Source organism: Cryobacterium sp. TMS1-13-1, from assembly GCF_004403125.1.
Taxonomy (GTDB): domain Bacteria; phylum Actinomycetota; class Actinomycetes; order Actinomycetales; family Microbacteriaceae; genus Cryobacterium; species Cryobacterium levicorallinum.
On record NZ_SOGX01000022.1, the window covers coordinates 1 to 56,995 of the forward strand.

Below are 56,995 nucleotides of genomic sequence, written 5' to 3' on the forward strand. Positions count from 1 at the left end.
GGCACCGCGGCGAACACCTCGGACAGGTCGAGGTCGGCCGGAATGGTCGGGCCGTCAATCAGCTCTGGGCGGTCAGCCGCCAGGCTCACTGGTGCCGGGCTCACTGGTGCCGGGCTGACTGGTGCCGGGCTGACCGGTTCCAGATCGACCAGTTCCGGGCCGACGGGGTCGGTGACCTCATACGGGGCGAATTCTCCGAGCCCCTCGGCAATTTCAAAGCGCCAATCAGCCTGACACTGCGCCCAGAACACCTCGAACTCGGCACGCTCTTCGGGTGTGGACGGCAAGTAGCCGTGAGCCGCGAAGAACGGATCGACACGGCCCGGCTGGGGAGTGTCGCCGCTCTGGCTCATAGAAGAAGTGTACCAAAACCCGAGGCCCAAGTCGAGAGATTCTCAGATATGTTTGGATTTATGTGCGAATATGCATTCGGGCAGACCNAATATGCATTCGGGCAGACCGTGCGTTCTCGAGACCGGCTCAGGCCAGTCCATGGCGGTCTCGGCAAGCTCAACCAACGGAAGCGGGAGGGTCTCGCAGGTAGCCAGCACCCCGACTTCGTGCAGCTAGCGTCCAGCGAGGGCAGTGGACGGTGAGTGCACCCCTATTCGACCCGTCCGGGGTATTGCCATTAGGTCAGGACCACACGCACCCTTCGGGCTCAAACAAGTTGGGGGGACACCGTGGCCAATCGCAATGTGACCTAGTCCGACATGACGGATGCCGCTGGTCGACTCAGTTCCGGCAAGGAAGACCTCATCACCAAGCTGACCGAGCTGCAGACGCTCGTGAACAATCTGGTCGGTTCCGGCTTCGTGACGGACTCGGCTTTGGGTGCTTTCCAGACCGCGTATGACTCGTTCACGCAGGGCATGACCCGTCGCGGTCAACGGCCGCGACGGCATGAGTCAGTTCCTCACCGCCGCCGCCGACGCACTCGGCAACGCGGACACCGAGCTCGGCAACGCTATCCGCGGCTAGCGCCCGGTCAAGCGATCTGTGGCCTCCCCCGCTCAAATTTTACACCCCCATTGTGGGGGTGTACCATGTCCCCTTGTGGGTGTCGGGATCGGGCGCCGTGGTTAAGCTTGAACCTTAGACCAGCACAAGGTTGCACGACAGAAACAACGCAGGTCGGGGGGAGCAATGGGCAGGCGACTTCCCTCTGTTCCGCCCGTTTTGTCGGGCTACAGCTACGTGCGCCCGCTCGGCACCGGCGGATTCGCCGACGTCTTTCTGTTCGAACAGAACATGCCGCGCCGCTCCGTGGCCGTCAAAGTGCTGCTGCGGGACATCGTCGACGATGACGTATTGCGCTCATTCAATGCCGAAGCCGATGTCATGGCCAGGCTCAGCTCGCATCCGTCTATTCTCACCGTCTACAACGCAAGCATCTCGGCCGACGGCCGCCCCTATCTCGTGATGGAATTCTGCCCCGGCTCATACTCCTCGCGTGAGCGCGCTGCGCCGCTGCCCCTGGCGACGGTGCTGGGCGTCGCGGTCAAAATCGCCTGCGCCCTCGAAACCGCACACCGCTCCAAGGTGCTGCACCGAGACATCAAACCGTCTAACATTCTCACCACGACCTTCGGCGGTCCGGTGCTCGGTGACTTCGGTATCGCCGCCTCCCTGGCCGGCGGCGGCCCGGGCGAACTGTTCGCCATGTCGCTGCCGTGGAGCGCTCCAGAGGTTGTCGACGAACGCACGACCGGTACCGTCGCCACCGAAGTCTGGTCGTTCGGCGCCACGCTCTACTCGCTGCTGGCCGATCGGGCCCCGTTCGACCTGCCCACCGGATCCGCCGGATCGCGCGCACAGTTAAAACAACGCATCAGCCGGGCCAAATACACGAGCATCGGGCGAGCGGATGTTCCCCCCGCTCTCGAAACCATCCTCGCCCGCATGATGAGTCGCGACCCGGCCAGCCGCCAGGCGAGCCTGCTCGAGTGCGCCCACGATTTGCAGCGGGTGCAGCGCGACCTGGGGCTGCCGATCACCGCGCTCGAAGTGGCGGACGAAGCGTGGGCATCCGCTGGCGTGCCCGTCGATTTCAATAACCTGGAGGCGCGTGGCCCGGTCGTCTCCGACGTGGTCATCGCGTCGCTGCGCCCCGGCCGGGGCACCCGTCGCCCGGCCTCACAAACGCGGGAGGGCACGCTGACCGACGTCGACGGCCCCCGCCGAACGCGCCTGCGCCCGGTGGCCCTCGCCCTGCTTCTGGTCGGGGCGGTCGTCGTCGGTGGTGGCGCGACGTTCGGCGCCCTGTTTCTCGTTGGGCTGATCTAGTGGCCGGGCCACGCACCCGCCGCCGATTCCCGGTGATATCGAAGAAGCGTCGCGGCATTATTCGCATTATGGCGGTGGCCGCGATCGGTGCGTTGCTGGCCACGGTGGCCATCGTCGTCGACGGTTTCGACGTGAAGCAGACTCCGGTGCACGCGAGCTCGATCTGGGCGCTGCAGAGCGGCGACGGCAACCGGTACGCCCGCATCAACACCGACCTGCTCGAACTGGACACCGTGAAAACCGTGCCGGCGCCGAGCGAATTGGTGCAGACCGACGCGACCGTGCTGCTCTACGCGCAGAACAACGAAAAAGTCGTCGACGTGAGCCTCGCCGCGCCGATCGACCTCGGCGACGACACCGCCGACTACGACGTGACCCCGGCCGGTACCCGCACCGTCGTCTCATCGGGGGCCTGGGTCGGCTACCTCACGAGCACCGGAGCGGTGTTCGCCGGCGCGGTCGGCGCGGCCGAGTCCCCGCGCCCGGTCAACCCCTACGCCGACGACGAGATTATCGAGGGCGAAACCGACCGCTCCTACGTCTCCGACGCCGTCGCGATCACCCCCGACGGCGTGCTCTACAGCTACTCCAGCGCGGCAAGCAGCGTGCTGCGCTATTCCATAGTGGACGACGAAATTCTGGGTGATGACACCGTCACCGACGGTCCGACCGAGCCAGGCACCCAACTGAGCGTCGTCGGCGATACCTGGGCGCTGCTCAGCGTGGCCGGCGACGAACTCTGGCTGGCCGGCCAGGACGAACCGGTCGAGACGAATCTGAGCGAGCTGGCCGTGCTGCAGCGCCCGAGCAGCACCGACGACCTGCGCGGTTCCGACGGCGTGCTCGTGGCCGACCAGACCGGCCTGGTTTCCTTTGCGCTGGCTGACGGTGCCCGCACCGAACTGGTCGGCGATTTTGAGACTGTGCTCGGGGCCCCGGCCGTACCGACCCCTTTTAACGGCGAGCGCTACGCGGCCTGGCTGCCGTCCTCCGGCGCCGGCGGCACTCTGTTCAGCGAAAGCGCCGGCGAAACGACGCTCAGCTACGGCACGGCCACACCGAACGGGGACGCAGCCCCCGCGTTTCGGTCCAACGACTCCCTCATGATTCTCAACGACTCCCGGAGCGGATGGGTGTGGACCGTTCCGGGCGGCGCCCTGGTCGAGAGTTCCCAGGACTGGACCCTCGCCGCCGCTGAAGAACCGCAGCGCCAAGACGACGTGGAGGAAGCCTCAGAGGTGGTCGAGCCCAAGGCTCCCGTGGCGGTTGCCGATGCCTTCGGGGTACGCAGCGACCAACTCGCCCTGCTTCCCGTGCTGCTCAACGACCACGACGCCAACGACGACGTGCTCAGCGTGCTGCCGGCCTCGGTGACCGGGCTTGACCCCAATTTCGGTACGGTCAGCGTCACCGACTCGAACCAGGCCATCGCAGTGCAGGTCGCCGCCGGCGCTCGCGGCTCGGCCACGTTCAGCTACGCCGTCACCGACGGTTCCCGCGCAGACGGACTCAACTCGCCGACCACGACGGTCACCCTGACCGTGCACGGCGACGACATGAATGCCGCGCCGGTATGGTGCGGCACCGAGGGCTGCCTGCAAGACTGGCCGAGCCCCGAGGTGCAACCCGGCGGTACGGTCACCGTTCCGGTGCTGCCCGGCTGGGTCGATCCCGACGGGGATCCGATTTTCGTCGCATCCGTTGTGAACACGACCGACGTCGGCTCGGTCAGCGTGACGCCGGCCGGGGTGCTCGTCTACAAGCACCCCAACGCGGCCGACCAGACCGCGCAATCGGCAACCATTCTGGTGAGCGTCTCCGACATTCACGGCGCCACGGCCGAGAAGGTGCTCACGATCGCGGTCACGCCGACCCCGCAGCTCACGGCCCTACCGTTCGCACTGCTCGCCTCGGTGAACGAACGCCTCACGGTCAGCCCGGCCGAGTACGTCTCCGGCGCAGCCGGCCTGTACCGCATCAATTCGGCGACCACCCCGACCAGCTCCGAGGGATCCACGGTCGGCGTCACCGCCAACGGAACCTCCTTCGACTTCGTCGCCACCATGCCAGGCAACTACACGGTCAGCCTCACCATCGCCGACGACGCCAGCGAAGTCGTCTCTTTCGTGCGCATTTCGGTGGTGTCAGCGGATGCGCAGGCACTCACCACCTCCCCGGTGACCGTTTTCGTGCGGCCAAAGGCGGACACGAGCGTTGACGTCTTCAACGCCGTCTCCAACCCGGCCGGGCGGGTGCTGCTGCTCGGCGAAGCCATCCCCGACACCGTGTTCGGGGCGTCGCTCAGCGTCGACGTGGTCGGCCAGAACGTGTTGCGCGTGCGTGGCTCGACCGCCGACGAACGGCCGGGCAAGCTCGGCACCGTGCGCTACACCGTCTCTGACGGCACCGAAAACCCGCTGTACACCGTGCGCGGCGAGGCCACCGTCTACCTGCTTCCGGCGTCAGTGCCGCAGGCGCCGATCGCCAGGAACGACAGCGTGTCGGTGCGGGTCGGCGCGCAGATCGACATTCCCGTGCTCGCCAACGACGTCGCGCCCGACGGCAATATCGTGATGCTTGATCCCGAGTCGGTGCAGAACCGCAGCGAACAAGGCCTCGCTTTCGCGGCCGGCGCCGCGCTGCGCTACCTCGCGCCGGACCAGCCGGGAAGCTATGAACTCGGCTACAGCGTCTATGTCGCCGGCGCCCCCGAATTGATCGACTCGGCCGTCGTCTCGATCGAGGTGCTCGCCGAGGGCGACAACACCGCCCCACAGCCGCACACCCTCTACGGCCGGGTGCTGTCGGGGGAGAGCATCGAGATTCCGTTCGACAGCTTCGGCATCGACCCGGACGGCGACACCGTCGTGCTCGACCGGGTACTGACCCAACCGGCGCGCGGAACCGCCGGGGTCAACGCCACCGGCAACGCCATTGTCTATTCGAGCCCGCTCGACTACCACGGCGCCATCGAATTCCAATACCGGGTGCGCGATGCCAGCGGCGCCACCGGCATCGCCCTAGTACGCATCGGTGTGCTCGACCAGCGCTCCAACCCGAGCCCGATCACCTTCAGTGACTACGTCGAGGTGCAGGTCGGTGCCGACAACCTGGTGTCTGTGCACCCCGCCGCCAACGACATCGAACCCGGCGGCGGACGCCTCACCCTGACCGGCGTCACGCCGGACGCCACGGCCGGCTCGCTCGAATACGACGCCCTGCAGCAGCGCATCGAGCAGGTCAGTGACAACCAGGTGGTCTTCACCGCCGGCGACGACCCCGGACTGCTCACCTTCGTCTACTCCGTCGCCAACGCGAACGAAGACGTCGGCCAGGGCCTCATCGTTGTGAAGGTGGTGCGCGCCTCCGTTCCTGACTTTCCCATCGTCATCGACACGACCGTCGCTCTCGACGACCGCGACTCGTTCCCGACAGGCATCGACGTCGTGACCGGCAAAGTCTCCTGGAACTCCGGCGACGTCGGGGGCCTGACCCTCGCACTGTGGGGCGACCACCCCGGCCTCACGGTCTCCGGCTGGAAGATCAGCGGCGAGGTCCCCGACGAGGGACTCCTCGCCCCGTTCTCCCTCACCGGGCTGAACTTTCAGGGTGTCGAAGTCACCACCTACGGGTTCCTGCGCATTCCTTCAGCGGATGCCATCATCCTCGCGCTCAAAAAGGGCAACGTGGAGCAGAACGTGCGCGAAGACGCCTCCGTCACCTTCGACCTGGCCAGCCTGGTGTCGATTCCGGCCGGGACCGAGCTGCAACTGGAGCGCGCCGGCATCCGTTCGTCTGGGGAACGCGTGAACGCGAGCTGCACTTTCGAGGGCGGAAGGAGCGTCACCTACACGGCCGGATCCGATGCCCCCTGGAGCGACTCGTGCACCGTGCCGGTGCGCATCGACGGCCAGGAGGATTACACCCAGCTGGTCGTGCCGATCGTCGTTGAACCGCTTGACCCGCAGCCGACCCTGCGCCCAGCGGCACTGACCCAAAGCCCGGGCGCCGACGACATTCGTTACGACCTCAGCCACATGGTCGACTGGCAGGGTAAGGGAGCGGTACCGGCGCTGACCTTCGCGACCGAGATCGTCTCCGACCAGTTCACCGTGACGCAGGACGGTGCCATTCTCACGATCTCCGTCGCGGACAACGCCGTGGCCGGCCGTGAGGCGGCCGTGACGGTGAGCCTCGCCAGCCACCGCGACGCCGAGCCGGCCCTGCTCGCGCTCAAAGTCGGCCCGGCGCCGAGCGAGTTGCCCAAGGGCGGTACGGTGGCGATGACCTGTTCGCAGTCCTCCGGCTCGAGCTGCTCGATCGCCGTCGTCGGCGTGGCCGGCGAGGTCAACCTGTACCGCAACACGCCGCTTGTACTGGTGTCGGTCGCGGCGCCGAGCACCTGCGTCGGCGTCTCCTTCGCGGTGGAGAACACCCGCAGCGTGCGGGCCTCCTGGTCTGGTGATACCGCCGGCGGGGTCTGCGAGGCCAGTTTTGTGGTGCGGGATGCCCAGGGCAAGCTCAGCGCCGGCAGCCGCAACGGGTCGATCACGGTCGACCTGCAGGGTTACCCCAAGGCGCCGAACGCGGTCACCCAGATCGCCTACGGCGACGAGTCGATCACCCTTTCCGTCAGCCCCGGCGGCGCGAACTCCACCTACCCGAAGCTCACGGGATTCACCCTGTACCGCAATGGGGCTTCGGTCGGTCGCTGTGATGTTTCGGGCGACTGCGGTGTGATTCGAACGACCGAAAACGGTCTGAAGGACCGCTACGAGGCCAAGGCCGTGAACGCCGTCGGCGAATCTCGCAGTGCGGTCAGCGTCACGGCCTGGTCCTATGACACCCCCGGCATGGGAACGCTCACGGCTGAGCCAGTCTTCGACGAAGATGTGACGAGCGCCGGCACCGGCGCTGTGACCGTGACCATCGAAAACAATGACCGGTCCACCAATCGGTACAGCATCAACGGGGTCGAACAACGAGTCGCTTCGCCCGGTCACGGAACGACCGAGCTCACCCTCGCGCTCGAGGTCGGCGACCAGAACATCACCGTGACCCCGCTGAGCCGGGACGAGCAGCCCGCCGGAAGCGGCCCGACCGAGGAGACGACGTCGCAGACGGTGCTCGTGGCCGGATCGCCCGCCATCACCAGTGCCGGTGTGCTGAGCTCGCAGAACCGGTCGATCACCGTGGCCCAGGCGCGCTTCGAGAAGAACTTCAGCACCCTGCCGGAAGAATTTCTCTACGTCGCCTCACTCACCGAGGGCGCGACTTGCCGACTCACCGCGACCGGCCTGACCTCGGCCGGCGCCGCAGCCACCTCGAAAGACCGCGAAATCGACGGTCTGACCAAACACACGGAATATTTCGTGACGGTCTGCTACTCCAACGGCTACGGGGTCGCCACGGCCGCTGCCGATTCGATCACCACCTGGGAGCCGCCGCCCGCCCCGGGCAACGGGGAATACACCTACGGCCTGGCGGCGCCGGTTGACGGCCAATACCTCATCACCGCTCCCACATCGTCGACGACCGTGCCGACCGATTTCGTGGTCGACTTCGAGAACTTCGACGTCGTCAGGGGCTCGACGGTGTTCGGCGCCGACCCGCGTATTCGCGTGCGGTACTGCACCGAGGCCGATTCCACCCTGTGCAGCGATTGGTCGACGGTGGAAGCAGCCGACGCCGCGCGCGCCTGGCAGGTCAGGTTCGCGGTGAACGGCCTCGACAACAGTGGCTGCGTCATCGGCGGCACGCTCTCCGTCGCGGTCGACGCAACGGACAGCGGCCTCGCCGAGGGCGTGGTCACCGCTGCGCAGTACGACGTCATCAACCCCAACGGTGGCCGAATGTGGGTGGGCGGCGACCAGAATGTGCCCCTGGATGCCGCCCAGACCAGAAACGTGAACTGGACCCTGAGCTGGACCGCCCCCGAAACCTCGGGCCTGGAAAACGTCTCAGGTACCACGACGATCACCGCCGTCGCGTGCACCGCGGCGACCACCACAACACCGTGACAGCAATAAACCGTGACACTGAAAGAGCTACCCATGACAATCACCCCGGAGCAGTCCGAATGGTTCGCCGCGACCTTCACGATGATGGTCGACAACGTTGAACGCGTCGTCCTCGGCAAGCGCCACGTGATCGAACTCGCCTTCACCGCGATGGTCAGCGAGGGCCACCTGCTGCTCGAAGACTACCCAGGCACCGGCAAGACCTCGCTGGCCCGCGCCATGTCACAGACCGTGCAGGGCGTCTCGACCCGAATTCAGTTCACGCCAGACCTGCTGCCCGGCGACGTGACCGGCATCACCGTGTACGACCAGAAGACCGGCGAGTTCGAGTTTCACAGCGGCCCGATCTTCGCCAATGTCGTGCTCGCCGACGAGATCAACCGGGCCAGCCCGAAAACCCAGTCGGCGCTGCTCGAAGCGATGGAGGAGGGCAACGTCACCATCGACGGTGTCACCCGCTCCACCGGTGTGCCGTTTCTCGTCATCGCCACCCAGAACCCGATCGAGCACGCCGGCACCTACCGGCTGCCCGAAGCCCAGCTCGACCGCTTCATGATGAAGGCCTCGCTCGGCTACCCCGACCTCGCCGCGACCATTCGTATTCTCGAGGGCACCGCCGATGTGCGGCACGACCTCGCGCCGGTGATCACCCCGCAGGCGCTCGTGAGCATGAGCGACATCGCCCGCGGCGTCTTCGTGAACCCTCTTATCTACGACTACATCGGTCGCCTGGTCGAGGCGACCCGCAATGCTCGCCAGGTGCGTATGGGCGTCAGCGTGCGTGGCGCCCGTGCCCTTACCAAGGCCGCGAAGACCTGGGCCGTCGCGCACGGCCGCAGCTTCGTAACCCCCGACGACGTGAAGGCGCTCGCCGAGCAGGTGCTCGCCCACCGGATGGTGCTCGACCCTGAGGCCGAGTTCGACGGCGTCACCGCGAGCGCCGTTATCGGCCAGATTCTGCTCGACGTGCTGCCGCCCAGTCGGAGCGACCTGGCGTGAGCTTTCACACTGAATCGCGGCGCTCCCAGACATCAAATCTGGCGCGCACCAGCACCCAGACCCGGTCTGCAACGCACACCCGGTATGCCACGACGCGCACGAATAGGTCAACGACGTTGACCCTTGTGGGCGCCGTCGTGCTCTGGATGCGGGCCGCGCGGGCTGTGCGAATCGGTGTGCGGGCATCCGTCGACTGGGTCGGCGAAACGGTCACGCCGGCCGGCTGGGTCGTGGTCACGGCCGCGATCGTGCTGCTGCCGCTCGGCCTGGCGTTCGGCTGGACCGAATTGATCGTGATCGGCTGGGTGGCGGTCGCCCTCATCCTCATTTCACTGCCGTTTCTGGCCGGTGGCCGCGCCTACAGCGTCGATTTCACGCTGCCGGTCGATCGGGTCGTGGCCGGTTCCGAAGTGCTCGGCACCCTCACCGTCACCAATATCTCCAAGCGGCTCGAACTGCCCGGTCGCGTCGACGTTCCGATCGGCCGGGGGCTAGCGGATGTCTACGTGCCGCTGCTGCGCGCCGGTCAGGTGCACGAGGAACACGTTCGCGTGCCCGCGTACCGCCGCGGCATCATCGATGTGGGCCCGGTCACGACCGTGCGCAGCGACCCGCTCGGCGTGCTCGGCCGCGAAGTGGCCTGGGCCGACGTGAATCGCCTGTTCGTGCACCCGGTGACCGTGTCGATTCCGAGCACGAGCGCCGGATTCGTGCGCGACCTCGAGGGCAACCCGACGAGTGACATCGTCGACTCCGATATCTCGTTTCACGCCATTCGGGAGTACGCGCCGGGCGACGGGCAGCGACACATCCACTGGAAGTCAACCGCCAAGACCGGCAATCTCATGGTGCGCCAGTTCGAGGAGAGCCGGCGTTCGCGCCTAGCTATCGTGCTGAGCCTGAACCAGGCGGAATACGCTTCCGAGGACGAGTTCGAGATGGCGGTCAGCGCCACCGGTTCGCTCGGCGTGCGCGCGATTCGCGACGGTCGGGACCTGGCCGTCGTGGCGAGCGAGGAGATTCCCGATATCGTGCGCAGCAGCATCCGTTCGGTGCGGAGTTTGAGCGTCGTATCGACCCGCACCCTGCTCGACGACCTCACCGCGATTGAGACCAGCGCGCAGGCCATGAACGTTGAAGACGTCTGTCTGCTCGCGGCCCAGGTGGTGCCCGATATGTCGATCGCGTTCGTGGTGTGCGGCGGGGCCATGACCGCCCGGCGGCTGCAGGCGCTCACCCTCAAATTCGACGGCAACGTGCGGGTCGTTGCCGTTCTGTGCGACCCGAAAGCTCAGCCGAGCTTTCGCGACCTGGCCGGCACGAGCGTGCTGACCATCGGCGTGCTCGACGACTTTCGTTCCCTGCTGAGCCGGCGGGCCGCATGAGTGCGCCCGGTTCCATGCCCCCGCGTCGGCCGCGCCGCGCACCCAGCCAGCGACGGTCCCTCGTGATCAATGCCCTGTTCGTGGTGCTGATGCTGCTGGTCGCCGTCTGGGCGGCCTGGCCGATCTATCAGGACAACAGCTACCTGGTGATGGCGGCCGGAGCGATTGCGGCGGGCATACTGCTGGCCTGGCTTGCTCGCGCCCGCGGCTGGTCCTGGTTCAGCCTGCTGCTGGCCACCCTCGGCGTCTACCTGCTGCTGGGCGTTCCGCTCGCGGTGCCATCGGCCTTATCGAGCGCGTCGAACGTGCTCGGCGGCCTGCTCGACCTGGTCGCCGCCACGGTGTTCAGCTGGAAGGAACTCGTCACCATTTCGCTGCCGGTCGGGTCATACCAGACCCTGCTGGTTCCGGCCTTCGTGCTGTTTCTCGGCGGCACGACAGCGGCGCTGACGCTCGCCTGGCGCGGCGGCCGACGCTCCGCCCTCGCCGTTCCCCTGATCTTCGCCGTGCAACTATTCGGGCTGGTGTTTGGGCCCGGCGCCGAGAGCGCGCCGCTTTCGGTCGCCGGGTTCACCGTTCCGGCACCGCGGGAGAGCCTGATCGGCCTGGCCGCACTGCTGCTCGGCTTCGGCTTTCTGGCCTGGCGCACCCACCTGGCCCGCAGCGAAGCCCTCAATTTGGCGGCCCGCACGACCGGGGTGCGCCGCACTCCTGGCGGCCTCGGCGGGCGGGTGCGCCGCGGCGCCCTCGCCTTCGGCGTGCTCGCACTCGCCGTCGTAGTGTCGCTCGGCGGGCTGTCGGCGGTGGCGTCGACTCCGGCCCGCGAGGTGCTGCGCAGCAGCATCGACCCCGCCGTCGAGCTGCGCGAGTACGTCAGCCCGCTGAGCCAGTACCGCAGTTTCTTCAGCGCCGAGCGGTATGACGAGGAGCTATTCACGGTGACTTCTGCTGAGGGCGACCCGGCGAGCCGGGTGCGCCTGGCCGTGCTCAGTCACTATGACGGCGAGGTCTTTCGGGTCGTCGACCCTATATCGGGCGTGAGCGACCAGGACACCGCGTTTGCCCGGGTGCCCCACAGCCGCGGCTCGGCCAGCGGCGGCCGGGCGACCGCGTTTGCGATCAGCGGGTATCAGGGCGTGTGGATGCCGGGGACCGACGCGCTGTCGAGCATCCGCTTTGCCGGCGAACGCGCGGCGGAACTGAACGACGGGTTCTTTTACAACGCGGGGACGGCATCCGGTATTCAACTGAATGCCCTCGAAAACGGCGACCGCTACACGATCATTGCCCCGAGCGAAGCGGATGCGACGGATCTGGCCGGTCTCGCCCGCCCGGCGGCTGCGTCCAGACTGATCGATGAGTCGCTGATTCCGGCGAGCCTCGCCGATTGGGTCACCGCGCAGGAGGTCAGCAGTGACGGTGCCGGACTGGCCGAACTCGTCAGCCGGCTGCGGGAGCGAGGCTATCTCAGCCACGCACTGACCACTCCAACGGCGCAGTCCTGGACCGCTGACCTCGGTGCTTACCAGTTTTCGCCGAGCCTGTCCGGCCACTCGGTCGCGCGCATCGACGCCCTGTTCACCGCCCTGCTGGAGAAGCAGAACAACACCACCTCGACCGAGAACTCCCAGCTGGTCGCCGCCGTCGGCGATGACGAACAGTTCGCCGTGGCGACCGCGCTGCTGGCCCAGCACCTCGGGTTTGAATCCCGTGTGGTGCTGGGATTCAGCCTCGCGGCGTCCGACGCGGTAACTGGCGCACCCGGGGCCTGCGTCGAGGGTGTCTGCTCGGGCCAGAACCTTGCGGCCTGGGTCGAAGTGGCCGGAGTCGACGGCGGTTGGATCACCGTGGACGCGACCCCGCAGTTTCAGAACCCGCTCTCACCAATCGACGATGCCACCCGCGACCCGCAGTACAACACCACGGTGCTGCCCGAGGGAGCTACCGAACAGCGGGCCCCCGAGGCCAACCCCACCAGCGGCGAAGACCAGCAGGAAGAAGAACCGGTCACCGGCACCGACCTGGCCTGGCTGTTCGCGGCCCTGAAGATCGGCGGCATCAGCCTCGCCGCCCTGCTCGTGGTGAGCACACCGTTCCTGGTCATTCTGGGCGCCAAGCTCAAGCGACGCCGGGACCGGGCGCGGGCGCCGGACGTGTCAGCACGGTTCGCCGGCGGCTGGGACGAATACGTCGACGCCGCCGTCGACCGCGGCCTCGCCGACCAGGGCAGCATGACCCGGGTCGAGATCGCCTGGCACTACCAGTCGGCCGGCGGCAAGATGCTCGCGGCGCTGGCCGACCAGGCCGTGTTCGGCGAAGTGCCCCCGGTTGCCAGCGACAGTGACGCTTTCTGGGCGCTCGTCACCGCTGAGCGCGCCGGGCTGGCCGCGAGCGGCACCAGGCGCGACCGCTGGCGTGCCGCCCTCTCGCTGCGCTCCTTCTCTCGACTGGCGGATGCCGGCCGATCGCGCAGTTTTCAACACCACAGATTTCGACACCACAGCCACGGCACAGTTCGACTAGACGTCACCACAGTGCGCCCTAACCGGCGCTCCAGCAGCAGAATGGGGGAGCGACCGCGCACCAGCGGCCGCAAATCGTAAATGGATGAATCATCTGGAGCGGTCATCGCCGTCGTCGTGGTGCCCGTGCTACTCGGCCTCGGCCTGTATATGTTTTCGTCGATCGCCCTCGGCAAGGTCTTCGTCAAGCTCGGCGAACAGGCCTGGAAGGCGTGGGTGCCGATCGTCAACACCATCACCCTGTTTGAGCTCGGTCGGTATTCGACCCTGTGGGTCGTGGGATTGTTCATCCCGGTCGTCGATATCGGTGCCCTGATCGTCTTCATCCTGGCGGTCAACAACGTCAACCGACGGCTCGGCCACGGCGGCGGATTCACCCTGCTCTACCTGGTCGCCTTCCCCATCTGGGCCGGCGTGCTCGGATTCGGCAAGTCCGTCAACAGCGGCTGGCTGCCGGTACCGGCCGCAACCGGGTACGTGCCGTTCACCCCGGTGCCGCCGCTGACGGGCCCGGCCGCGCCTGTCTCGTCGCCGGTTCCTGCGGTGTCGCCCGCATCTCCGGTTCCCGCAGTGCCCGCAGCGCGCGCAGCGCGCGCGGTGTCCCCGGCGTCCGCGCCGCCCGCGGCCCCGGATCCCGTTCGTCAGGCCGCGGCACCGTCGCATGCGGCTGCAGTGCCCGCGCCGCTCGCTGCACCGATGCCGCCCGCGCCTGTGTCGCCGCCGCTGTCGGCCGCACTGCCCACGCCCCCGGTACCCGTCGTGCCCGCGGCCGTGACCCCGCCGCGCGCCCCATTTACTTCGCCGACTTCGCCGACCACGCCCGCGCCGCCGGTCGTGCGTGGCCTGCCCACTGGGCCGCCACCGTTCTACGTGAGGTCGCCGTCGACGCTCCCGGCCGAGCCCCCGGTCGTCACGGCCCCGCCTGCCCCGCTGGCTCCGCCGGTCGCGTATGCACCACTTGTTGCGCCGCCGGTCGCCCCCGCCGCGCCCGCGCAACCGGCCGAAACGGATGCCCCGCGCCTCGCCGCCCCGCCGGCCCACGCGGTCGCGACGACGAACGCGTGGGCCCGGCCGGCACCGGTCGTGCCCATACCGGTCGTCCCGGCACCAGTAGCTCCGCTGGCCTCAATCCCGGCCCCAAGCCCGGCCGCGAGCGCCACTGACCGCACCGAGACCGAGACCGAGACCGAGACCGCGGAGGACGACGACTTCGACGAGACCATGATCGTCGTGCGCCGCATGAAGCCATGGACGCTGGAAACCGAGCACGGCCTGAAAGTCTCGCTCACCAAACCGGTGGTGCTGCTCGGACGCAACCCTACGCGTGGCAGCGCACATCCGGATGCGCAATTGGTTTTGCTGCAGGACCCCGGCAAGACCGTGTCGAAGACCCACGCCCGCCTCGATTTCGTTGACGGGGCCTGGGGCATTCGCGACCTGCAGTCGACCAACGGCATCGTGCTCATCGATGGCGCCGGCGACGAGAGCGAGCTCGATGCGGGCGCGGGCGCGTCGTTGACCGAGCGGTTTTTGCTGGGGGAGCTCGCGGCCCGCATCTACCTGGAGGCCTGAACATGACCCACCTCCAGCCAACCAGCGCCCAGGTCTCATTGCAGTGCGGCTTTCGCTCCGATGTCGGTCGCAAGCGTCAGCAGAACGAAGACTCGCTGCTGGCCGCATCCCCGGTGTTCATCGTCGCCGACGGCATGGGCGGCCTCGAAGCTGGCCATCGGGCCAGTTCCGCCGTCATCGACGAATTCCAGGGCTGCGTCGCGCGCCCCGGGCTGCTGGCCGAGGACGTCGGAGCAGCCGTTGAGCGCGCCCACGCGGCGGTGCGCGCGGTGTCGGACGCGACCGGGCGCGGCGCCGGCAGCACCCTCACCGGCCTCGTCCTGATCGACCACGACGATGCCCCGCAATGGCTCATCGTGAACGTCGGCGACTCCCGGGTCTACCGGTTGTACGGCGGCGAACTCAGCCAGCTCACCGTCGACCATTCCCTCGCGCAGGAACTCATCGACGAGGGGACACTACTGCAAGCGGATGTCGCCACCTTCGCCCGCAAGAATGTGATCACCCGGGCCGTGGGCGCCGACAATAGCCCGACCGACTACTGGCTGCGCCCGGTGGTGACCGGCGAACGGCTGCTGGTCTGCTCCGACGGACTCCACGGCGAGCTCTCCGAGGAGAGCATCAAGGCCGGGCTCACGCTCGGCGGCAGCACCCAGCAGACCGCGGACCTGCTGCTCGCCGGCGCTCTCGAGCACGGCGGGCGCGACAACGTCTCGGTGATCGTCATTGACGTCGTCGCCGGCGGGGTCAGCTCCTGGCACGGTGTCGCGATCGAGGAAGACCACGCCGAGACCATCGACACTCAAACCGAGGACACCCGCCCGGTTCAACGAGTGGCCCGCAATGCCGCCCGCTGATCCACGCGATGGGGCCGACACCGACACCGGTGACGATGACACGGTAATCGTGCAGCGCGCGGACAACCACGACACCGTGATCGTGCAACGCACGGACAACGACGACACGCGCATCGTGCAACGCGCCGAAGACGAACACACCCGCATCGTGGCACGCGCCCGGCACTCCCGACCCGAGGTCGTGGACCCAGCCGTCGATTCGGCCGTCGCCCCGGAGGACGACGACGAAGCAACCGTGCGCTCACCCCGTGGCAGCGCGGCGAGCGACACTCTCCTGAGCAGTCGACGGGCGACCCCGCCGGCGCACATCCCGGTCGTCGACGATCTGCAGCGTCGCTACCAGCCGCCGCAGGTGCAGAGCGGCGCGAGCGTGCGCTACCAAGCCCGACCGGTCCCAATAATCGTCGCGCCAGCCCAATCCACACCCGTGTCGCAGCCGATCGCGCCCGATCCGGACCGGATCGCCCTCGCCCAGGCGGCGGCCGAGATCCGTCAGCGAGCCGCGGCGGGCATCCGTCGTCGACGTCGGATCACTCTGGTCGTGATAATTGCGAGCACCCTGCTCGTTCTGGTCGCGGCCGTCGCGTTCACCGTCTTCGCCCTCGCCACCTGGTGACTTCAGCTGGCCCCAAGCCCCGCAAGATGAACTAGCAGAAGACCGTTGCCGGTTCGCGTCGTGAGTCCGTCTACTTACGGGTAGCGCATTCTCACTGCAATACTTCGTTCAGAGGCACCGTCGCCTCTTGGGCGAATTGTGGGAAGCGATCATCAGGCCGACGAATAATCTGGATGCGATGCGTTGCGTTGCGTTGTGTTGCGTCTCGTCTCCGCTCGGGCTGTGATTGTGGGCCACTCGCTCACGTTGACCGGCATCGCTGCAGCACCCCGAGTCCTCGAGATCCCGATTCATAGTCTTGGTCTCTACGTTTTTTGCCATCAGTGGCTACCTCATCGCAACTAGTTGGCACAGAAATCCCGCGCTGGTGCCGTTCCTGATCAATCGATTCCTGCGCATATTTCCCGCGCTGAAAAGGCACGTTGCTGAGCTCACCGTTGACGCTGCATCGAGTGTTGACGCGGTTAGCCCAGTGAGCGCCTGGCGTCTAGGATCTGTCTGATCTGGAGCGGCACCGTGTCATCCTGCAGCGACGTTGTATCGCCCAGTTCGCGTCCGTCCATGAGATCGCCGAGCAGGCGACGCATGATCTTGCCCGATCGAGTCTTCGGCAGGTCGGGTACCACCACGATCTCCCTCGGCTTAGCGATCGCTCCGACCTGAACGGTGACCTGGGAGCGGAGCGCCGGCAAGAGTTCCGCTTCGAGGGCACGCCAGATTCGGGGATCGGCGGCCTCCGCCGCGGAGAGCGACCGAGCGGGGATCACGAAGGCGGCGATGGCCTGCCCGGTGGTCTCGTCATGAACGCCAACAACCCCGGCCTCGCCGACGGCGGGATGCGCGACAAGTGCCGACTCGATCTCGATGGTCGACAGCCGGTGTCCGGACACGTTGATGACGTCGTCGATGCGTCCGAGCAGCCACAGGTAGCCATCGGCGTCGATCTTCGCGCTGTCGCCGGCAAGAAAGTAGCCTTGCTCGGCGTACTTCTTCCAATACGCGTCGCGGTACCGTTCGGGGTTGCCCCACACAGTGCGGGCCATAGCCGGCCACGTGCCGTCGACCACGAGGGATCCGCTCGACCCGGGCTCGGTATCCGTGCCCTGATCGTCGACCACGCGCACGGTGAGTCCCGGCAGCGCGTGGGTAGCTGACCCCGGCTTCAGGGCCGTGACCCCGGGTAGCGGGGCCACGATTGCCGCTCCGGTCTCGGACTGCCACCAGGTGTCGACGATGGGGGCCGTGCCGGCGCCGATATTCTCTCGAAACCACAGCCAGGCGTGCGGATTTATCGCCTCGCCAACCGAGCCGAGGAGGCGGATGCTGGAGAGGTCAAAGGTGGCGGGCACGCCGTCTGGGAACCAGGTCATGAGGGTGCGCACGAGGGTCGGAGCGGTGTAATAGGTTGTCACGGCGTAGCGTTCGATGATCTCGAAATGGCGCCCAGGGTGCGGAATGTTTGGGGTTCCCTCGTAAATGACGGAGGTCGCGCCGTTGGAGAACGGGCCGTAGAGCACGTAGGTGTGGGCCGTGACCCACGCGAGGTCGGCCGTGCACCAGTACACGTCGGAGTCTTTTGCATCGAAGATTGCCCAGTGGCTCCACGACGCTTGGGTGAGATAGCCTCCCGACGTGTGCACGAGCCCCTTGGGGGTGCCCGTGGTGCCCGAGGTGTAGATAATGAAGAGGGGCGTTTCGGCGTCGAAGAACTCGGCGTCGTGGGTGTTTTCGGCGGTGTCGACGACGTCGTGCCACCAGACATCCCGGCCGGCGGTCCAGGGCACGTTGGGGGTCAGGTCTCCGGTGCGCCGCACGACGAGCACGTGTTCGACCGCGTCGATGCCCGCAACAGCGACATCCGCCTGCTCTTTCACCGCTACGGCGGCCCCGCGGCGAAACTGGCCGTCGGAGGTGACGAGCAGTTTGGCCCCGGTGTCCTCGAGGCGAAATCGCAGCGCCGCGGCCGAGAAGCCCCCGAACACCAGGGAATGCACCGCGCCGAGCCGGGCAATGGCGAGGGTGATGACAATGGTCTCCGGTATGACCGGGAGGTAGACGACCACGCGGTCGCCCGCCACGATTCCCAAAGCGATGAGGGCGTTCGCGGCCTGCGCAACCCTGCGCTGGAGATCTGCATAGGTGATCACCTCACGGTCGCCGCGCTCTCCCTCGAAGTTGATGGCGACCCGATCGCCGTGCCCGGCATCGACGTGGCGGTCGACGCAATTGACTGCCACGTTCAACCGACCGCCGAGAAACCACTGGGCACGGGGGATCGAAAGCAACGGATGCCCGTCCGATTCGAGCGCGCCGCTGGCGTCGGCGAGGGCCGGCTCCCATGTGTGTGCGGTGTGCCAGCGTTCCGCCCAGTCGAGGCGGTCGGCCTGCCGCTCCCAGAATGCGACGGGGTCAGTCGCGGCGGTGGGCCATGCGCCGGAGCCCACGTTGGCGGAGTCGACGAGGCCAGCAGGCGGATAGTAGAGGCTGTCGTTGGCTGCAGCGGTCTCGAGGGGAAGGGTCATCGCTTTGACGCTACCGCGCCGCGCCGCGCGGCGCACACGGGCCGGTAAGGCGGCGTAATGTAGGCGCTCCTCACGCTCCCGGTACGCTCCGCAGCGCCGAGTGCTCGTCGAGGCTGTGCCAAGTGCGGTTGTGGTACACCAGCGGGTCGGATCCGCCTTGATCGGTGGCGACCGTCGCTTCGAGGGCGTGCACGGCAATGATCGTGGAACTGCCCGCAGCCATCCGGTTGATGATGCGCCCACGAATCCAGGCGTGTGCGCTGGGGAAATACGGTTCACCGGTCGCGAGCCTGGCCCAAATTTCAGTATCGGCGAAACGGTTGACGCCGCTGGTGGCGCAGAGCTTTGCAATGTTCAATTGCTCAGCTCCGAGGAGATGCACGACGACAGTGTCGGCGCGGCGGATGGTCGGAGCGCTGGACGCATGATCCGAGAGGGAGAACACCAGCAGCGGTGGCTCGGCACTCACCGAGAACACCGAGGTGGCGGTCAGGCCGACCGGGCCGTCGCCGGCATCGGCGGTGATCACAGCGACGCCGGCGGCGTGATTGCGAAACGCCAGCTTGAACTCGTCCGGATGCAGCCCACCGAGATGTTTCGCACCCTGGTTACCGTCGGTCGGCCACGGCCCGGCGAGTGCGGCCTGTTCTTGAGTTCTCATCGGGTTCCGTTCGCAAAATAATCAAAGACAGAATCAAGGGTCCCCCGTCGGGAGCTTTGAGCGTGAATGTCTGTCGTAGTGTGACGCCATGTTGCGTCATAAGCCGCAGTTCGGGTCTCAACCGTCACGATAGAGAGATGCCCAGACAGATTCGATTCAACGCCTTTGACATGAACTGTGTCGCCCACCAGTCCTCTGGAATGTGGCGGCACCCGGATGACCAGTCCTGGCGGTACAAAGACCTGCACTACTGGACCGAGCTCGCAAAACTATTGGAGCGCGGAAGATTCGACGGAATCTTCATCGCTGACGTTCTGGGCACCTACGACGTGTACGGCGGCTCGAATGAGGCCGCGATCCGGCATGGTGCGCAGGTTCCCGTGAATGACCCCGTGCTGCTGATCTCGGCGATGGCATTAGTGACAGATCATCTGGGGTTCGGGGTGACCGCTGGTACGGCGTACGAGCATCCGTATCCGTTTGCACGACGGATGTCGACCCTTGACCACCTGACCAATGGGCGGGTTGGCTGGAACGTGGTCACCGGATACCTACCATCCGCCGCACGAAACATGGGCCAAGAAGACCAGCTCGAGCACGACGCGCGTTATGACCACGCGGACGAGTACCTCGAGGTGTTGTACAAGTTGTGGGAAGGGTCATGGGAGGACGACGCCGTCATCCGCGACCGCGAATCCGGGGTGTTCACCGACCCGAGCAAGGTTCACGAGATCGGCCACCACGGCAAGCACTTCACGGTCCCGGGTATCCACCTCTCTGAGCCGTCGCTGCAGCGCACACCGGTGATCTACCAGGCGGGGGCATCCTCCCGCGGCATCGACTTCGCTGCCGGTAATGCAGAGGCGATCTTCGTTGCGTCATCGACCAAGGCTGGGCTGAAGGCCACGGTCACGAAAATTCGGGATGCCCTCGAAAAAGCAGGCCGCAGCCGCTATTCCGCGCGCATCTACACCCTCCTCACGATCATCACCGACGAGACGTCGGAGAAGGCGACGGACAAGTACCAGGACTACCTCTCGTATGCCAGCGAGGAGGGCGCGCTCGTCTTCATGTCCGGCTGGATGGGCATCGACCTCTCGCAGTACGACCTCGACGAGCCCATCGGTAATGTCAAGAGCAACGCGATTCAGTCCGTAGTGGCCAACTATCAGGAGGCGAATGCAGACGGCAGCGAATGGAAGGTACGCGATATAGCCAGACTGGCGGCTATCGGCGGCCTCGGCCCGTTCATCGTCGGTTCAGGCGCGGAGATTGCCGACACCCTGCAGGAGTGGGTGGAGGAGACGGATGTGGACGGTTTTAACCTGGCCTATGCCATCACCCCCGGAACGTTTGAGGATGTCGTCACCTATGTGATCCCCGAGCTGCAGGCTCGGGGTGCCTACCCGAAGGAGTACGTCGAGGGCACGCTGCGCAATAAGTTGCACGGACGGGGCGGCCGTCTTCCCGACGAGCACAAGGGGGCGAACTACCGGGTGCGATCCGCTTAGGTCGCGGCCAGTCGGTTAGCGGCTCTCGAGTGATCAGAGAGCCGCTGGGCGGCGTCGCACGGTGAAATTACGAGGGCAGTGTCGGCTCTCAGCGGGCCGTCTTTCGTGCCGAGATCACGCCGGTGTTGAAGCCGAGGAGATAGAGGCCGCCGTTGAAGCGGGCGTGCTCAATCTTGAGGCAGCGGTCCATGATTACCGTCAGACCCTGGCTCTGCGCGTAGGTCGCCGCATCCTGGTTCCAAATGCCAAGCTGCATCCAGACGGTCGGAGCGCCGATGGCGACGGCGTCATCGACAACCGAGGAGATTTCGCTTTCCCGGCGGAACACGTCGACGATGTCGGGCACCTCGGGCAGTGCGGCAAGGGAGGGGTAGGTCTTGTGGCCGAGAATCTCGTCGGCGTTCGGGTTGACGAAATACACCCGGTAGCTGCTGGACTGCAGCAAGTAGGTTCCCACGAAGTAGCTTGCCCGCGCCGCGTTGGGCGATGCGCCCACGATGGCGACCGACGTGGCACTCTGCAGAATCTTGAGGCGTTCCTTGGCGCTGGGACCGATCCAGGTTCGCGGGGACTTCACTCGGTTCGCGCCGGCCACGCTCACCGGCAGTTCGCAGGCGGGGCCGTTGGCCAATGGGGAGGATACTGCTTCCGTGCTCATCACTTGCCTCCGGTTGCCAGGCTCAGCGCCTGGTCGAGGTCGTAAATAATGTCGTCTGGATCTTCGATCCCCACGCTAATGCGGACAAGGCCCGGCAACACCTTCGCGTCAACAAGCTGCTGCTCGGTGAGCTGCGCGTGAGTGGTGGACGCCGGATGAATAACCAGTGTCTTCGCGTCGCCGACGTTGGCGAGGTGGCTGGCCAGGGTCACTGACTCGATGAAAGTGCGCCCGGCATCCCTGCCGCCCCTGACGCCGAAGCTGAAGATCGAGCTCGGTCCCTTCGGCAGGTATTTCTTGGCGCGGTCAAAGTGCGTGTGCGAGGGGAGCCCGGCCCAATTGACGAATTCAATTCGGGGATCGGCTTCGAGCCACTCCGCGACGATCCTGGCATTGGCGACGTGCGCTTCCATCCGAAAGGCCAGGGTTTCGACGCCTTGGGCGAGGAGGAACGCGGAGTGTGGGGCCAGGACAGGTCCGATATCCCGCAGCTGCTCGGCACGCAGGCGGGTGAGAAAGGCATACTCGCCGAAGTTGCCCGACCAGTTGAGGTCGCCGTACGCCGGCACTGGAATATCGAACAGGGGGAACTTGCCGCTGTTCCAGTCGAACCGACCGGACTCCACCACGACACCACCCAGAGTGGTCCCGTGGCCGCCAAGAAATTTCGTCGCCGAGTGGATGACCACGTCTGCTCCCCATTCCATTGGCCGGTTCAGGTAGGGGGTGGCAAAGGTCGAGTCGATGATGAGCGGAATACCCGCGGCGTGGGCGACGTCGGCCAGACCCTCGAGGTCGGCGATCTCGCCGGACGGGTTGGAGATGGACTCGGCGAAGATCAGTCTGGTCTTGTCAGTAATCGCTGCGGCATAGTCGGCCGCATCCGTGCCCGGCACAAAAGTGGTCTCAACTCCGAACCGACGCAGCGTGATGTCGAGCTGCGTGAGGGAACCGCCATAGAGGCTCGCAGCTGCGACGATGTGGTCGCCGGAACCCACGAGCGAAGCGAAGGTAATGTACTGCGCCGACAGGCCGCTCGAGGTGGCGACAGCGCCCAGCCCACCCTCAAGGCTTGCCACACGCTCCTCGAATGCGGCGACCGTCGGGTTGGCGAGGCGGGAGTAGATATTGCCGTACTTTTGTAAGGCGAACCGGGCCGCAGCATCAGCGGTGTCATCGAACACGAAGGCTGTGGTCTGGTAGATGGGAATGGCTCTGGCGCCGGTCACCGCATCCGGAACATTTCCTGCGTGGATGGAACGGGTGCGAAAACCCCACTCCCTGTCTGTGCGGTCGTGGTTTGCCATTCCTTTACGCTACCGGAACGTGCTCCCCGGCAACTTTGTGTGGACATGCACGGTAACAATGGGAGCAATCTGCGGTAGCTCCAGTTGCCGGCGGATACTGTAAGGAAGGAGGCGTTGCCGACCGCACGCTTCGAAACTACTTGGAGATGATGACCAGTGACTATCAACGACCTGCGCACGGTGCAAGCTCCTCTGAAGCAGCAGTACCGCGACGACCCCGACGCCGCTCTGGTGACGCTTCGGGCGAACGGTGAACTGGGCGCGGGTATCAGTTGTTCGGTGCAGACCGGGCAGGCCCTGGTGGAGGCTGGTTTGCACCCCGCCACCGGAGGCGACGGTCTCTCCGTGTGCTCAGGCGATATGCTCCTCCAGGCACTCGTTGCCTGCGCGGGGGTGACTCTGGCCGCAGTCGCTTCCTCGCTTGGCATCGACGTCACCGGTGTGGTGCACGCCGAGGGAGACCTCGATTTTCGCGGCACGCTCGCCGTCGACAAGCAGACGGCGGTCGGCTTTCAGGACATCAGGATGCGGTTCGAATTAACATCCGATGCGGACGAGGAGCAGATCGCCACCCTTATCCGTTTGACGGAACGCTATTGCGTCGTCTTCCAGACACTGGCCGTTCCGCCAAAATTAGCGGTATCGCACAGCGTCCACTCTTAGCCTCGATCCACCGATCGGTGGATCGAGGCTAAGCAGTACAGCAGCTGTCAAGCGCGAACAAGCACCTGGCCGATGACGTGATTCGTAATCTGACCAAGTTCGTTAATCTGGAGAACCCAAACTCAGCAGAGGCAAAGGTCCTCGTCAGAGGTCTTCGGGTCAACGTTATTCAGAGAGTCAAGAACAAGAAGCCCAGGCGGATGGAAGCGACCTTCGCTCCGGACGGACGAATCGTTTGGGCACAGGACGGCGACTACCTCCGATTCATCAGGAACTGCTTCCGCACCACCTCACTGACGAGGTCTTCAACTTCGGCGTCCAGCCGCCACGTACCTTTCCCATGAGAGGAGCGCCCGGGAGCCAAATTCGTCGTTAATGCCGACCTCGTTCGATAGCGTTTGATCAGCACATAGACCTGGCGCCGCGATATCCCCAGCGACAATGCGGCCGCATCGACCGCGGCCCGACCCACGATCGCTCGAGCCGCCAAGGGCGCATTAACCGCCGACACCCTGCCGCAGACCGGACCGAAACACCCCCAAATGAGCGCCCCATACAGTGGGGCTGTCCAGCTGTTTTACTCACGGGCTACCCCGAAGCTGTACTTTTGTGCCGTCATCCGTTTCGTGCGTCATTCACGGGCCGGGTGGCGGTACCCATGTGGTATCCCGGGGGAGCGCGTTCCTGACCAGCCTGACCGAAATTCTGATCGTGCACGGCCTACTTCCGATCGAGGACCTCGACACCGTGCGCCGGAGCGACCGCGCCGATGAGGCCGCCGTGCGCAGCATGGTCGACGCGGGCACGATCAGCGAGGTGCAGTTCGCCCAGGCGCGTGCCGAGCAGAAGAATCTGCCCTTCGTCGAGTTGCTGGATTATCCCGTCGATCGGCTCGCCGTGGCCAAGGTGCCGGCCGCCGTCTGTCGCCGCGCCAACGTGCTGCCCATCGCCTTCGAAGGCGGCCTGCGGGTGCGCTACCGCATCGACGGCGTGCTGCACGATATGCAGAATGCGCCATCGACTATCGCCGGCGGCGTCACCTCGCGCATCAAGATCATGAGCGACCTCGACATCGCCGAGCGGCGCAAACCGCAGGACGGTCGCATGTCGGTGCACCACAACGGCCGCACCGTCGATCTGCGCGTCGCCATTCTGCCCACGGTCTGGGGTGAAAAGGTGGTGCTGCGTATTCTCGACAACGCCACCTCATCGATGAAGATGAGCGGCCTCAATCTGCTCACCGACAACTTCAACGAGTTCGAAATGGCGTATACCAAGCCGTGCGGCAGGATCCTGGTCACCGGCCCCACCGGGTCGGGCAAGTCGACCACGCTCTACACTACGCTGCACGCCATCTCCCGGCCCGAAATCAACGTCATCACGGTCGAGGACCCGGTGGAATACCGCATGCCCGGGGTGAATCAGGTGCAGGTGAACCGCAAGGCCGGCCTCACCTTCGCCGTCGCCCTGCGTTCGATTCTGCGCGCTCAACGATCCGGCCCGAGATCGGTCCGGCCATCGACCCCACCACCACCGGCACCGTGATCTACAAGTCGGCCGGATGCTCAAGCTGCTCGCAGACGGGATACCGCGGTCGCCTCGGCATTCACGAGGTCATGACGGTGTCCGAGGAGATCGAGCGCCTCACCGTCGCGCAGGCTTCGAGCGCCCAGATCGGGGCCGCCGCGCGCAAGCAGGGCATGATCACCATGCGTGAAGACGGCTGGGCCAAGGTCGCCCTCGGCCTGACCTCGGTGGATGAGGTACTCCGCGTTGTCTCCTAGAAAAGCGGGAGGGCAGCTGTCATGAGACAACCCGATTATGACCGGATGCCCACCGACGACAGCACCGCAGACCCCACCCCAACGGCTCGCATTCTGCACGCGATGCGCGCCCTGTCCAGCGAGCGCGACCCCGGCGAACCACCGGCAACCGACCTAGTCACAGATGAGCCACCGGCCACTGATATCGACCCCGCCCTGCTCGCCGCCCTGCGCCTGGTCGCTCATGCTGGCGGGTCAGACCTGCACGTGGCCGGCAGTGCACCGCCGAGCGTGCGCATCGACGGCGCCCTGCGGCCCATCGTCGGCTGGGCGCGCTGGTCGCCGGGCAAGGTCGCGGCGGCCCTCGGCAGCATCCTCTCGCCCGAGCAGCGGGAGGAATTCGCGCGCGAACTCGAACTCGACTTCGCGTACACGATCGAGTCGACTCGGTTCCGCGTCAATTTCTATCAGCAGCGCGGCTCGGTCAGCGGTGCATTTCGGTTGATTCCCAATGAGATCAGGTCGCAGAGCGAACTGGGCGTGCCGGCATTCGTTTCGCGGTTTGCGCATTTGCCGCGGGGCCTGGTGCTGGTCACCGGTCCGACCGGTTCGGGCAAGACGACCACGCTCGCGGCCATCGTCGACCTTGTCAACAGCACCCGCACCGACCACATCGTCACGGTGGAAGACCCGATCGAGTTCGTGCATGAGTCCAAGAAGTGTGTGATCAGCCAGCGCGAAGTCGGGCAGGACACGCACAGTTTCGCCGCGGCACTCAAACACGTGCTGCGGCAGGACCCCGACGTCATTCTGATCGGCGAGCTGCGCGACCTCGAGACCATCTCGGTCGCGCTGACCGCCGCCGAAACGGGCCACCTGGTCTTCTCGACCCTGCACACGCAGGATGCCGCCCAAACCATCGACCGCATGATCGACGTTTTTCCCGCCCACCAGCAGGCCCAGGTGCGGGCGCAACTCGCCGCGACCCTGCGCGGAGTGCTTTGTCAGACGCTCGTGCGCAAGGTCGGGGGTGGACGAGTGGTGGCCACCGAGATTCTGGTTTCAACGCCAGCCATCGCCAACCTCATTCGGGAAGGCAAGACCCACCAGATCGGATCTGCGCTGCAATCGGGCCGCGCCACCGGCATGCACACCATGGATCAGCACCTCGCCGAGCTCGTCGACGCCCGCCTGATCACGCGGCAGGCGGCGGAGGAAAAGGCCCAGGATATCGAGGTGCTCAAGCAACTCGTGCACAAGATCGATCCAAGCGATCCCTCGCTCGGCGACCTGAGCCTGGCCGAGATCGACTTCAACGACTCGTTCACATCGAGGAGGCGCTAATGGTCGCTGAACTCTCCTTCGCCTATTCGGGTCGGGACGCCGACGACAAGGTCGTTAAGGGGCGCATGGACGCCGGGTCGGAGCGTGCGGCCCTGCAGCAGCTGCGCACCATGGGGCTGTCGCCGATCTCGATCGTTCCAGCCCGCCCGATTCGTGGCCTCAATATGGATCTGCACCTGCCCGGGTCTACCAAGCCGGTCGCGCTCGTCGATCTGGCCGTGATGAGTCGCCAGATGGCGACCATGACCGCAGCCGGTCTGTCGCTGCTGCGTACGCTGATCATTCTCTCGGAACAGACCCAGAATCGCCGGCTCGCGCGGGTGATCTCGGTCATTCGCAGCGACGTCGAAACGGGCATGTCCCTGTCGCACGCTTTTGACAAGCACGACGAGGTCTTTCCGCCGATCATGATCAACCTCGTTCGCGCCGGCGAGATCGGCGGTTTCCTGGAGGATTCGCTGGGCTCCATCGCCGACAACTTCGAAACCGAGGTGCGCCTGCGTGACACGATCAAGTCGGCCCTGGCCTACCCGGTGATCGTGATGATCATGGCGGTGCTCGCCATCATTGGCATGCTCATTTTCATCGTGCCCGTGTTTGAGGACATGTTTCAACAGCTCGGTGGTCAGCTGCCGATCGCGACCCAGGTGCTCGTGCACCTTTCCCACATCATGCTCTGGGTCGCCCCGATACTGATCGTGGGAGCGGTTATGGCGTGGCTGTGGTGGGGCACGAGTCGGCACACCGAGCCGGTGCGACGCATGGTCGATACGCTCAAGCTCAAACTGCCGGTCGTCGGCCCCGTACTCGCTAAGCTCGCGATCGCCCGGTTCAGTCGCAACTTCGCCACCATGATCGGCGCCGGCGTGCCCATTCTGAGCTCGCTCAAGATCGTCGGGGAGACCTCGGGCAACTGGGTCATCGAGGAAGCCCTGCAGAAGGTGGAGGAGTCGGTGAGTCGTGGCCGGTCGATCGCCGCGCCGCTCGCCCTCGAACCGGTGTGTCCGGCCATGGTCACCCAGATGATCGCCGTGGGAGAGGATGCCGGCGCGCTCGAGCAGATGCTGCGCAAGATCGCCGAGTTCTACGACCAGGAAGTGCAGGCAACCACCCAGCAACTCACCGCCTTGATTGAACCCCTGATGATCGCCCTGATCGGCGTCATCGTCGGAGGGATGGTCGTCGCTCTCGACCTGCCCATGTTCAACGTATTCGACTACGTCGGATAGTCCACCCCCGTTGAGGCTGCACTCCCTCTGGGGGTGAGTAAACCCCAAAAACCCACTTATTTCACCGGGGGAAAACCTAGGTTGAAATATGAGCAGCCGCACCGTTCTGCTCCCAGAAACGCCACGTAAAGGAACCACCCATGAACCGCATCGTGTCCGTCCTAGGCAATAAACGCATGGCCCTCGGTCGCAACGACAAGGGCTTCACGCTCATCGAGGTTCTCGTCGTCGTGGTGATCCTGGGCGTCCTCTCCGCCATCGCCGTGCCGATCTATTTGAACCAGCAGGACGACGCGAAGGATTCCGCCGTCGCGACCCAACTGACCCAAATGAAGACGGAGATCGCCGTCGCCATGACCACGGGGACGGGACTTGAAGCGGCCGTTGTCGCGGCTTTGGCCGCGTATCCCACGACTGAGTCCGTAAAGATCACGGCTACAAGTGCGACGAGCACCACTGATGTTGCTTTCAGTCTCACGGGTATCTGGGAAACTGATGCCGCCCACACGTACATCATCATGGAGTCCACGTCAGCCATCGAGCAATAGGCATTGCGCGGGTACCAATCGGGTGGGGCACCGACCGGCCTGCGTGCCCTGAATCCATAGACGACCGGGAAGAAAAGCGTTGAGATGAGTGCGATTCGCTCCGCGGAGCCAGTAAAGGGAATGGCTGGCTTCGGAATTGTCGAGGTTATCGTCTCGATGTTTCTGCTGAGCATCCTGGCCATGGCGTTTCTGCCCGTGCTCGTGCAGTCGTTACAGGTGTCCAAAGTCAACGCGTCGATCGCCACGGCCACGCAGCTGCTCAGTGCCGACCTCGACCGTGCCCGCGCGTCAGGACCGGTCTGTGGTTTTAATCCCCTAGAGACACCCCCTGAGGACGACGCATTCACCGTCGCTGGCTCGTGGGGCACGTGCACCGTAGATCGTCCCTCGACGTTGTCGTACAAAAGCACCGTCAAGGACGCCGCGACGAACGAGGTTCTCGCCGAAGCGGTCACGCTCATCTTGGTAACGGAGTGAGCGAGCCTCGTGTCGGCGCCAAGCGTGCCGAAACTGGCTTCACCCTGGTCGAGTTGATCATCTACATCAGCCTCTCGGTGTTGATCCTCACCCTCGTGGGTGGCTTTCTGCTCAACGCGGTGCGAGCCCAGCGAGACGTGGTCTCTGCCTCGGATGGCGCCAACACCGCGCAGCTGATCGCCGAGTCGATCAAGCGAGATGTGCGAAACGCCACCGAGGTAGCAGTTAGCGGCAACCTGCTCTCGATCAGGACAGCCGGAATGGACGACACATCCGACCTGTCCTGCCGGGCCTGGTATTTCGATTCCGGCGTCTTGTACACGGTCAACACGGGGGACGTACGTGTGACTGCGCCCGCGCCTGAAGGGCTGAAAGATTGGACAGTGCAAGGCCAGGGAATTAGCGCGGTCAACCTCACGGAGCCCGTGTTTTCCGTGGTCGTCCAGGGCCAGGTCAAACTGTCGTTCACGGTCGGAGGAACCACGCCGGTCGTCGTGCAAACGACCGTCACACAACGAGCGCCGAGCAGTATCGAGGAAACATGTTTCGCAGACTGCGTCGGCACCGTGGCGAACGCGGAAGTGCCCTCATAGCCGTCGTCGGTGTGATGGCGGTCCTCCTGGTCATCACGCTCACCGTAACGTCGTCATCCCTGCAAGCTCTAACCGTCACGACTGCAACCCGCGCCGGCGTGCAGGCGCAGGCCGCTGCCGAGGCCGGCATCGATGCCGCCCCCGCCGAATTGCAGCGCACCCCCTCGTCCTGCCCGTCCGATGGTTTATTTCAGAGCCCCGACGGCACGCTTCCGGCCTACACCTCAACGGTTTGGACCTATGCCACTGGGTGGGTCCAAAAATGTCCGACGGGAGCTGCGGACGAAACGGAAGTACAGATCGTCTCCACCGGTCATGCCGGCGCCGACTCAGCCGGACTCAAGACCACGAGAGTCGTCGAAAGTATTTTCACTGTATCCGGCACGGTCAGCCCCGGCCCCGTCGTCTATTCGTATGGAAGCGCCGTGGTCAACCAATTCAGTACCAAGGATAGTTTGGGGTCACCGGTAGATGTCGTCGTTGCCACCGGCGACTACACCTGCACGTCCAGCGGCACGATATCCGGGAATCTCATCGTGAACGGGGCCGTTAGTCTCTACAACTCGTGTTCCGTGGCAGGGGACGTATACGCCAACGGCACCGTCGACATTGCCAGTTGGGTGACGTTTGCTTACGACTGGAGTGACTTCGAGAAGGAGGGTTTTGTTCCCTTCTCGACCGACAGCAATGAGCTTGTCGCGCCGGGCAGTAAGAAGTGCCAGCTCGGATCATGGGTGCAGGACAATTCGGGTGATTCGCTCCACCAATTCTATGAGGACCTTCGCAACCTCACGAAGCCGACTATCGTCGATCTTCGCCAGTGTGACACCTTTGACTTTGGCAGCATTGAAATGAATGTGAAATCTGACATTGCTTTTCTTTTCCACGAGGTGGTCGTCAATGATTTCTCAGTGGTCGCGAGTGACGGAAACGACCACAAAATATGGTTCATCGCACCGGGAGCTGAGGCGCTCGGAGCGAACAAATGCAGTTCCAACTTCACCGTCAACGGCTCCGTACAATTCGATACCGAGATTTCGGCGATGCTGTATACGCCATGCGCCGTCGTCTTCAACCGGACCCAGTGGCGGGGACCAACCTATTCCGAAAGTTTTGTGGTGAACAATACCAGCAATGTTGACTTTGTCCCGATGAGCATCCCGGGCACGGACCTCTACGGCGCGATGCCCGCGGGTTCTGACCCAGACGATTCCCGATGGACTCTGCTTTCCAGCCGCGATCGAACGAACGGCTACAAATGACGGCACTACTAGCGGTGTTCGCCGGCATATTCGGCCTGCTCATTGGCTCCTTCCTCAACGTCGTTATCTATCGGATTCCGGCAGGCAAGTCCATCGTGTTCCCGCCGAGTGCCTGCGGTAGTTGCGGCGCGCGCATCCGCTCGTATGACAACATTCCCGTGCTGTCGTGGCTGCTGCTGCGGGGCAAATGCCGGCACTGTGGGGCCGCCTTTTCGGTGCGCTACCCGCTGGTGGAGCTGGGCACCGGCGTGTTCTTCGCGGTCGTCGCACTCTGGGTGTTTTCGAGCGGCGACGGTGGGGCACTGGTCTCGACGGACGCGTTGCTCGCCCAGATCATTGTGCTCGTCGCGTTTCTGTACCTCGCTGCGGTGAGCGTCGCGCTCGCCATGATCGATCTCGATACTCACACCCTGCCCAACAAGATTCTGCTGCCGGTCTATCCGGTGGGCGCAGTGCTGCTCACCGCGGCCGCTCTCGTCGCTGGAGAACCGGGCCGTCTGCTGAGCGCCCTGATCGGTGCGGCCGCCCTGTTCGGCCTCTACCTTGCGCTGGCCCTGATCAGCCCAGGCGGCATGGGCCTCGGCGACGTGAAACTCGCCGGTGTGCTCGGCCTCTACCTCGGCTGGCTCGGCTGGGCACCACTGATCGTGGGCGCATTTGGGGCATTTCTGCTCGGGGGGCTCTTCGGAATCGGGCTGCTGGTAACTCGCAAGGCCGGGCGGCGCAGCAGCATTCCGTTTGGCCCCTGGATGCTCCTGGCCGCCTGGCTCGGCGCCGTGTTCGGTCAGTCGATAGCGGCCGGCTACCTGACCCTGTTCGCACTTACCTAGACGCTCGCGCCTCACTACCTTTACCTTGCACACTCACATTTCACCGGGGGAACAACAATGACGACACGTGTGGTCGGAATCGATATCGGCACCACCGCCGTGCGCGCCGTCGAGGTGCGCGACGCCGAAACGGAGAATCCCGTGTTGCTGCGGTGCCATGAGCATCCACTGCCGTTCAGGCCTATGTGCCTGTGCTGCCCGAGGTTCCGGCGGCTGCGACTTCTACTGGGTCGGCTGCGCCGGATTCAGAAGGCGCGTCTGCGGGGGCTTCTTCGGCTGCGGAGGCTGCAACGCCAGCGCCCGTCGCGCGGATCACGGAGAGCAACTTCGCCGCCTTCCCGCTACAGATCACCGTGACGGGAACCTACGCCCAGGTGCTTGAATTCGTGGCCAGTCTGCAATCCGGGAGCCGGTTGTTCCTCGTGCACGGGATCGATACGGCGCAGGCCTCCGGCGAAGAGACCTTGTTGGACGCGATCATCTCTGGATTGGTGTATTCGCTGGTAGCGGCGGCGACGACATCCGTTGGATAATGGCGCGGCACGCCGAGTCTCCGTGGCATTTGCCGTGCCCTTGGTACAATAAAAGCCAGTCACGGCGAAGGCCACGAGGAGTTCAGCATGAGCGACAACACGCCACTTGACGGCAAGAAGAATTCTGAAACGGATGCAACGGCGTCGCCCGACGAGACCGCTCGCGGGCATGCCGTGCCGGAGCCTGCAGAAGTACCTTCAGCGGAGGCAGCTTCGCCTGAGCCGGTGCAGGAGTCCCTCGTCATCGACTATGACGCCATCAATGCCAACCTGAGCGCGGCCGAACGTGCCGATGCCGCGACCGCTTCGGCGAACTCTCGCAACCTGTCGCCGATGTCGACGGCCGAGCCGGTTGCATCGGCCGACGTTGACGCCCCGAGCCTCGCCGACGACTACGCCGACTCCTATACTCCGGCGGCCACCGTGCCGGCCCGGAGCACGGCCATCGATTCAGAACCCGTGGTCACCGCGTCGGCTCCCCTCGTTGTCGGAACGCCCGCCGCCGCTTCCACTGTGCCGGTCGATGACGTTCCGGTCGACGCGCCGGCGCCTGCTGCTCCGGCCTACGCCGCGCCCGCAGCCCAGTCGCCGATCTACGTGCAGGCGCCGACCAAGCCGCGCCTGCGCAGCAACCGTGGTGGGGGCATCCTGATCGCCTTGCTCGCCACGGTGGTTTTCGCCCTGCTCTACGCTGCAGCCGCCTTCATCATCATCGGAGTGACCAGCACCAGCGTCGCAGCGACCGTGACCGGGTTCACCACCTTTGCCGCTCTGCCGGTCTTCTACATTCCCATCTTGTTCTTCTTCCTCGCCTATGTCGGACTGATCGCTCTGGTCAACCGGGGCGGCTGGTGGGCGTACGTGCTGTTCGGATTCATCGTCGCCGTCGTCGTCTACTTCTCTTACATCGGCGGGGCGCTGCTCGGCCTCGTCTTCGATGGAACGGCCGACACGGTCGGTGCCGCCGACCTCAGTCGCTTCGTGTCCTCGCTCTGGCTGAATCCGGGCGCGATCGCCGCCGGACTCATCGCCCGCGAGGTTCCGATCTGGGCCGGTGCCTGGATCGCCCGTCGCGGACGCCGCGTCACCGCCCGCAACCTCGAGGCCCGCACCGAGTACGAGCGCCTGCTGGCCGACGGACCGCACTCCACTCGCCCGTAGCGTTCCGTTTCGAAGCCCCGACCGCCCCTGTGATGGTCGGGGCTTCGTGCTGTGCAGACGGGACTCCGGTGGGCGGTCGGGCCCGGGCCCGGACGGTGGGCCCAGTTTATAAACTGGGCCTGGGTTCAGAGGGGGCCCGGTCTTCACGCCAGCCGCGGCATCCGCTTCGCTGCACCGTGTGCGGCGGCTCGCGCTGCGCCCGCGGGCCTACGCTAGAGCCATGCGGGAATACCGAAAGTACGCGATCACCATGGCGGCCTTTTCGGTCGTCCTCTATGTGGCCCTCATCGTGGCGTCATTCGGGGTGCTCAGCCTGCTGCTCAATCGCGACGTCATCAACGAAACGGATGCCGGTGCCCTCCTCGGCCCCCTCATGGTCACGACCGCGGTCCTCGCCCTGGTCTGGGTCATTCTCTCCGCAGTGCTGCGCTCGCCCGAGCGCCTCACCCAGGTCCCGCCGCTGCCCATTTTTCTCGCCGGAGTCGCTGCCTACCTGGCCTATTGCGTCTTCGGCGGTGTCTTCTACAGCCTCGGCGCCGGCGAACTCTTTCGCTCGGTAATCTTCATCGGCGGCGAGATGATGAGCCCCTTCGCGATCTCCGTCGCGGTCTGCGGCTGGCTCATCGCGTTTCTCTACTTCGTCGTGCTGCTGGCCAAGCCCGACGGATCCGGCACCCCCGAGTGGCCCTGGCAGAAGGACGACGACAACGAGCCCCGATGATGGGGTCGATCGTGGCATGTCGCTGGCAACGCCGGTCGAGTACCCTTGTGCAGTATGGAAGGGTCCATTGAATCGCGCGTCAACCATGAGGTTGAGAACTGGCTGCGCTGGATCACCCGGTGGCGGCCCGCAACGCACCGCGGCCGCGCACGGCTCTGCCGTCAGTGCTTCGGCTCGCCGATCATCGCGTCGGCCGGACTCGCCGTCGACGTGCCCCACGTCGTGCAGCACGCCCTCTCCATGCGCATGAAGATCGTCATCGATGCATCGGTCGATGAATACACCGAGCGCAACCTCCCGCTGCTCGCGCACGAACTCAACCTGAGCGAGCGCCGCCAATCCGCGCAGGCGTATCGCCCGGCCGAAGGACTTGAGCCGGAACTTCGCGGCCTCGACCTTGACCCGCAACCCGCGGCCGATGCCCCCTACCTCTTCACCTTCAGCGAACTCGCCGGCCTGGAACCCCTCGGTTCACCACCTGCCGCCCCCAAGCCTGCCGCCCCGGGCGGTGACTTCGAGTCCGAACCCGGTCAAGGTCCCGGCCGGAACCCCCAGGCCGACCACGACCCAGACGAAACAGCGCAGGAGCCCCTCCCGCCGCTCACCCCCGAAGAAAAGGCCGCCCTCCGGGTAGAAATCGGCCTCGCCGACGAGTTCGCCACCCAGGTCGGCCGCCGGGTCTGTGCCCAACTCCGGCAACAGCAGCCTCGCCTGCTCGCCGCGATCGCCGAGCACGTCGAGCCCCAGGTGCAGGCCCTGCTCGCCGACCTCGACAGCACCCTCGACTCCCCGCTCTGGCCGCGCAATCCCTAGCCGAGCCCGCGCATCCGCTCTGATACGAGGGGTAAATACCGACCGGGCCCGGGCCCGGAAACCGGGCCCGCGATAGATCATGGGCCCAGCGACCGGGCCCAGGCCTGGGAAGTAGAAGTGCAGGAGAAGGGGCGCGCGGCGGCACCTGCGACGCGGGGCACAACCCATTTGACCGTCAAGGCCCCACCGGGCTAGAATTATCGGGTGTGCGCTTTGTCGTGCGCCTGAACTATGCCCTCCTGAGAGCACAGGCCGAGATTCCACACATGTAGGGCTGGTCGAAGGCCATGCCCCCACGGCATACCCACCAAAACACGCGCGAGCAATCGTGTGGGTTCAAGCGGGTCCAGATGAACTCGACTTAACTCGCAAGAGCTAAGTCGAATGCTAACCATCACAAAGCTGTCACCGTGCAGCAATATCAAGGAGTAATTAGTGCCCACCATTCAGCAGTTGGTCAGGAAGGGCCGTAGCCCCAAGGTCACCAAGACCAAGGCTCCCGCCCTGAAGTCCAACCCGCAGCAGCGCGGCGTTTGCACCCGCGTCTACACCACCACCCCGAAGAAGCCGAACTCGGCTCTTCGCAAGGTCGCCCGCGTCAAGCTTTCCAACGGCACCGAGGTCACCGCCTACATTCCCGGCGAGGGCCACAACCTGCAGGAGCACTCCATGGTGCTCGTGCGCGGAGGCCGTGTTAAGGACCTCCCCGGTGTGCGTTACAAAATCATTCGCGGCGCACTGGACACCCAGGCCGTCAAGAACCGTAAGCAGGCACGTAGCCGCTACGGCGCAAAGATGGAGAAGAAGTAATGCCCCGTAAAGGACCCGCTCCCAAGCGCCCTGTCATTGCCGACCCGGTTTACGGTGCACCCATCGTCAGCCAGCTCGTCAACAAGATCCTTCTCGATGGCAAAAAGGGCCTCGCCGAGCGCATCGTTTATGATGCCCTCGCCGGAGTGTCCGCCAAGAACGAGCTGGATGCCGTTGTCACGCTCAAGAAGGCACTCGACAACGTTCGTCCGACCCTCGAGGTGCGTTCGCGCCGCGTTGGTGGTTCCACCTACCAGGTGCCCGTCGAAGTCAAGCCGCACCGCGCCAACACGCTGGCCCTTCGCTGGTTGACCAGCTACGCCAAGGCGCGTCGCGAGAAGACCATGACCGAGCGTCTCACCAACGAGATCCTCGACGCGAGCAACGGCCTCGGTGCCGCTGTCAAGCGTCGTGAAGACACTCACAAGATGGCTGAAGCGAACAAGGCCTTCGCTCACTACCGCTGGTAGCTAGCTCCATCGAGCATTCCTGATCAGCAGGCAGGCGCGTTTAAACGCGCCTGCCCCGCTGAGAAGCGGATGCTTACGGCCCTGTTCTGCATTTCCACCCCTACCCGCTGGAGGACCCCCGTGGCACTTGACGTGCTCACCGACCTGAGTAAGGTCCGCAATATCGGCATCATGGCTCACATTGATGCTGGCAAGACCACCACGACTGAGCGCATCCTGTTCTACACGGGTGTCAACCACAAGATCGGCGAGACCCACGACGGCGCCTCGACGATGGACTGGATGGCGCAGGAGCAGGAACGTGGCATCACGATCACCTCCGCTGCGACGACCTGTTTCTGGGACAACAACCAGATCAACATCATCGACACCCCCGGACACGTGGACTTCACCGTGGAGGTGGAGCGTTCGCTCCGCGTCCTCGACGGTGCTGTTGCCGTGTTCGACGGCAAGGAGGGCGTTGAGCCCCAGTCCGAAACCGTGTGGCGTCAGGCCGACAAGTACGACGTTCCCCGCATTTGCTTCGTCAACAAGATGGACAAGCTCGGCGCTGACTTCTACTTCACGGTCGACACGATCATCAAGCGCCTCGGCGCCAAGCCGCTGGTCATCCAGCTGCCGATCGGTGCAGAGTCTGACTTCGAGGGTGTCGTTGACCTCGTTCAGATGCGCGCACTGACCTGGCGTGGCGACTCCAAGGGTGACGTGGAGATGGGCTCGAAGTACGCCATCGAAGAGATCCCCGCCGACCTCGTCGAGAAGGCTGCCGAGTACCGCAAGCTTCTGCTCGAGACCGTTGCCGAAACCGATGATGACCTCATGGAGCGTTACTTCGCCGGCGAAGAGCTGACGGTTGCCGAGATCAAAGGCGCGATTCGCAAGCTCACCATCAACAGCGAGATCTACCCGGTTCTCTGTGGTTCTGCGTTCAAGAACCGCGGCGTTCAGCCGATGCTCGACGCTGTCATCGATTACCTTCCGACGCCGCTCGACGTGCCTGCCATTGAGGCACACGACCCGCGCGACGAAGAAAAGGTCATCATGCGTCACCCCGACGCCGAGGAGCCGTTCACGGCTCTCGCCTTCAAGGTTGCGGTGCACCCGTTCTTCGGTCGCCTCACCTACGTTCGCGTGTACTCGGGCCGTCTCGACTCCGGAGCCCAGGTCATCAACTCGACCAAGGGCAAGAAGGAGCGCATCGGCAAGATCTTCCAGATGCACGCCAACAAGGAGAACCCGGTGGCCTTCGTGACCGCCGGTCACATCTACGCGGTCATCGGCCTCAAGGACACCACCACGGGCGACACCCTGTGCGACCCGAACGCCCAGGTCGTACTCGAGTCCATGACGTTCCCTGACCCGGTTATCGAGGTCGCGATCGAGCCAAAGACCAAGCAGGACCAGGAAAAGCTGGGCCTCGCCATTCAGAAGCTCGCCGAAGAAGACCCCACCTTCCGTACCGAACAGAACCAGGAAACTGGCCAGACGGTAATCAAGGGAATGGGTGAACTTCACCTGGACATCCTGGTCGACCGCATGAAGCGTGAATTCAACGTTGAGGCGAACGTCGGCAAGCCCCAGGTCGCGTACCGCGAGACGATCCGCAAGGCCGTCGAGCGTCACGACTACACGCACAAGAAGCAGACCGGTGGATCCGGCCAGTTCGCGAAGATTCAGATCGCGATCGAGCCGATGGAAATCACTGCTGAAAAGTCGTACGAGTTCCTGAACAAGGTCACCGGTGGCCGTATCCCGCGTGAGTACATCCCCTCGGTGGATGCTGGAATTCAGGATGCGCTCCGCGTAGGCGTCCTGGCCGGCTACCCGATGGTGGGCGTTCGAGCCAGCCTGCTTGACGGCGCTGCGCACGACGTTGACTCCTCGGAGATGGCGTTCAAGATTGCCGGATCGATGGGCTTCAAGGAAGCCGTTCGTAAGGCGAACCCCGTTCTGCTCGAGCCGCTGATGGCCGTCGAAGTTCGTACCCCTGAGGAATACATGGGTGACGTAATCGGAGACCTCAACTCGCGTCGTGGGCAGATCCAGACCATGGAGGATGCGCAGGGCGTGAAGGTAATTCGCGCTCACGTTCCACTGTCGGAGATGTTCGGATACATCGGTGACCTGCGGTCGAAGACCAGCGGCCGTGCGGTGTACTCGATGACGTTCGAGAGCTATGCGGAGGTCCCGAAGGCTGTTGCCGACGAGATCATCAACAAGAACAAGGGCGAATAGCCCTCTATTCTGGCCTTCGGGCCGAATCGCTTCGGCCACCTGGCCCGAGTAACATAAGTAGACACATCCAGCGCATACCGGCCGCTCATAACGGCGGCCGTGAATTTGCACGCGAGTCCTGAGGAGGACCCACAGTGGCCAAGGCCAAGTTCGAGCGGACAAAGCCGCACGTAAACATCGGAACGATCGGTCACGTTGACCACGGAAAGACCACGCTGACTGCAGCGATCTCCAAGGTTCTTGCCGATAAGTTCCCGTCCAAGATCAACGTTCAGCGCGACTTCGCGTCGATTGACTCGGCTCCGGAAGAACGCCAGCGCGGCATCACGATCAACATTTCGCATGTTGAGTACGAGACCGACAAGCGTCACTATGCGCACGTCGATGCTCCCGGCCACGCTGACTACATCAAGAACATGATCACCGGTGCTGCTCAGATGGACGGCGCAATCCTCGTGGTTGCCGCTACTGACGGCCCGATGGCTCAGACCCGTGAGCACGTTCTTCTCGCCAAGCAGGTCGGCGTGCCGACCCTCATGGTCGCGCTGAACAAGGCCGACATGGTTGACGACGAAGAGATCATGGAGCTCGTTGAGCTCGAAGTTCGTGAACTTCTCTCCAGCCAGGGTTTCGATGGCGACAACGCCCCCGTTATCCAGGTCTCCGCACTCAAGGCGCTTGAGGGCGACGAGAAGTGGACCGCCAACATCCTTGAGCTCATGAAGGCCGTTGACGAGTACATCCCGGACCCGATCCGCGACAAGGACAAGCCGTTCTTGATGCCGATCGAGGACGTCTTCACGATCACCGGCCGTGGCACCGTTGTGACGGGCCGCGCCGAGCGTGGAACCCTCAAGATCAACTCTGAGGTCGAGATCGTCGGCATCCGTCCGACGCAGAAGACCACGGTTACCGGTATTGAGATGTTCCACAAGCAGCTCGACGAGGCGTGGGCCGGCGAGAACTGTGGACTTCTTCTTCGTGGCACCAAGCGCGAAGACGTTGAGCGTGGCCAGGTCGTCGTCAAGCCGGGTTCGGTTACGCCGCACACCGACTTCGAGGGCACCGCGTACATCCTCAGCAAGAACGAGGGTGGGCGTCACAACCCGTTCTACGCGAACTACCGCCCGCAGTTCTACTTCCGCACCACGGACGTCACCGGCGTCATCACGCTGCCCGAGGGCACCGAGATGGTTATGCCTGGCGACACCACCGACCTGACTGTCGCGCTGATTCAGCCGATCGCCATGGAAGAGGGCCTCGGCTTCGCTATCCGTGAAGGTGGCCGCACCGTCGGCGCCGGCACGGTGACCAAGATCATCAAGTAGTCTTTTTCACCTACTGATCTCCTAAAAGGGGTCGGGCCTTCGGGCTCGGCCTTTTTTTTGTACCCACGCGGCTGTCGGAACTTTGCAGACGGATGCCTCGGCCCCGCTCGTCGCGAGGATGCCAGGGTCTGGGTTCCGGCGGATGGCGTTGCGCCTGGTTCTCTGCAGAATCCTCAGTTTTCGGTTATGGTCTGCCCATGCAGATATCTAAGCTCGAAATGCGCATCCTGATGACGATCGCGATACTGGTGGTCGGCATCCTCGCCGTGGTGATCGTGCCGCGATTGGTCGGGTCCGCCCCCGCTGCCCAATCGGCCGTTGGGCCGGAAGCGTCCGCGCCGGCCCCGAGCGCGATCCCTACCCCGACGTTTGCGCCGACGCCCATTCCCTCGCCGACTGCGAAGACGGAACAGCAGATCCTCGACGGCATCGTGGCGAGCACGGTCAGCGTCTACAGCGTGCTGGTCTGCAACAGTCTCGACGAGTACGCCGCCCTGTCGATCCCCGAAATCATCACCAAGGTGCTGGCCGAATACCCGACATCGGGCCTCTCCGACCAGTCGCGTCAAATCATGGCCGAGCGAGTGCTGACCGAGTCCGCCGCCAAGAGCTGCGCCGACCAGAGTCCGCGCGTCGTCGCCGGCATTCAGGGCTAGCCCCGCGCAGCGCAACAGAGTGCAGGACCGTGGCCGGCCGCGGGCCTCCGTCTGAGAATCGCCTGATAAGAACGAGCCGACGAGACGCGTGCGACACGCCCGGGTTGCATGAAGTGGCAACTGTGTGGCAGACTCTTCTAGTTCAACACTTTCGGTGTGCGCTACGCGTCGCCGGAATCACTGCCAGGCAGTGCATAGTCGCGTCACCCTCTACGAAGAACACTTGTCGCAAGAGCAACGATCGCAGGCTAGGCCGCAGGGAGCAGAGCGCAGCATAAATCAACGATCTGGTCGGCCTGGGTAAAACCGTGTCGTCCCCCAGGTTCTGCTCTGGGAGTCGGCGTTGATGATGAGCGTCGTTTATTCGTACGTGATTCAAATTGACATTTGAACAGTGGTGCTTTCAGCAGCAGTGCTACTACGGCGTCCAATGCAACCTCGGCAAACAGTGCCGTTGTCTGTAAGACGCCTCGACAGAGAGAGAGTTCGACATGGCGGGACAGAAGATCCGCATTCGACTTAAGTCGTATGACCACGAGGTCATCGACATTTCGGCGCGCAAGATCGTCGACACAGTGACCCGTGCGGGCGCTACAGTCGTCGGCCCGGTGCCGCTTCCGACCGAGAAGAACGTGGTGTGTGTCATCCGTTCTCCTCACAAGTACAAGGACAGCCGGGAGCACTTTGAAATGCGCACCCACAAGCGTCTGATCGACATCATTGACCCGACCCCGAAGGCTGTTGACTCGCTCATGCGCCTCGACCTTCCGGCCGACGTCAACATCGAGATCAAGCTCTAGGGCCCGCGATGTCTTACGCAGATACCAAAACCACCAAGGGTCTCCTTGGCAAGAAGCTCGGCATGACCCAGGTGTGGGACGAGAACAACAAGCTTGTTCCTGTTACCGTCATCGAAATCGCGCCGAACGTTGTCACGCAGGTTCGCACCAAGGCCGTCGACGGCTACAACGGCGTTCAAATCGCCGCTGGCCCCATCGACCCGCGCAAGGTCAACAAGCCCCTTGCCGGTCACTTCGACAAGGCCGGCGTCACGCCGCGTCGCCACATCACCGAGCTCCGCACCGCGGATGCCGCTGACTACAACCTCGGCCAGGAGCTCACCGTTGACGGTGTTTTCGCTGCCGGCACCAAGGTTGACGTCATGGGCACCAGCAAGGGTAAGGGCTTCGCCGGTGTTATGAAGCGTCACAACTTCAAGGGTGTTTCTTCCTCACACGGTTCGCACCGTAACCACCGCAAGCCCGGTTCCATCGGTGCTTCTTCGACCCCGAGCCGTGTCTTCAAGGGCATGCGCATGGCCGGTCGTATGGGTGGCGAGCGCGTAACCGTGCTGAACCTCAAGGTGCACGCTATTGACGCCGATAAGGGCCTCATGCTCGTCAAGGGTGCCGTTCCCGGTGCTCGTGGCCGCCTCGTATTCGTTCGCAACGCAGTGAAGGGAGCGTAGTTCTTATGGCTACAGCACTCGACATCATTGACGCCAAGGGCAAGAAGGCAGGCTCTGCCGAGCTTCCCGACGCGCTCTTCGACGTTCCCGCCAACATTCCTCTCATTCACCAGGTCGTTGTTGCGCAGCTTGCTGCCGCACGCCAGGGAACGAGCAAGGTCAAGCGCCGTGGAGAAGTTTCCGGTGCCGGCCGCAAGCCGTTCAAGCAGAAAGGAACCGGTCGCGCTCGTCAGGGCTCGATCCGCGCTCCTCAGATGACCGGTGGTGGAATCGTCCACGGACCGACCCCGCGCAGCTACGACCAGCGCACCCCGAAAAAGATGATTGCCGCAGCCCTCAAGGGTGCACTGAGCGACCGCGCCCGCGGTGGCCGCCTGCACATTGTCGAGGCACTGTTCACGGCTGAGACCCCCAACACGAAGATTGCCCTGGAGCTGCTTTCGCAGATCGCCACGAGCAAGCACGTGCTGGTTGTTCTTGAGCGTACCGACGAGATCACGTTGCGCAGCATTCGCAACATCCCGACGGTGCACATCCTCTCGTGGGACCAGCTCAACGCCTACGACGTGCTCGTCAGCGACGACATTGTCTTCACCACTGCCGCGTTCAACGCGTTTGTGGAGAGCAAGACCAAGAAGGAAGAGGTGGCCGCATAATGACTATCGCGACCAACAAGGACCCCCGCGACATCATCATCTCTCCGGTTGTCTCTGAGAAGAGCTACGGCCTGATTGACGAGGGTAAGTACACCTTCATCGTTGACCCCCGCTCGAACAAGACGGAGATCAAGCTCGCGATCGAAAAGATCTTCAAGGTGCAGGTCGCTTCGATCAACACCCTGAACCGCGTGGGCAAGACTCGCCGCACCAAGTTCGGCATGGGCAAGCGCAAGGACACCAAGCGTGCCATTGTCACGCTCAAGTCTGGCTCCATCGACATCTTCACGGCCGTCGGCTAAGCGACAGGCAGAGGGATAACTAATGGCTATTCGTAAGTACAAGCCCACGACCCCGGGTCGACGCGGTTCATCCGTTGCCGACTTCGCGGAAATCACGCGTTCCACCCCGGAGAAGTCGCTTCTGCGTCCGCTCTCCAAGACCGGTGGACGTAACAACCAGGGCCGCATCACGACCCGTCACATCGGTGGTGGCCACAAGCGCCAGTACCGCGTGATCGACTTCAAGCGCAACGACAAGGACGGCGTCAACGCCCGCGTCGCTGAAATTGAGTACGACCCGAACCGCACGGCGCGCATTGCGCTCCTGCACTTCATCGACGGCACAAAGCGTTACATCATCGCGCCGAACAAGCTCAGCCAGGGCGACATCATCGAGTCGGGAGCCGGGGCTGACATCAAGCCCGGCAACAACCTGCCGTTGAAGAACATCCCCACCGGTACCATCATCCACGCGATCGAGCTGCGTCCGGGTGGCGGCGCCAAGATGGCCCGCTCCGCCGGAGCATCCGTTCGTCTGGTCGCGAAGGAGGGCGTCTACGCCCAGCTTCGTCTGCCGTCTGGTGAAATCCGCAACGTGGATGCTCGCTGCCGCGCGACGATCGGCGAGGTCGGTAACGCCGAGCAGTCGAACATCAACTGGGGCAAGGCCGGACGTATGCGCTGGAAAGGCGTTCGCCCGACCGTTCGTGGTGTTGCCATGAACCCGGTCGATCACCCGCACGGTGGTGGTGAGGGTAAGACGTCCGGTGGACGTCACCCCGTCAGCCCCTGGGGCCAGAAGGAAGGGCGCACCCGCCACCCGAATAAGGAAAGCGACAAGCTCATTGTTCGTCGCCGCACCGTCGGCAAGAAGCGTAAGTAGGAGTAGACGATGCCAAGAAGTCTTAAGAAAGGCCCTTTCGTTGACGACCACCTGCTTCGCAAGGTGTTCGCGGCGAACGAAGCCAAGAGCAAGAACGTAATCAAGACCTGGTCGCGCCGCTCGATGATCATCCCCGACATGCTCGGACACACCATCGCAGTGCACGACGGACGCAAGCACATCCCGGTGTTCGTCACCGAGAGCATGGTCGGCCACAAGCTCGGCGAGTTTGCGCCCACCCGCACCTTCCGTGGACACGTGAAGGACGACAAGAAGGGCCGTCGCCGCTAGCGCGGGGACGTGAAGGAGGAGAAGAAATGGTGGAGTCGATCGCACGCGTGCGTCACATCCGCGTTACCCCCCAGAAGGCTCGTCGCGTCGTTGACATGATCCGCGGCAAGCAGGCGCATGAAGCGCTGGGAATTCTGAAGTTTGCGCCCCAGGGCGCATCCGATCCGGTGTACAAGCTGGTGGCCTCGGCCATCGCCAACGCCCGGGTCAAGGCAGATGCAGCCAACACGTATCTGGACGAGCAGGACCTGTTCATCAGCCGGGCATTCGTTGATGAGGGTACGACCCTCAAGCGTTTCCAGGCTCGTGCCCAGGGTCGCGCATTCGAAATCAAGAAGCGCACCAGCCACATCACGGTTGTGCTCACCACTCCTGAGGAGGGTACGAAGTAATGGGTCAGAAAGTAAACCCCTATGGCTTCCGTCTGGGAATCACCACCGATCACGTATCGCGTTGGTTCTCTGACTCGACCAAGCCGGGTCAGCGTTACGCTGACTTTGTCGCAGAAGACGTCAAGATCCGTCGCCTGCTGAGCACCAGCCTCGACCGTGCCGGTGTCAGCCGCATCGAGATCGAGCGCACTCGTGACCGCGTTCGCGTTGACATTCACACCGCCCGTCCGGGCATTGTGATTGGTCGCCGCGGCGCGGAGGCCGAGCGCATCCGCTCTGACCTGGAGAAGCTCACCGCCAAGCAGATTCAGCTGAACATCCTCGAGGTCAAGAACCCCGAACAGGATGCCCAGCTGGTCGCGCAGGGTATCGCCGAGCAGCTCTCCGCACGTGTGGCCTTCCGCCGCGCGATGCGTAAGGGCCTGCAGGGCGCACAGCGCGCCGGCGCCAAGGGTGTTCGCATCCAGGTGTCCGGTCGTCTGGGTGGCGCCGAGATGAGCCGCAGCGAGTTCTACCGCGAAGGCCGGGTGCCCCTGCACACGCTTCGCGCGAACATCGACTACGGCTTCTACGAAGCCAAGACCACCTTCGGCCGCATCGGCGTGAAGGTCTGGATCTACAAGGGCGACATCACCAACAAGGAACTCGCTCGCGAGCAGGCCAACGCTAAGTCGTCCCGCCCCGAGCGTCGTGACGATCGACCGCGCCGTGCACCTCGTGCAGATGCTCCGGCAGCGGCACCGGTCGCAGCAGGAGTTGAGGCTAAATAATGTTGATTCCACGTAGAGTCAAGCACCGCAAGCAGCACCACCCGGGTCGTACCGGCCACGCTACTGGTGGCACCACGGTCTCCTTCGGTGACTATGGCATCCAGGCGCTGACCCCCGCGTACGTGACCAACCGTCAGATCGAGTCCGCTCGTATCGCTATGACACGTCACATCAAGCGTGGTGGAAAGGTGTGGATCAACATCTACCCCGACCGCCCGCTGACCAAGAAGCCGGCCGAAACCCGCATGGGTTCCGGTAAGGGTTCGGTCGAGTGGTGGGTTGCCAACGTCAAGCCGGGACGCGTTCTCTTCGAGCTCAGTGGTGTCACCGACGCCGTTGCGAAAGAGGCACTTACCCGTGCAATTCACAAGCTGCCCCTCAAGGCACGCATCATCAAGCGCGAGGAGGGCGACGCATAATGGCGATCGGAACCAAGGAGCTCGCCCCAGTCGAGCTCGACACTTTTGACAATGAGAAGCTGTTCGAAGAGCTGAAGAAGGCCAAGGAAGAGCTGTTCAACCTGCGCTTCCAGTCGGCCACCGGTCAGCTCGAGAGCCACGGCCGCCTCCGCGCGGTCAAGCGCGATATCGCTCGCATCTACACGGTTCTCCGTGAGCGCGAGCTGGGCATTCGTGCCACCCCGGTCGCAGCCCCGGCTCCGGCCAAGGCTGAGAAGGCCGACAAGAAAACCAAGAAGGCCAAGGCCGCAGACGAGTCCACGGACGACGCTGCAGCCGAGACCGTCGAGACGAAGGAGGCCTAGTCATGGCGAAGACTGACGAAACGGTCGTCGCAGCCGAGGCAGAAGCTCTCGTTCGCGGTTACCGCAAGACGCTGCGTGGTTACGTGACCAGCGACAAGATGAACAAAACCATCATTGTCGTGGTCGAAGACCGCGTGAAGCACCCGTTGTACGGCAAGGTCATCCGCCGTACATCCAAGCTGAAGGCGCACGATGAGGCGAACTCCGCCGGCATCGGCGACCTGGTCCTGATCAGTGAGACCCGTCCGCTTAGCGCCTCAAAGCGCTGGCGCCTGGTCGAGATTCTTGAGAAGGCCAAGTAAGCCTCGCGCTTACTTGACGTAAAGGAGTTATAAAGTGCTTCAGCAAGAATCACGAGTACGGGTTGCCGACAACAGCGGCGCCAAGGAACTCTTGACCATCCGCGTTCTCGGTGGCTCCGGCCGTCGTTACGCCGGCCTGGGCGACGTCATCGTCGCTACGGTCAAGGATGCAATCCCGGGCGGAAACGTCAAGAAGGGTGACATTGTCAAAGCTGTCATCGTTCGCACCAAGAAGGAAACCCGTCGTCCAGACGGCTCCTACATTAAGTTCGATGAGAACGCTGCAGTGATCTTGAAGGCAGACGGTGACCCCCGCGGCACCCGAATCTTCGGACCGGTCGGTCGCGAGCTTCGCGACAAGAAGTTCATGAAGATCATCTCGCTGGCACCGGAGGTTATTTAATCATGGCCAGAATCAAAAAGGGTGACCTCGTACAGGTCATCAGCGGCCGCAGCCAGGCTCGCGGCGGAGACCGTGGCAAGCAGGGCAAGATCATCTCCGTCGACGTCGAGAAGAACCGTGTCCTCGTTGAGGGCATCAACTTCGTGACCAAGCACGTTCGCGTCGGACAGACCCAGCGCGGCACCAAGACGGGTGGCATCGAGACCTTCGAAGCCGCCATCCACGTGTCCAACGTTGCCATCGTCGACCCGGAGACCAAGAAGCCGACCCGCGTCGGCTTCCGCCAGGAAGAGGTAACGAAGGACGGCGTCACCAAGACGGTCCGCATTCGTTACGCCAAGAAGTCAGGGAAGGACCTCTAATGACTGACACCGTTACCGGCACCGCCCCTGAGGGCACCGCGCCCGTCAAGGACCTGCCGCGTCTGAAGCAGAAGTACCGCGATGAGATCAGTGCCAAGCTCTCCGAGGAACTCGGCTTCACCAACGTGCACCGTATCCCCACCCTGACGAAGATTGTCGTCAACATGGGTGTCGGAGAAGCAGCACGCGACGGCAAGGTGATGGACGGTGCGGTTTCTGACCTCACCAAGATCACCGGCCAGAAGCCGCAGGTCACCAAGGCTCGCAAGTCCATCGCGCAGTTCAAACTGCGTGAGGGACAGCCCATCGGCGCCCACGTCACCCTTCGTGGCGACCGCATGTGGGAGTTCCTGGACCGGCTGCTCAGCCTGGCCCTTCCTCGCATCCGTGACTTCCGCGGCCTGTCCGACAAGCAGTTCGATGGTGCGGGCAACTACACCTTCGGTCTGACCGAGCAGGTTATGTTCCACGAAATTGACCAGGACCGCATTGACCGCGTTCGCGGTATGGATATCACGGTTGTTACGACCGCGAAGTCCAACGATGAGGGTCGCGCGCTGCTCAAGGCGCTCGGCTTCCCGTTCAAGACGGCCGACGCACAGAAGTAGCGTTTTTCAACTAGAGTTGGGAGCTTGCGCTTGCGAGCTCCCAACTCATGGTTGGCCCCGCCCTGCAGAAATGCCAGGCGCACACAGATTTTCACCCCGGAAGCCGTTCAACCGATCGGTTTCCTCACCACCACAGGTCGTCATTCGCGTAACGGATGATGAAACCAGGCGAGAAAGGCACCACAAAATGACAATGACAGATCCGGTCGCAGACATGCTGACCAGACTGCGCAACGCTAACTCGGCGTACCACGACACAGTGTCGATGCCGCATAGCAAATTGAAAGCGCACATCGCTGACATCCTCAAGGCACAGGGTTACATCTCTGCCTGGACCGTCAAGGATGCAACAGTAGGCAAGACCCTCACGCTGGACCTCAAGTTCGGTCCGAACCGTGAGCGTTCCATCGTCGGCATCAAGCGGGTTTCCAAGCCCGGCCTGCGCGTGTACGCAAAGTCGACTGAGATCCCCACGGTTCTCGGCGGCCTCGGCGTTGCCATCCTGTCCACCTCCAGCGGTCTGCTTACCGACCGCCAGGCTGAGAAGAAGGGCGTAGGCGGAGAAGTTCTCGCCTACGTGTGGTAACTGAGAATGTCACGTATTGGAAGACTCCCCATCCCGATCCCTGCCGGGGTCACGGTTGTGGCTGACGGCCAGGCCGTCTCCGTCAAGGGCCCGAAGGGCGAGCTCGCGCTCGTCGTTTCCAACCCCATCACGGTGTCGATCGAGGACGGTCACGTTCTCGTCACCCGTCCGAACGACGAACGCCAGTCGCGTTCGCTGCACGGTCTGACACGCACCCTGATCAACAACCAGATCATCGGCGTAACCGTTGGTTACACCAAGGGTCTCGAAATCGTCGGTACCGGTTACCGCGCGGCGCAGAAGGGCACCTCTGTTGAGTTCGCCCTCGGCTTCTCGCACCCGGTCGTCGTTGAGCCGCCCGTCGGCATCGTTCTGACCGTGGAGAGCGTCAACAAGCTCACGGTCAGCGGAATCGACAAGCAGGCCGTCGGCGAGGTTGCCGCCAACATCCGTAAGATTCGCAAGCCAGAGCCCTACAAGGGCAAGGGTGTGCGTTACGCCGGCGAGATTGTTCGCCGCAAGGCCGGAAAGAGCGGTAAGTAGCCATGGGACTCGGAACTAGAGGCAAGAGCAAGGCCGCAGCCCGCGGACGTCGACACACCCGTCTTCGCAAGAAGATCGAGGGAACGGCGCTTCGTCCGCGCCTCGTCGTCACGCGCTCGGCTCGCCACGTATTCGTGCAGGTCGTCGACGACAGCAAGGGCTTCACCCTTGCGTCGGCATCCACGCTCGAAACGGACTTGCGCACCTTCGATGGTGACAAGACCGCCAAGGCCCGCAAGGTCGGTGAGCTCGTTGCTGAACGTGCGAAAGCCGCCGGCATCGAAGCCGTTGTATTTGACCGTGGTGGCAGCAAGTACGCAGGACGCGTCGCAGCCATCGCTGAAGGAGCTCGAGAGGGTGGATTGAACCTGTGAGCACTGAAAAGATCGAAACCACAGCACCTGTTGCTGCCGAAGCGGTTGCACCGGTTGAAACCGCTGCTTCCACGACCCCGCCGCAGAACGAGCCCCGCGAGGCTCGTCGTGGTGGCCGTGAGCGCAACCCGAACAAGGACCGCGGAAGCCGCGATGCCGACAAGAGCCAGTTCCTGGAGCGCGTCGTCACCATCAACCGCGTGTCGAAGGTCGTCAAGGGTGGTCGTCGCTTCAGCTTCACCGCTCTCGTCGTTGTCGGCGACGGTAACGGACTGGTCGGCGTTGGATACGGGAAGGCCCGCGAGGTCCCGACCGCTATCTCCAAGGGCGTCGAAGAGGCGAAGAAGAACTTCTTCCGCGTTCCTCGCGTTGGCCTGACCATCCCGCACCCCGTACAGGGTGAGGCGGCAGCCGGCGTCGTTCTGCTTCGTCCGGCAGCAGCAGGTACCGGCGTTATCGCTGGTGGCCCGGTGCGCGCCGTACTCGAATGCGCTGGCATCCACGACGTGCTGAGCAAGTCGCTTGGTTCGTCGAACACCATCAACATCGTGCACGCCACGGTCGAGGCACTGCACCAGCTCGAAGAGCCGCGTGCGGTTGCGGCTCGCCGCGGCCTGGCCTATGAAGACGTGGCTCCGGCCCGTTTCCTGCGTGCCGACGCTGCTGCAGCTGCAGCAGCCGCAACCGCGAAGGCAGGTGCCTGATGGCCCAGCTGAAGATCACACAGATCAAGTCCAAAATTAGTGAGAAGCAGAACCAGCGCGACACTCTTCGCAGCCTGGGTCTGCGACGCATTGGCGCCGTTACGATCCGCGAGGACAACTCGCAGAACCGTGGCTACGTCAACACCGTCGCTCACCTCGTAAAGGTCGAGGAGATTGACTAATGGCTGACGAGAAGGAAGCTACCAAGGTAGCCGACAAGCCCGCCACGAAGAAGGCCGCTGCCCCCAAAAAGGCCGCAGCACCGAAAAAGGCCCCCGTTGCAGCCGAGCCGACTGAGCCTCGCGAGCACGTGCTGAAGGTACACCACCTTCGCCCGGCTCCCGGAGCGAAGAAGGCCCGCATGCGCGTTGGCCGTGGTGAAGGATCCAAGGGTAAGACCGCGGGTCGAGGCACCAAGGGCACGAAAGCGCGTTACAGCGTACGCGTCGGCTTCGAGGGTGGGCAGATGCCTCTGCACATGCGCACCCCGAAACTGCGTGGATTCAAGAACCCGTTCCGCGTCGAGTACCAGGTTGTCAACCTGGAAAAGCTCGAACTGCTCTACCCGAACGGCGGCGATGTCACCATCGCCAGCCTGATCGCCAAGGGTGCGGTTCGTGACAACGAAAAAGTCAAGGTTCTCGGTACCGGTGAGATTACCGTTAAGCTGAACGTGACGGTCGACAAGGTCTCTGCTTCAGCTGAGCAGAAAATTGTTGCCGCGGGCGGATCTGTAAAGTAAACCCGTAGACGCTCCATCGAGCTTGTCGAATCCGTCAATCGAGTTAAATCGTTTGGTGTGATTCGACAAGCTCGATCGTTTTAAGTCGACCCGCGCGGGTCGGTCTGCGTAAATATCTGGAGGCCTTTTTGTTCAGCGCCATTGCGCGGATCTTCCGCACACCCGACCTTCGCAAGAAGATCGGCTTCACCCTGGGCATTATTGCTCTGTTCCGGTTGGGCTCGTTCATCCCGGCCCCGTTCGTGGACTTCGGCAACGTGCAGCTGTGTCTGGCAGCCAACCAGGGATCGAGCGGCCTGTACGAGCTCGTCAACCTGTTCAGCGGTGGCGCCCTGCTCCAGCTCAGCGTGTTCGCCCTCGGCATTATGCCGTACATCACGGCCTCGATCATCGTGCAGCTGCTGCGCGTGGTCATCCCCCACTTCGACACCCTCTATAAGGAGGGTGCCTCCGGTCAGAGCACACTGACTCAGTACACCCGGTACCTCACGATCGCCCTCGGCATTCTGCAGTCGACCACGCTGATCACTGTAGCCCGCAGCGGCGCCCTGTTTGGCACATCCGCCAGCACCGAGTGCACGCAGCTGATCACCAACGACGCCTGGTACGCCATCATGCTCATGGTCATCACGATGACCGCCGGCACCGGCGTCATCATGTGGATGGGTGAGCTCGTCACCGAACGCGGCGTCGGCAACGGCATGTCGCTCATGATCTTCATCTCGATCGCAGCTTTGTTCCCCGGATCGCTCGGCTCCATCGGCCAGCAGCAGGGCCTCGACACCCTCATCATCGTGCTGATCGTCGGAATTCTGGTGGTCGCCGGCGTGGTCTTCGTCGAGCAATCCCAGCGGCGAATACCGGTGCAGTACGCCAAACGCATGGTGGGGCGCCGCACCTACGGCGGCAACAACACCTATATTCCGATCAAGGTCAACATGGCCGGCGTGATCCCCGTGATCTTCGCCTCCTCTCTGCTGTACCTGCCCGCCCTGCTCGCGCAGTTCAACCAGCCGGCCGCCGGCACCGAGGCTCCGGCCTGGGTCGTCTGGATCTCCAACAACCTCACCGGTGGGGACCAGCCGCTGTACATGGCCATGTACTTCTTCCTGATCATCGGCTTCACCTACTTCTACGTGGCGATCACGTTCAACCCCGAAGAAGTCGCCGACAATATGAAGAAGTATGGCGGATTCATTCCCGGCATCCGCGCCGGCCGCCCGACCGCCGAATACCTCGACTTCGTGCTGACCCGCATCACACTTCCGGGCTCGCTCTACCTGGGCTTTATCGCGTTGATTCCACTCGTCGCATTCTCGGTGATCGGCGCCGACCAGAACTTCCCGTTCGGCGGCGCGAGTATTCTCATCATCGTCGGCGTGGGGCTCGAGACGGTCAAGCAGATCGACTCGCAACTGCAACAGCGACACTATGAGGGGCTTCTTAAATGACGCGCTTACTACTAATCGGCCCGCCCGGCGCTGGCAAAGGCACCCAGGCGGAGCGCTTGGCACTCGCCTTCGATATTCCGGCCATCTCCACCGGCGACATCTTTCGCTACAACGTGACCAACAACACCCCGCTGGGGGTCGAGGTTAAGTCGTTCATGGACGCCGGGGCATACGTTCCCGACACCCTCACCAATGCCATTGTCGCTGACCGGCTCAACGAAGCGGATGCTGCCGACGGCTTTCTGCTCGACGGCTACCCGCGCACGACCGACCAGGTCGCTGAGCTCGACCGTCTGCTAAGTGCAGCGGGTACCCAGCTCGACGTCGTCGTTCTCATCACCGCCGACACTGACGAGGTCGTCGCGCGGCTGCTGAAGCGTGCGGCCGAGCAGGGCCGCGCGGACGACACGGCCGACGTCATCCGTCATCGTCTGGACGTCTACGCGGAGCAGACTGCTCCGCTGATCGATGTGTACAGCGGTCGTGGCCTCGTCGTCACGATCGATGGCCTCGGTGCCGTTGAGGCGGTCACCGACCGCATTCTCGCGGCCCTGGCCGAGCGCGGCCTGCGCCCCGACAGCAGCACGCTCTAATACCCGTTTGGGGCCGGGCCTGGCTCGGCCCATCATCATCTGCACCACTACGTAAATAAGAAAAGATCGCTCCCCTTCTCGGAGCTAGTTTGTAGGAAATCAGTGAGTTTTCATCGTTCCATCTACAAGAACCCCGCCCAGTTGCGCCTCATGGTCGCCCCGGGCCTGGCCACCGCCGCATCGCTTGCGGCTGCACGCGCGGCCATGGTGATCGGGGCCACCACCCTCGAACTCGACGCTGCGGCCGAGGCCGCCATCGTCGCGCTCGGCGGCAAGCCAAACTTCAAGCTCGAAGCCGGATATCACCACACCGTGTGTGCCTCGGTGAACGACGACGTCGTGCACGGCATCCCCTCCGGGAGACGCCTCGCGGCCGGTGACATCGTCTCGATCGACAGCGGAGCCATTATCGAGGGCTGGAACGGCGACGCCGCGTTCAGCTTCGTGCTCCCGGACGCGTCGCGGCCCGAGGTCGTGGCCGAGCGTCAGAAGCTGTCCGATGTCACCGAGCAGTCCCTGTGGCACGGCATCGCCCAGCTGCACACCGCGCGCCACCTGAACGAGGTTGGCGAAGCCATCGAAGATTACGTGGAGTCGCAGGGCAGCTACGGCATCCTGACCGACTATGTCGGCCACGGCATCGGCCGTTCGATGCACGAGGCTCCGCCCGTGTTCAACTACCGCGTGCGCCCCAAGGGTCCGGATGTGAAGCCGGGCCTCGTCGTCGCCATCGAGCCGATGGTCGTGCTCGGATCGATCGACACCTACACCCGGGACGACGACTGGACCGTTGCCACCAGCGACGGCAAGGCCGCAGCGCACTGGGAACACAGCATCGCCGTGCACAAGGACGGCATCTGGGTGCTCACCGCCGAAGACGGCGGCGCAGCCGGCCTCGCCCAGTTCGGAATCAGCCCCGTCCCGATCTCGTAGCGCCGCTTCGCGAGACCGCCATCGTCCAAACCGAGCGGGCCCGCGAAACCCGGGTCAGTCGGTCGCGCGGAACGTCTCGATGGCCAGGATACCCGCGGCCGGGTTCTCCGACGACAGGTGCACGATCGAGAACCCGCCGGTGTCGAGGTCTGCGGCGTCGAACAGCGCCGTGGTCGGCTGGCTCCCGGTAGCCAGCGCGATTTCCCGCATGATCTCCGGCAACACCGGCCCGTGGCTGCACAAAACAGCGGTTTTGCGGGAGCGCACGCGCTTGCCGACGATGGAGCGAACATCCGCTTCACCGCTTTCGAGCGCGTCCTGGCTGATCAGATCCGTCTGCTTGATCGGGATTCCCGTGGCGGCGGCGAGCGGAGCCACCGTCGTGACGCACCGCACGGCCGTGCTCGAGATAATGCGCAGCGGGCGCCAGGCCGTGATCGTGGCCACGAGGCCCGTTGCCTGTGTCACCCCGCGCGCCGTCAGCGGACGACGCGCATCAGGGCCGGCGCCGGTGCGCGGCGCGGCCTTGCCATGGCGCAGCGCGATCAGCGCGAACGTGCGGGTGACGCCGGAGTCGACGAGGGCGGAGAACGTCTCGATAATCTCGACATCGGCCGGGTAGCTCAGGTAGCTGCGGGCCTTTTTGATGGTCACCCACTCGATCGCGGCGACCTCACCGTTGGGAACGAAGGTTGACCGCGCGATCGCGTCCGGCGTGATTTCGGCGGCCCAGTAGTGCACGATCTTGGTGCGGCCGTCGGGCATGTCGTAGTGCGACACTCCGAGCGGAACCCCGAGCGCCACGTCCAGCCCGGTCTCTTCCGCGACCTCGCGGACCGCGGTGCGGGGCAGCGACTCGCCCGGATCCACCTTCCCCTTGGGGATGGTGACATCGCCGTGCACGGTGCGGTGAATGAGCAGCACGTGCATGCGGCCGTCGATCAGGCGCCAGCAGACGGCTCCGGCGGCGTACACGTTCGGGTCGGTGGTCTTGACCGCCATCAGCGCCGCGCTGGCGGTCGTTTGCGGGCACTGATCTGCTGCATCAACCGGTTCTGCATGTCGCTGAGGTGCACGCCGTTCTCGTCGACGTCGTGGCGGGTCCAGTGACCGGTGTCATCGAGCCACCAACTGGAGGTTCGATCATCCATGGCCCGTTCGAACAGCGCCTCGATCTCGAGCAGATGTTCCGGGTCGACCAGTCGCACGAGCGCCTCCACCCGGCGGTCGAGGTTGCGGTGCATCATGTCGGCGCTGCCGATGAACATCTGCGTGTCCCCGAGGTTGTGAAAGGAGAAGATGCGCGAGTGCTCGAGGTACCGGCCGAGAATCGACCGGACCCGAATGTTCTCGCTCATGCCGGGAACGCCCGGCTTGAGGCTGCAAATGCCGCGCACCCAGACGTCGACGTGCACGCCGGCCTGGCTGGCCCGGTACAACGCGTCGATGATGTCCTCGTCGACCATCGAGTTGACCTTAATGCGGATGCCGCTGGTCGCCCCCGAGAGGGCGTTGTCGGTTTCCGCCTGGATCTGCTTGAGCAGGGCCTTGCGCAAATGCAGGGGAGCCACGAGCAGTCGCTTGAACTTCTTCTCGATGGCGTAACCCGACAACTCGTTGAACAGGCGGGTGAGGTCCTTGCCGACCTGGGCATCCGCTGTTAGCAAGCCGAGGTCTTCGTAGATGCGGCTGGTCTTCGGGTTGTAGTTTCCGGTGCCGATGTGGCTGTAATGTCGCAGCACGCCTTTCTCGTATCGCACCACGAGAGCGAGCTTGCAGTGCGTTTTGAGGCCGACCAGCCCGTAGACGACGTGCACGCCGGCCTTTTCGAGCTTGCGCGCCCAGGTGATGTTCGCCTGCTCGTCGAAGCGGGCTTTGATCTCGACCAGCGCGAGCACCTGCTTGCCGCTGTCGGCGGCGGCGATGAGCGCCTCGACGATGGGGCTGTCGCCGGAGGTGCGGTACAGCGTCTGTTTGATGGCGAGCACGTTCGGGTCGGCCGCGGCCTGCTCCAGAAACGCCTGCACGCTCGTCGCGAACGACTCATACGGGTGGTGCAGCAGCACGTCGCGCCGTGCGACCGCCGCGAAGATGTCCTGCTCGGCGTTCGGCTCGCTCGGCAGCAGCTGGGCGGCCGTGGTCGGCACGTGCTTGACGAAGTGCAGATCGGGGCGGTCGATGCGCAGGTCGAACAGTCCGCCGAGGTCGAGCGGCGCCGGCAGATGGTAGACCTCCTGCTCGGTCACATCGAGTTCGCGCACGAGCAGCCCGAGGGTGACCTCGTCCATGTCCTCGGTGATCTCCAGTCGAATGGGCGGGCCGAACCGGCGCCGCAGCAGCTCCTTCTCGAGCGCTTTGATCAGGTTCTCGGTTTCGTCTTCGTCGATCTCGACGTCTTCGTTGCGGGTGACCCGAAAGACGTGGTGTTCGAGAATTTCCATGCCCGGAAACAGGTCGCCGAGCTGGTTGGCGATGAGATCTTCAAGCGCAATATAACGGATGCGATCGACCGACTCCGCGCGGTCCACCCGCACGAAACGCGGCAGCATGGGCGGCACCTTGAGCCGGGCAAACTCCTGCTTGCCGGTCTTGGTATTGCGCACCCGCACGGCCAGGTTGAGGGAGAGGCCGGAGATATAGGGGAACGGATGCGCCGGGTCGACGGCGAGGGGCATCAGCACCGGAAAGATCTGGTTGGAGAAGTAGGTGCGCAGCGAGCGACGGTCGGCGTCGCCGAGGCTCTGCCAGTCGACGACGTCGACGCCGGCCGTGGCGAGGGCGGGCCGCACGAGGTTCTGGAAGGCGAGGGCGTGGCGATCCTGCAGGGCGTGGGCGGCCGCCGAGATGTCGCTGAGGACGTCCTGCGGGGCACGGCCGACGTTCGTCGGAACGGCCAGGCCGGTCAGGATGCGGCGCTTCAGGCCGGCGACGCGCACCATGAAGAATTCGTCGAGGTTACTGGCGAAGATGGCGAGAAAGTTGGTGCGTTCCAGCACCGGAAGGGACTCGTCCTCGGCCAGTTCGAGCACGCGCTGGTTGAACGCGAGCCAGCTGAGCTCCCGGTCGAGGTATCGGTCGGCGGGCAGCGCCGGGTCGAGTTTTCCGAAAAGTGGGTCAAAGTCGTCATCAAAGTCTGTGAGACCGGAGTCTGCCTGGGTGATTTCGCCGTCCATCTGTCCATCCTGACATCCTTGGTCACGCCACCGCGACGAACCGGGTGAACGTCAGGCGAAATAATCGCCGAGCCGTTGACTTTTCGGCGCGTCGCCCGGATTAACTCGCCGGTGTTGTCCTGCGAGTCGGCGCCGACCGGATGAAATGGCCTCAGCCAGCGAGGCGGCGGTACTGCACGTCGACCGTGTGGTCGCTGAAACCGAGCGACCGATACAGGTGCACCGCGCCGGCGCTGTCGGCCTCCACGTAGAGGGCGGCTGTACTGCAGCCGGCAGCGTGCAAGCGCTGAAGCCCCGCCTGCATGAGCGCGCGGCCGAAGCCGTGACCGGCGGCATCCGGATACACCCCGATCACATAGATCTCG

At 64.2% G+C, this 56,995-nt stretch carries 59 protein-coding genes (1 of these 59 cut by a window edge); 51 read left to right on the top strand and 8 right to left on the bottom strand.

Annotated features, from left to right (window positions below; translation table 11 throughout):
* On the bottom strand, window positions 1-353 hold a 353-nt coding region (locus tag E3T31_RS17190; RefSeq protein ID WP_198417049.1), incomplete at its 3' end, for a hypothetical protein.
* A 793-nt stretch (window positions 354-1,146) separates the two neighbouring features.
* Here E3T31_RS17190 and E3T31_RS17200 point away from each other — a divergent pair.
* From E3T31_RS17200 to E3T31_RS17235, 8 genes are all read left to right on the top strand, one after another.
* A complete protein-coding gene (locus E3T31_RS17200) occupies window positions 1,147-2,286 on the top strand; it encodes a serine/threonine-protein kinase (protein WP_134470615.1) in 1,140 nt (379 codons plus the stop codon).
* Window positions 2,286-8,306, top strand: a complete 6,021-nt coding sequence (locus E3T31_RS17205; protein WP_134470617.1) for an Ig-like domain-containing protein — start codon at window positions 2,286-2,288, stop codon at window positions 8,304-8,306. Before E3T31_RS17200 ends, E3T31_RS17205 begins: the two co-directional genes overlap by 1 nt.
* Window positions 8,307-8,339: 33 nt before the next feature.
* Window positions 8,340-9,305, top strand: coding sequence for a MoxR family ATPase (locus E3T31_RS17210; protein ID WP_104131522.1), 966 nt, complete (start codon window positions 8,340-8,342; stop codon window positions 9,303-9,305).
* Between the two features lie 125 nt (window positions 9,306-9,430).
* Window positions 9,431-10,690: a DUF58 domain-containing protein gene (locus E3T31_RS17215; RefSeq protein WP_241978082.1), complete on the top strand. Its 1,260-nt coding sequence runs from the start codon at window positions 9,431-9,433 to the stop codon at window positions 10,688-10,690.
* A 14-nt stretch (window positions 10,691-10,704) separates the two neighbouring features.
* Window positions 10,705-13,293 (top strand): transglutaminase-like domain-containing protein, encoded by a 2,589-nt coding sequence (locus tag E3T31_RS17220; protein ID WP_166788553.1) that lies wholly within the window; start codon window positions 10,705-10,707, stop codon window positions 13,291-13,293.
* Entirely contained in the window at window positions 13,294-14,784 is a 1,491-nt protein-coding gene (locus tag E3T31_RS17225) for a DUF5684 domain-containing protein (protein ID WP_134470623.1), read from the top strand.
* 2 nt (window positions 14,785-14,786) lie between these two features.
* Complete coding sequence (locus tag E3T31_RS17230) at window positions 14,787-15,641, top strand: PP2C family serine/threonine-protein phosphatase (protein ID WP_134470625.1); 855 nt, start codon at window positions 14,787-14,789, stop codon at window positions 15,639-15,641.
* A complete protein-coding gene (locus tag E3T31_RS17235; RefSeq protein WP_134470627.1) occupies window positions 15,628-16,257 on the top strand; it encodes a hypothetical protein in 630 nt (209 codons plus the stop codon). Before E3T31_RS17230 ends, E3T31_RS17235 begins: the two co-directional genes overlap by 14 nt.
* A gap of 464 nt (window positions 16,258-16,721) precedes the next feature.
* On the opposite strand, the gene acs is transcribed toward E3T31_RS17235, so the two are convergent.
* A complete protein-coding gene (gene acs / locus E3T31_RS17240; protein ID WP_134470629.1) occupies window positions 16,722-18,779 on the bottom strand; it encodes an acetate--CoA ligase in 2,058 nt (685 codons plus the stop codon).
* 70 nt (window positions 18,780-18,849) lie between these two features.
* Entirely contained in the window at window positions 18,850-19,440 is a 591-nt protein-coding gene (locus E3T31_RS17245) for a flavin reductase family protein (protein WP_134470631.1), read from the bottom strand.
* 137 nt (window positions 19,441-19,577) lie between these two features.
* On the opposite strand from E3T31_RS17245, the gene E3T31_RS17250 reads away from it, so the two are divergent.
* Entirely contained in the window at window positions 19,578-20,951 is a 1,374-nt protein-coding gene (locus E3T31_RS17250) for an LLM class flavin-dependent oxidoreductase (protein WP_134470633.1), read from the top strand.
* Window positions 20,952-21,039: 88 nt separating this feature from the next.
* On the opposite strand, the gene E3T31_RS17255 is transcribed toward E3T31_RS17250, so the two are convergent.
* A complete protein-coding gene (locus E3T31_RS17255) occupies window positions 21,040-21,609 on the bottom strand; it encodes a CoA-binding protein (RefSeq protein ID WP_134470635.1) in 570 nt (189 codons plus the stop codon).
* Complete coding sequence (locus tag E3T31_RS17260) at window positions 21,609-22,916, bottom strand: O-acetylhomoserine aminocarboxypropyltransferase/cysteine synthase family protein (RefSeq protein ID WP_134470637.1); 1,308 nt, start codon at window positions 22,914-22,916, stop codon at window positions 21,609-21,611. The genes E3T31_RS17255 and E3T31_RS17260 overlap by 1 nt, the downstream gene beginning before the upstream one ends.
* Before the next feature lie 156 nt (window positions 22,917-23,072).
* On the opposite strand from E3T31_RS17260, the gene E3T31_RS17265 reads away from it, so the two are divergent.
* The 42 genes from E3T31_RS17265 (at window position 23,073) to map (ending at window position 53,457) form a co-directional block, all read left to right on the top strand.
* Complete coding sequence (locus E3T31_RS17265) at window positions 23,073-23,579, top strand: OsmC family protein (protein WP_134470639.1); 507 nt, start codon at window positions 23,073-23,075, stop codon at window positions 23,577-23,579.
* 660 nt (window positions 23,580-24,239) lie between these two features.
* Window positions 24,240-25,124, top strand: coding sequence for a GspE/PulE family protein (locus tag E3T31_RS17275; protein WP_255454074.1), 885 nt, complete (start codon window positions 24,240-24,242; stop codon window positions 25,122-25,124).
* On the top strand, window positions 25,121-25,363 hold the full coding sequence (locus E3T31_RS18545; protein WP_255454075.1) for a hypothetical protein: 243 nt from the start codon (window positions 25,121-25,123) through the stop codon (window positions 25,361-25,363). Before E3T31_RS17275 ends, E3T31_RS18545 begins: the two co-directional genes overlap by 4 nt.
* 21 nt (window positions 25,364-25,384) lie before the next feature.
* Window positions 25,385-26,686 carry a type IV pilus twitching motility protein PilT gene (locus E3T31_RS17280; protein WP_241978080.1) on the top strand — a complete coding sequence of 434 codons (1,302 nt, stop codon included), beginning with the start codon at window positions 25,385-25,387 and terminating at the stop codon, window positions 26,684-26,686.
* Window positions 26,686-27,915: a type II secretion system F family protein gene (locus E3T31_RS17285; protein ID WP_166788555.1), complete on the top strand. Its 1,230-nt coding sequence runs from the start codon at window positions 26,686-26,688 to the stop codon at window positions 27,913-27,915. The genes E3T31_RS17280 and E3T31_RS17285 overlap by 1 nt, the downstream gene beginning before the upstream one ends.
* 140 nt (window positions 27,916-28,055) lie before the next feature.
* Window positions 28,056-28,463 (top strand): prepilin-type N-terminal cleavage/methylation domain-containing protein, encoded by a 408-nt coding sequence (locus tag E3T31_RS18585; RefSeq protein WP_134470641.1) that lies wholly within the window; start codon window positions 28,056-28,058, stop codon window positions 28,461-28,463.
* Window positions 28,464-28,583: 120 nt separating this feature from the next.
* Window positions 28,584-28,940, top strand: a complete 357-nt coding sequence (locus E3T31_RS17295; RefSeq protein WP_134470642.1) for a hypothetical protein — start codon at window positions 28,584-28,586, stop codon at window positions 28,938-28,940.
* Window positions 28,937-29,533, top strand: coding sequence for a type II secretion system protein J (locus E3T31_RS17300; protein ID WP_134470644.1), 597 nt, complete (start codon window positions 28,937-28,939; stop codon window positions 29,531-29,533). The genes E3T31_RS17295 and E3T31_RS17300 overlap by 4 nt, the downstream gene beginning before the upstream one ends.
* 14 nt (window positions 29,534-29,547) lie before the next feature.
* Window positions 29,548-30,795: a hypothetical protein gene (locus tag E3T31_RS17305; protein WP_206750331.1), complete on the top strand. Its 1,248-nt coding sequence runs from the start codon at window positions 29,548-29,550 to the stop codon at window positions 30,793-30,795.
* Complete coding sequence (locus E3T31_RS17310) at window positions 30,792-31,625, top strand: A24 family peptidase (protein WP_134470648.1); 834 nt, start codon at window positions 30,792-30,794, stop codon at window positions 31,623-31,625. Before E3T31_RS17305 ends, E3T31_RS17310 begins: the two co-directional genes overlap by 4 nt.
* A gap of 191 nt (window positions 31,626-31,816) precedes the next feature.
* The gene (gene pilO, locus E3T31_RS17315; RefSeq protein ID WP_241978083.1) at window positions 31,817-32,158 is read left to right on the top strand and encodes a type 4a pilus biogenesis protein PilO; all 342 of its coding nucleotides are present in this window, start codon (window positions 31,817-31,819) and stop codon (window positions 32,156-32,158) included.
* 87 nt (window positions 32,159-32,245) lie between these two features.
* Window positions 32,246-33,319 (top strand): hypothetical protein, encoded by a 1,074-nt coding sequence (locus E3T31_RS17320; RefSeq protein ID WP_134470652.1) that lies wholly within the window; start codon window positions 32,246-32,248, stop codon window positions 33,317-33,319.
* Window positions 33,320-33,539: 220 nt separating this feature from the next.
* Window positions 33,540-34,040 (top strand): DUF6121 family protein, encoded by a 501-nt coding sequence (locus E3T31_RS17325; protein ID WP_134470654.1) that lies wholly within the window; start codon window positions 33,540-33,542, stop codon window positions 34,038-34,040.
* 54 nt (window positions 34,041-34,094) lie between these two features.
* The gene (locus E3T31_RS17330; RefSeq protein WP_134470656.1) at window positions 34,095-34,853 is read left to right on the top strand and encodes a spermidine/putrescine ABC transporter substrate-binding protein; all 759 of its coding nucleotides are present in this window, start codon (window positions 34,095-34,097) and stop codon (window positions 34,851-34,853) included.
* A gap of 435 nt (window positions 34,854-35,288) precedes the next feature.
* Window positions 35,289-35,663, top strand: a complete 375-nt coding sequence (gene rpsL / locus E3T31_RS17335; RefSeq protein ID WP_035834602.1) for a 30S ribosomal protein S12 — start codon at window positions 35,289-35,291, stop codon at window positions 35,661-35,663.
* Window positions 35,663-36,133, top strand: a complete 471-nt coding sequence (gene rpsG / locus E3T31_RS17340; protein ID WP_092107221.1) for a 30S ribosomal protein S7 — start codon at window positions 35,663-35,665, stop codon at window positions 36,131-36,133. Before rpsL ends, rpsG begins: the two co-directional genes overlap by 1 nt.
* Window positions 36,134-36,253: 120 nt before the next feature.
* Entirely contained in the window at window positions 36,254-38,368 is a 2,115-nt protein-coding gene (gene fusA / locus E3T31_RS17345; RefSeq protein WP_092451163.1) for an elongation factor G, read from the top strand.
* Between the two features lie 134 nt (window positions 38,369-38,502).
* On the top strand, window positions 38,503-39,696 hold the full coding sequence (tuf, locus tag E3T31_RS17350) for an elongation factor Tu (RefSeq protein ID WP_092451161.1): 1,194 nt from the start codon (window positions 38,503-38,505) through the stop codon (window positions 39,694-39,696).
* 197 nt (window positions 39,697-39,893) lie between these two features.
* Window positions 39,894-40,352 carry a hypothetical protein gene (locus E3T31_RS17355; RefSeq protein WP_134470658.1) on the top strand — a complete coding sequence of 153 codons (459 nt, stop codon included), beginning with the start codon at window positions 39,894-39,896 and terminating at the stop codon, window positions 40,350-40,352.
* 491 nt (window positions 40,353-40,843) lie between these two features.
* On the top strand, window positions 40,844-41,152 hold the full coding sequence (gene rpsJ / locus E3T31_RS17360) for a 30S ribosomal protein S10 (protein ID WP_035834607.1): 309 nt from the start codon (window positions 40,844-40,846) through the stop codon (window positions 41,150-41,152).
* Window positions 41,153-41,160: 8 nt separating this feature from the next.
* Complete coding sequence (rplC, locus tag E3T31_RS17365; protein WP_092451157.1) at window positions 41,161-41,820, top strand: 50S ribosomal protein L3; 660 nt, start codon at window positions 41,161-41,163, stop codon at window positions 41,818-41,820.
* Between the two features lie 5 nt (window positions 41,821-41,825).
* A complete protein-coding gene (gene rplD, locus E3T31_RS17370) occupies window positions 41,826-42,476 on the top strand; it encodes a 50S ribosomal protein L4 (RefSeq protein WP_134470660.1) in 651 nt (216 codons plus the stop codon).
* The gene (gene rplW / locus E3T31_RS17375; RefSeq protein ID WP_092107233.1) at window positions 42,476-42,778 is read left to right on the top strand and encodes a 50S ribosomal protein L23; all 303 of its coding nucleotides are present in this window, start codon (window positions 42,476-42,478) and stop codon (window positions 42,776-42,778) included. The genes rplD and rplW overlap by 1 nt, the downstream gene beginning before the upstream one ends.
* Before the next feature lie 22 nt (window positions 42,779-42,800).
* The gene (gene rplB, locus E3T31_RS17380; protein WP_092451153.1) at window positions 42,801-43,640 is read left to right on the top strand and encodes a 50S ribosomal protein L2; all 840 of its coding nucleotides are present in this window, start codon (window positions 42,801-42,803) and stop codon (window positions 43,638-43,640) included.
* A 9-nt stretch (window positions 43,641-43,649) separates the two neighbouring features.
* Window positions 43,650-43,931 (top strand): 30S ribosomal protein S19, encoded by a 282-nt coding sequence (gene rpsS, locus E3T31_RS17385; protein WP_092107237.1) that lies wholly within the window; start codon window positions 43,650-43,652, stop codon window positions 43,929-43,931.
* 26 nt (window positions 43,932-43,957) lie between these two features.
* Entirely contained in the window at window positions 43,958-44,323 is a 366-nt protein-coding gene (gene rplV, locus E3T31_RS17390; RefSeq protein WP_092339439.1) for a 50S ribosomal protein L22, read from the top strand.
* Window positions 44,323-45,093: a 30S ribosomal protein S3 gene (rpsC, locus tag E3T31_RS17395; RefSeq protein WP_092107240.1), complete on the top strand. Its 771-nt coding sequence runs from the start codon at window positions 44,323-44,325 to the stop codon at window positions 45,091-45,093. Before rplV ends, rpsC begins: the two co-directional genes overlap by 1 nt.
* The gene (gene rplP, locus E3T31_RS17400) at window positions 45,093-45,512 is read left to right on the top strand and encodes a 50S ribosomal protein L16 (RefSeq protein WP_092451151.1); all 420 of its coding nucleotides are present in this window, start codon (window positions 45,093-45,095) and stop codon (window positions 45,510-45,512) included. The genes rpsC and rplP overlap by 1 nt, the downstream gene beginning before the upstream one ends.
* Entirely contained in the window at window positions 45,512-45,856 is a 345-nt protein-coding gene (gene rpmC / locus E3T31_RS17405) for a 50S ribosomal protein L29 (RefSeq protein WP_104132055.1), read from the top strand. The genes rplP and rpmC overlap by 1 nt, the downstream gene beginning before the upstream one ends.
* A gap of 2 nt (window positions 45,857-45,858) precedes the next feature.
* Entirely contained in the window at window positions 45,859-46,158 is a 300-nt protein-coding gene (gene rpsQ, locus E3T31_RS17410; protein ID WP_092451147.1) for a 30S ribosomal protein S17, read from the top strand.
* A 34-nt stretch (window positions 46,159-46,192) separates the two neighbouring features.
* Window positions 46,193-46,561: a 50S ribosomal protein L14 gene (gene rplN / locus E3T31_RS17415; RefSeq protein WP_092451145.1), complete on the top strand. Its 369-nt coding sequence runs from the start codon at window positions 46,193-46,195 to the stop codon at window positions 46,559-46,561.
* 2 nt (window positions 46,562-46,563) lie between these two features.
* Window positions 46,564-46,923, top strand: coding sequence for a 50S ribosomal protein L24 (gene rplX / locus E3T31_RS17420; protein ID WP_092451143.1), 360 nt, complete (start codon window positions 46,564-46,566; stop codon window positions 46,921-46,923).
* Entirely contained in the window at window positions 46,923-47,531 is a 609-nt protein-coding gene (gene rplE / locus E3T31_RS17425) for a 50S ribosomal protein L5 (protein ID WP_134470662.1), read from the top strand. Before rplX ends, rplE begins: the two co-directional genes overlap by 1 nt.
* Before the next feature lie 187 nt (window positions 47,532-47,718).
* A complete protein-coding gene (gene rpsH, locus E3T31_RS17430) occupies window positions 47,719-48,117 on the top strand; it encodes a 30S ribosomal protein S8 (RefSeq protein WP_092107248.1) in 399 nt (132 codons plus the stop codon).
* 6 nt (window positions 48,118-48,123) lie between these two features.
* Entirely contained in the window at window positions 48,124-48,660 is a 537-nt protein-coding gene (gene rplF, locus E3T31_RS17435; protein ID WP_092451139.1) for a 50S ribosomal protein L6, read from the top strand.
* Window positions 48,661-48,662: 2 nt separating this feature from the next.
* Entirely contained in the window at window positions 48,663-49,034 is a 372-nt protein-coding gene (gene rplR, locus E3T31_RS17440; RefSeq protein WP_092107252.1) for a 50S ribosomal protein L18, read from the top strand.
* Window positions 49,031-49,738, top strand: a complete 708-nt coding sequence (gene rpsE / locus E3T31_RS17445) for a 30S ribosomal protein S5 (RefSeq protein WP_369831234.1) — start codon at window positions 49,031-49,033, stop codon at window positions 49,736-49,738. Before rplR ends, rpsE begins: the two co-directional genes overlap by 4 nt.
* A complete protein-coding gene (gene rpmD, locus E3T31_RS17450) occupies window positions 49,738-49,920 on the top strand; it encodes a 50S ribosomal protein L30 (RefSeq protein ID WP_066597599.1) in 183 nt (60 codons plus the stop codon). Before rpsE ends, rpmD begins: the two co-directional genes overlap by 1 nt.
* On the top strand, window positions 49,920-50,480 hold the full coding sequence (gene rplO / locus E3T31_RS17455) for a 50S ribosomal protein L15 (RefSeq protein WP_134443831.1): 561 nt from the start codon (window positions 49,920-49,922) through the stop codon (window positions 50,478-50,480). Before rpmD ends, rplO begins: the two co-directional genes overlap by 1 nt.
* A 128-nt stretch (window positions 50,481-50,608) precedes the next feature.
* Complete coding sequence (secY, locus tag E3T31_RS17460; RefSeq protein ID WP_134443830.1) at window positions 50,609-51,931, top strand: preprotein translocase subunit SecY; 1,323 nt, start codon at window positions 50,609-50,611, stop codon at window positions 51,929-51,931.
* On the top strand, window positions 51,928-52,524 hold the full coding sequence (locus E3T31_RS17465; RefSeq protein WP_134470664.1) for an adenylate kinase: 597 nt from the start codon (window positions 51,928-51,930) through the stop codon (window positions 52,522-52,524). Before secY ends, E3T31_RS17465 begins: the two co-directional genes overlap by 4 nt.
* Window positions 52,525-52,626: 102 nt before the next feature.
* Window positions 52,627-53,457: a type I methionyl aminopeptidase gene (map, locus tag E3T31_RS17470; RefSeq protein WP_241978081.1), complete on the top strand. Its 831-nt coding sequence runs from the start codon at window positions 52,627-52,629 to the stop codon at window positions 53,455-53,457.
* Between the two features lie 54 nt (window positions 53,458-53,511).
* Here map and E3T31_RS17475 read toward each other — a convergent pair whose 3' ends face one another.
* The 3 genes from E3T31_RS17475 to mshD form a co-directional block, all read right to left on the bottom strand.
* Window positions 53,512-54,459 (bottom strand): NUDIX domain-containing protein, encoded by a 948-nt coding sequence (locus E3T31_RS17475; protein WP_134470666.1) that lies wholly within the window; start codon window positions 54,457-54,459, stop codon window positions 53,512-53,514.
* Entirely contained in the window at window positions 54,459-56,630 is a 2,172-nt protein-coding gene (locus E3T31_RS17480) for an RNA degradosome polyphosphate kinase (RefSeq protein ID WP_134470668.1), read from the bottom strand. Before E3T31_RS17480 ends, E3T31_RS17475 begins: the two co-directional genes overlap by 1 nt.
* Window positions 56,631-56,781: 151 nt before the next feature.
* Window positions 56,782-56,995, bottom strand: the 3' portion of a protein-coding gene (mshD, locus tag E3T31_RS17485; RefSeq protein WP_166788557.1) for a mycothiol synthase. The gene runs 662 nt beyond the window's last position; only the last 214 of its 876 coding nucleotides appear in the window; its start codon lies off the right edge, out of view — the gene reads right to left on this strand; the stop codon is at window positions 56,782-56,784.

Bases quoted from the DNA above. Each gene is read 5' to 3' on its own strand.
- rplF (WP_092451139.1), top strand. From the start codon at position 48,124: ATGTCACGTATTGGAAGACTCCCCATCCCGATCCCTGCCGGGGTCACG.
- E3T31_RS17230 (WP_134470625.1), top strand. From the start codon at position 14,787: ATGACCCACCTCCAGCCAACCAGCGCCCAGGTCTCATTGCAGTGCGGC.
- rpsG (WP_092107221.1), top strand. From the start codon at position 35,663: ATGCCCCGTAAAGGACCCGCTCCCAAGCGCCCTGTCATTGCCGACCCG.
- E3T31_RS17245 (WP_134470631.1), bottom strand. From the start codon at position 19,440: ATGAGAACTCAAGAACAGGCCGCACTCGCCGGGCCGTGGCCGACCGAC.
- E3T31_RS17285 (WP_166788555.1), top strand. From the start codon at position 26,686: ATGGTCGCTGAACTCTCCTTCGCCTATTCGGGTCGGGACGCCGACGAC.
- rplB (WP_092451153.1), top strand. From the start codon at position 42,801: ATGGCTATTCGTAAGTACAAGCCCACGACCCCGGGTCGACGCGGTTCA.
- E3T31_RS17295 (WP_134470642.1), top strand. From the start codon at position 28,584: ATGGCTGGCTTCGGAATTGTCGAGGTTATCGTCTCGATGTTTCTGCTG.
- E3T31_RS17255 (WP_134470635.1), bottom strand. From the start codon at position 21,609: ATGAGCACGGAAGCAGTATCCTCCCCATTGGCCAACGGCCCCGCCTGC.
- E3T31_RS17250 (WP_134470633.1), top strand. From the start codon at position 19,578: ATGCCCAGACAGATTCGATTCAACGCCTTTGACATGAACTGTGTCGCC.
- rplO (WP_134443831.1), top strand. From the start codon at position 49,920: ATGGCTGACGAGAAGGAAGCTACCAAGGTAGCCGACAAGCCCGCCACG.
- E3T31_RS18585 (WP_134470641.1), top strand. From the start codon at position 28,056: ATGAACCGCATCGTGTCCGTCCTAGGCAATAAACGCATGGCCCTCGGT.
- E3T31_RS17320 (WP_134470652.1), top strand. From the start codon at position 32,246: ATGAGCGACAACACGCCACTTGACGGCAAGAAGAATTCTGAAACGGAT.
- rpmD (WP_066597599.1), top strand. From the start codon at position 49,738: ATGGCCCAGCTGAAGATCACACAGATCAAGTCCAAAATTAGTGAGAAG.
- rpmC (WP_104132055.1), top strand. From the start codon at position 45,512: ATGGCGATCGGAACCAAGGAGCTCGCCCCAGTCGAGCTCGACACTTTT.
- rpsS (WP_092107237.1), top strand. From the start codon at position 43,650: ATGCCAAGAAGTCTTAAGAAAGGCCCTTTCGTTGACGACCACCTGCTT.
- E3T31_RS17480 (WP_134470668.1), bottom strand. From the start codon at position 56,630: ATGGACGGCGAAATCACCCAGGCAGACTCCGGTCTCACAGACTTTGAT.
- rpsC (WP_092107240.1), top strand. From the start codon at position 44,323: ATGGGTCAGAAAGTAAACCCCTATGGCTTCCGTCTGGGAATCACCACC.
- rplW (WP_092107233.1), top strand. From the start codon at position 42,476: ATGACTATCGCGACCAACAAGGACCCCCGCGACATCATCATCTCTCCG.
- E3T31_RS17475 (WP_134470666.1), bottom strand. From the start codon at position 54,459: ATGGCGGTCAAGACCACCGACCCGAACGTGTACGCCGCCGGAGCCGTC.
- acs (WP_134470629.1), bottom strand. From the start codon at position 18,779: ATGACCCTTCCCCTCGAGACCGCTGCAGCCAACGACAGCCTCTACTAT.
- E3T31_RS17355 (WP_134470658.1), top strand. From the start codon at position 39,894: ATGCAGATATCTAAGCTCGAAATGCGCATCCTGATGACGATCGCGATA.
- E3T31_RS17220 (WP_166788553.1), top strand. From the start codon at position 10,705: ATGCCCCCGCGTCGGCCGCGCCGCGCACCCAGCCAGCGACGGTCCCTC.
- rpsH (WP_092107248.1), top strand. From the start codon at position 47,719: ATGACAATGACAGATCCGGTCGCAGACATGCTGACCAGACTGCGCAAC.
- rpsJ (WP_035834607.1), top strand. From the start codon at position 40,844: ATGGCGGGACAGAAGATCCGCATTCGACTTAAGTCGTATGACCACGAG.
- rpsQ (WP_092451147.1), top strand. From the start codon at position 45,859: ATGGCGAAGACTGACGAAACGGTCGTCGCAGCCGAGGCAGAAGCTCTC.
- rplV (WP_092339439.1), top strand. From the start codon at position 43,958: ATGGTGGAGTCGATCGCACGCGTGCGTCACATCCGCGTTACCCCCCAG.
- rplR (WP_092107252.1), top strand. From the start codon at position 48,663: ATGGGACTCGGAACTAGAGGCAAGAGCAAGGCCGCAGCCCGCGGACGT.
- E3T31_RS17325 (WP_134470654.1), top strand. From the start codon at position 33,540: ATGCGGGAATACCGAAAGTACGCGATCACCATGGCGGCCTTTTCGGTC.
- E3T31_RS17235 (WP_134470627.1), top strand. From the start codon at position 15,628: ATGCCGCCCGCTGATCCACGCGATGGGGCCGACACCGACACCGGTGAC.
- rplC (WP_092451157.1), top strand. From the start codon at position 41,161: ATGTCTTACGCAGATACCAAAACCACCAAGGGTCTCCTTGGCAAGAAG.
- rplE (WP_134470662.1), top strand. From the start codon at position 46,923: ATGACTGACACCGTTACCGGCACCGCCCCTGAGGGCACCGCGCCCGTC.
- E3T31_RS17225 (WP_134470623.1), top strand. From the start codon at position 13,294: ATGGATGAATCATCTGGAGCGGTCATCGCCGTCGTCGTGGTGCCCGTG.
- E3T31_RS17465 (WP_134470664.1), top strand. From the start codon at position 51,928: ATGACGCGCTTACTACTAATCGGCCCGCCCGGCGCTGGCAAAGGCACC.
- E3T31_RS17305 (WP_206750331.1), top strand. From the start codon at position 29,548: ATGGCGGTCCTCCTGGTCATCACGCTCACCGTAACGTCGTCATCCCTG.
- rplP (WP_092451151.1), top strand. From the start codon at position 45,093: ATGTTGATTCCACGTAGAGTCAAGCACCGCAAGCAGCACCACCCGGGT.
- E3T31_RS17200 (WP_134470615.1), top strand. From the start codon at position 1,147: ATGGGCAGGCGACTTCCCTCTGTTCCGCCCGTTTTGTCGGGCTACAGC.
- E3T31_RS17260 (WP_134470637.1), bottom strand. From the start codon at position 22,916: ATGGCAAACCACGACCGCACAGACAGGGAGTGGGGTTTTCGCACCCGT.
- E3T31_RS17280 (WP_241978080.1), top strand. From the start codon at position 25,385: ATGAGACAACCCGATTATGACCGGATGCCCACCGACGACAGCACCGCA.
- rplX (WP_092451143.1), top strand. From the start codon at position 46,564: ATGGCCAGAATCAAAAAGGGTGACCTCGTACAGGTCATCAGCGGCCGC.
- E3T31_RS17330 (WP_134470656.1), top strand. From the start codon at position 34,095: ATGGAAGGGTCCATTGAATCGCGCGTCAACCATGAGGTTGAGAACTGG.
- E3T31_RS17210 (WP_104131522.1), top strand. From the start codon at position 8,340: ATGACAATCACCCCGGAGCAGTCCGAATGGTTCGCCGCGACCTTCACG.
- rplD (WP_134470660.1), top strand. From the start codon at position 41,826: ATGGCTACAGCACTCGACATCATTGACGCCAAGGGCAAGAAGGCAGGC.
- E3T31_RS17310 (WP_134470648.1), top strand. From the start codon at position 30,792: ATGACGGCACTACTAGCGGTGTTCGCCGGCATATTCGGCCTGCTCATT.